The organism is Bradyrhizobium sp. Tv2a-2 (assembly GCF_000472425.1).
Lineage (GTDB): Bacteria > Pseudomonadota > Alphaproteobacteria > Rhizobiales > Xanthobacteraceae > Bradyrhizobium.
The window spans coordinates 111131-167396 of sequence record NZ_AXAI01000001.1 but is presented as its reverse complement, the minus strand read 5'-3'; the positions used below and the strand labels follow the sequence as shown (position 1 = coordinate 167396).

Annotated in this window: 52 protein-coding genes and 1 pseudogene (2 of these 53 cut by a window edge); 25 read left to right on the top strand and 28 right to left on the bottom strand. The window is 63.9% G+C overall.

The genetic code is table 11. The features are described 5' to 3' along the window. A protein-coding gene (locus A3AI_RS0100795; RefSeq protein WP_024513736.1) for a site-specific DNA-methyltransferase crosses the window boundary here: on the bottom strand, positions 1–917 show its 5' portion. 217 nt of this gene lie to the left of the window's left edge; the window shows 917 of its 1134 coding nt (coding positions 1–917); its start codon is at positions 915–917; the stop codon falls past the left edge of the window. 403 nt (positions 918–1320) lie between these two features. Between A3AI_RS0100795 and ypfJ the strand changes: the two genes are divergently transcribed. Beyond that, on the top strand, positions 1321–2256 hold the full coding sequence (gene ypfJ, locus A3AI_RS0100790) for a KPN_02809 family neutral zinc metallopeptidase (RefSeq protein ID WP_024513735.1): 936 nt from the start codon (positions 1321–1323) through the stop codon (positions 2254–2256). A gap of 132 nt (positions 2257–2388) precedes the next feature. Next, entirely contained in the window at positions 2389–2952 is a 564-nt protein-coding gene (moaB, locus tag A3AI_RS0100785) for a molybdenum cofactor biosynthesis protein B (RefSeq protein ID WP_024513734.1), read from the top strand. Positions 2953–2965: 13 nt separating this feature from the next. Here moaB and A3AI_RS47160 read toward each other — a convergent pair whose 3' ends face one another. From A3AI_RS47160 to A3AI_RS0100765, 4 genes are all read right to left on the bottom strand, one after another. Next, complete coding sequence (locus A3AI_RS47160) at positions 2966–3112, bottom strand: hypothetical protein (RefSeq protein WP_156927584.1); 147 nt, start codon at positions 3110–3112, stop codon at positions 2966–2968. Continuing rightward, positions 3109–4053 carry a bifunctional helix-turn-helix transcriptional regulator/GNAT family N-acetyltransferase gene (locus tag A3AI_RS0100775; RefSeq protein WP_024513733.1) on the bottom strand — a complete coding sequence of 315 codons (945 nt, stop codon included), beginning with the start codon at positions 4051–4053 and terminating at the stop codon, positions 3109–3111. Before A3AI_RS0100775 ends, A3AI_RS47160 begins: the two co-directional genes overlap by 4 nt. Before the next feature lie 65 nt (positions 4054–4118). Next, complete coding sequence (locus tag A3AI_RS0100770) at positions 4119–4688, bottom strand: glycosyltransferase family protein (protein ID WP_024513732.1); 570 nt, start codon at positions 4686–4688, stop codon at positions 4119–4121. Between the two features lie 176 nt (positions 4689–4864). After that, positions 4865–7285 (bottom strand): phosphoketolase family protein, encoded by a 2421-nt coding sequence (locus A3AI_RS0100765; RefSeq protein WP_024513731.1) that lies wholly within the window; start codon positions 7283–7285, stop codon positions 4865–4867. 254 nt (positions 7286–7539) lie between these two features. On the opposite strand from A3AI_RS0100765, the gene A3AI_RS0100760 reads away from it, so the two are divergent. The 3 genes from A3AI_RS0100760 (at position 7540) to A3AI_RS0100750 (ending at position 11256) form a co-directional block, all read left to right on the top strand. After that, positions 7540–8703, top strand: coding sequence for a PA0069 family radical SAM protein (locus tag A3AI_RS0100760; protein WP_024513730.1), 1164 nt, complete (start codon positions 7540–7542; stop codon positions 8701–8703). Positions 8704–8778: 75 nt separating this feature from the next. After that, a complete protein-coding gene (rnhB, locus tag A3AI_RS0100755; RefSeq protein WP_051382261.1) occupies positions 8779–9561 on the top strand; it encodes a ribonuclease HII in 783 nt (260 codons plus the stop codon). 189 nt (positions 9562–9750) lie between these two features. Continuing rightward, entirely contained in the window at positions 9751–11256 is a 1506-nt protein-coding gene (locus A3AI_RS0100750) for a glycosyltransferase family 39 protein (protein WP_024513728.1), read from the top strand. 128 nt (positions 11257–11384) lie between these two features. Here the strand turns inward: A3AI_RS0100750 and A3AI_RS0100745 are convergent, their stop codons facing one another. Continuing rightward, a complete protein-coding gene (locus A3AI_RS0100745; RefSeq protein ID WP_024513727.1) occupies positions 11385–12197 on the bottom strand; it encodes a uracil-DNA glycosylase in 813 nt (270 codons plus the stop codon). 157 nt (positions 12198–12354) lie between these two features. Here A3AI_RS0100745 and A3AI_RS0100740 point away from each other — a divergent pair, with 157 nt between their 5' ends. From A3AI_RS0100740 to A3AI_RS0100730, 3 genes are all read left to right on the top strand, one after another. After that, positions 12355–14013, top strand: a complete 1659-nt coding sequence (locus A3AI_RS0100740; protein WP_024513726.1) for an electron transfer flavoprotein-ubiquinone oxidoreductase — start codon at positions 12355–12357, stop codon at positions 14011–14013. 268 nt (positions 14014–14281) lie between these two features. Beyond that, a complete protein-coding gene (locus tag A3AI_RS0100735) occupies positions 14282–16072 on the top strand; it encodes a tetratricopeptide repeat protein (RefSeq protein ID WP_024513725.1) in 1791 nt (596 codons plus the stop codon). Between the two features lie 324 nt (positions 16073–16396). After that, positions 16397–17311, top strand: coding sequence for a 4-(cytidine 5'-diphospho)-2-C-methyl-D-erythritol kinase (locus A3AI_RS0100730; RefSeq protein WP_245286815.1), 915 nt, complete (start codon positions 16397–16399; stop codon positions 17309–17311). 336 nt (positions 17312–17647) lie between these two features. On the opposite strand, the gene A3AI_RS0100725 is transcribed toward A3AI_RS0100730, so the two are convergent. After that, positions 17648–17941 (bottom strand): hypothetical protein, encoded by a 294-nt coding sequence (locus A3AI_RS0100725; RefSeq protein WP_024513723.1) that lies wholly within the window; start codon positions 17939–17941, stop codon positions 17648–17650. Positions 17942–18217: 276 nt separating this feature from the next. Next, entirely contained in the window at positions 18218–19228 is a 1011-nt protein-coding gene (locus A3AI_RS0100720) for a polyprenyl synthetase family protein (RefSeq protein ID WP_024513722.1), read from the bottom strand. A gap of 132 nt (positions 19229–19360) precedes the next feature. On the opposite strand from A3AI_RS0100720, the gene A3AI_RS0100715 reads away from it, so the two are divergent. The 7 genes from A3AI_RS0100715 (at position 19361) to A3AI_RS41950 (ending at position 25715) form a co-directional block, all read left to right on the top strand. Beyond that, entirely contained in the window at positions 19361–19588 is a 228-nt protein-coding gene (locus A3AI_RS0100715; protein WP_024513721.1) for a putative signal transducing protein, read from the top strand. Further along, positions 19581–20348, top strand: coding sequence for a tRNA1(Val) (adenine(37)-N6)-methyltransferase (locus tag A3AI_RS0100710; RefSeq protein WP_024513720.1), 768 nt, complete (start codon positions 19581–19583; stop codon positions 20346–20348). The genes A3AI_RS0100715 and A3AI_RS0100710 overlap by 8 nt, the downstream gene beginning before the upstream one ends. Positions 20349–20588: 240 nt before the next feature. After that, entirely contained in the window at positions 20589–21497 is a 909-nt protein-coding gene (locus A3AI_RS0100700) for a S49 family peptidase (protein ID WP_024513719.1), read from the top strand. A 116-nt stretch (positions 21498–21613) separates the two neighbouring features. Then, positions 21614–21805, top strand: a complete 192-nt coding sequence (locus tag A3AI_RS0100695; RefSeq protein ID WP_024513718.1) for a hypothetical protein — start codon at positions 21614–21616, stop codon at positions 21803–21805. Positions 21806–21930: 125 nt separating this feature from the next. Continuing rightward, complete coding sequence (locus A3AI_RS0100690; RefSeq protein ID WP_024513717.1) at positions 21931–22869, top strand: glycine--tRNA ligase subunit alpha; 939 nt, start codon at positions 21931–21933, stop codon at positions 22867–22869. 56 nt (positions 22870–22925) lie between these two features. Then, positions 22926–25118, top strand: coding sequence for a glycine--tRNA ligase subunit beta (gene glyS, locus A3AI_RS0100685; protein ID WP_024513716.1), 2193 nt, complete (start codon positions 22926–22928; stop codon positions 25116–25118). Positions 25119–25181: 63 nt separating this feature from the next. After that, a complete protein-coding gene (locus tag A3AI_RS41950) occupies positions 25182–25715 on the top strand; it encodes a class I SAM-dependent methyltransferase (RefSeq protein WP_245286797.1) in 534 nt (177 codons plus the stop codon). A 133-nt stretch (positions 25716–25848) separates the two neighbouring features. Here A3AI_RS41950 and A3AI_RS0100675 read toward each other — a convergent pair whose 3' ends face one another. Continuing rightward, positions 25849–26202, bottom strand: coding sequence for a DUF1236 domain-containing protein (locus A3AI_RS0100675; protein ID WP_024513715.1), 354 nt, complete (start codon positions 26200–26202; stop codon positions 25849–25851). A 240-nt stretch (positions 26203–26442) separates the two neighbouring features. Here A3AI_RS0100675 and A3AI_RS45910 point away from each other — a divergent pair, with 240 nt between their 5' ends. The 3 genes from A3AI_RS45910 (at position 26443) to A3AI_RS0100660 (ending at position 31474) form a co-directional block, all read left to right on the top strand. Beyond that, a complete protein-coding gene (locus A3AI_RS45910) occupies positions 26443–26598 on the top strand; it encodes a DUF3096 domain-containing protein (RefSeq protein WP_084800793.1) in 156 nt (51 codons plus the stop codon). A 106-nt stretch (positions 26599–26704) separates the two neighbouring features. Beyond that, positions 26705–29575, top strand: a complete 2871-nt coding sequence (gene ppdK / locus A3AI_RS0100665; protein ID WP_024513714.1) for a pyruvate, phosphate dikinase — start codon at positions 26705–26707, stop codon at positions 29573–29575. A gap of 402 nt (positions 29576–29977) precedes the next feature. Next, complete coding sequence (locus A3AI_RS0100660) at positions 29978–31474, top strand: cell wall hydrolase (RefSeq protein WP_024513713.1); 1497 nt, start codon at positions 29978–29980, stop codon at positions 31472–31474. 40 nt (positions 31475–31514) lie between these two features. Here A3AI_RS0100660 and nadC read toward each other — a convergent pair whose 3' ends face one another. From nadC to nadA, 3 genes are read right to left on the bottom strand one after another with little or no spacing between them, the layout of a single operon-like run. Beyond that, positions 31515–32393, bottom strand: a complete 879-nt coding sequence (gene nadC, locus A3AI_RS0100655) for a carboxylating nicotinate-nucleotide diphosphorylase (protein WP_024513712.1) — start codon at positions 32391–32393, stop codon at positions 31515–31517. Between the two features lie 10 nt (positions 32394–32403). Continuing rightward, on the bottom strand, positions 32404–34005 hold the full coding sequence (locus tag A3AI_RS0100650; RefSeq protein WP_024513711.1) for an L-aspartate oxidase: 1602 nt from the start codon (positions 34003–34005) through the stop codon (positions 32404–32406). A 60-nt stretch (positions 34006–34065) separates the two neighbouring features. After that, positions 34066–35175, bottom strand: a complete 1110-nt coding sequence (gene nadA / locus A3AI_RS0100645) for a quinolinate synthase NadA (RefSeq protein ID WP_024513710.1) — start codon at positions 35173–35175, stop codon at positions 34066–34068. Between the two features lie 375 nt (positions 35176–35550). Between nadA and A3AI_RS0100640 the strand changes: the two genes are divergently transcribed. The 5 genes and pseudogenes from A3AI_RS0100640 to A3AI_RS50160 all read left to right on the top strand — a co-directional run. Next, on the top strand, positions 35551–36801 hold the full coding sequence (locus tag A3AI_RS0100640) for an MFS transporter (RefSeq protein ID WP_024513709.1): 1251 nt from the start codon (positions 35551–35553) through the stop codon (positions 36799–36801). A 42-nt stretch (positions 36802–36843) separates the two neighbouring features. Next, a complete protein-coding gene (gene acuI / locus A3AI_RS0100635) occupies positions 36844–37830 on the top strand; it encodes an acrylyl-CoA reductase (NADPH) (protein WP_024513708.1) in 987 nt (328 codons plus the stop codon). A gap of 113 nt (positions 37831–37943) precedes the next feature. Beyond that, positions 37944–38528, top strand: coding sequence for a hypothetical protein (locus A3AI_RS0100630; RefSeq protein ID WP_024513707.1), 585 nt, complete (start codon positions 37944–37946; stop codon positions 38526–38528). 107 nt (positions 38529–38635) lie between these two features. Then, on the top strand, positions 38636–38869 hold the full coding sequence (locus tag A3AI_RS0100625; protein WP_024513706.1) for a DUF6894 family protein: 234 nt from the start codon (positions 38636–38638) through the stop codon (positions 38867–38869). A gap of 54 nt (positions 38870–38923) precedes the next feature. Then, a pseudogene (locus A3AI_RS50160) lies at positions 38924–39214 on the top strand (hypothetical protein); the annotation flags it as partial. Here the strand turns inward: A3AI_RS50160 and A3AI_RS0100620 are convergent. The 7 genes from A3AI_RS0100620 to A3AI_RS0100590 all read right to left on the bottom strand — a co-directional run bounded on the left by A3AI_RS0100620 (position 39114) and on the right by A3AI_RS0100590 (position 46387). Then, positions 39114–41789, bottom strand: a complete 2676-nt coding sequence (locus A3AI_RS0100620; RefSeq protein WP_024513705.1) for a DUF2339 domain-containing protein — start codon at positions 41787–41789, stop codon at positions 39114–39116. The pseudogene A3AI_RS50160 and the gene A3AI_RS0100620 sit on opposite strands and share 101 nt — an antisense overlap. Positions 41790–41818: 29 nt before the next feature. Continuing rightward, a complete protein-coding gene (locus A3AI_RS0100615; protein ID WP_024513704.1) occupies positions 41819–42796 on the bottom strand; it encodes an NUDIX hydrolase in 978 nt (325 codons plus the stop codon). A 55-nt stretch (positions 42797–42851) separates the two neighbouring features. Beyond that, on the bottom strand, positions 42852–43358 hold the full coding sequence (locus A3AI_RS0100610; RefSeq protein ID WP_024513703.1) for a tyrosine phosphatase family protein: 507 nt from the start codon (positions 43356–43358) through the stop codon (positions 42852–42854). A gap of 160 nt (positions 43359–43518) precedes the next feature. Continuing rightward, a complete protein-coding gene (locus A3AI_RS0100605; protein WP_024513702.1) occupies positions 43519–44139 on the bottom strand; it encodes a YfbR-like 5'-deoxynucleotidase in 621 nt (206 codons plus the stop codon). Then, a complete protein-coding gene (locus A3AI_RS0100600; RefSeq protein WP_024513701.1) occupies positions 44136–44762 on the bottom strand; it encodes a DNA-3-methyladenine glycosylase I in 627 nt (208 codons plus the stop codon). Before A3AI_RS0100600 ends, A3AI_RS0100605 begins: the two co-directional genes overlap by 4 nt. Continuing rightward, on the bottom strand, positions 44759–45640 hold the full coding sequence (ygfZ, locus tag A3AI_RS0100595) for a CAF17-like 4Fe-4S cluster assembly/insertion protein YgfZ (protein WP_024513700.1): 882 nt from the start codon (positions 45638–45640) through the stop codon (positions 44759–44761). Before ygfZ ends, A3AI_RS0100600 begins: the two co-directional genes overlap by 4 nt. Positions 45641–46171: 531 nt before the next feature. Further along, positions 46172–46387, bottom strand: coding sequence for a PRC-barrel domain-containing protein (locus A3AI_RS0100590; protein ID WP_024513699.1), 216 nt, complete (start codon positions 46385–46387; stop codon positions 46172–46174). Positions 46388–46584: 197 nt separating this feature from the next. Between A3AI_RS0100590 and A3AI_RS41945 the strand changes: the two genes are divergently transcribed. Next, entirely contained in the window at positions 46585–47097 is a 513-nt protein-coding gene (locus A3AI_RS41945) for a hypothetical protein (protein ID WP_024513698.1), read from the top strand. 49 nt (positions 47098–47146) lie between these two features. Here the strand turns inward: A3AI_RS41945 and A3AI_RS0100580 are convergent, their stop codons facing one another. The 5 genes from A3AI_RS0100580 to A3AI_RS0100560 form a co-directional block, all read right to left on the bottom strand. Further along, positions 47147–49963, bottom strand: coding sequence for a UPF0182 family membrane protein (locus tag A3AI_RS0100580; RefSeq protein WP_024513697.1), 2817 nt, complete (start codon positions 49961–49963; stop codon positions 47147–47149). 83 nt (positions 49964–50046) lie between these two features. Then, positions 50047–50301: a hypothetical protein gene (locus A3AI_RS0100575; protein WP_024513696.1), complete on the bottom strand. Its 255-nt coding sequence runs from the start codon at positions 50299–50301 to the stop codon at positions 50047–50049. A 223-nt stretch (positions 50302–50524) separates the two neighbouring features. Next, a complete protein-coding gene (locus tag A3AI_RS0100570) occupies positions 50525–50908 on the bottom strand; it encodes a TIGR02301 family protein (RefSeq protein ID WP_024513695.1) in 384 nt (127 codons plus the stop codon). A gap of 69 nt (positions 50909–50977) precedes the next feature. Further along, positions 50978–51403: an NUDIX hydrolase gene (locus tag A3AI_RS0100565; protein ID WP_024513694.1), complete on the bottom strand. Its 426-nt coding sequence runs from the start codon at positions 51401–51403 to the stop codon at positions 50978–50980. Further along, positions 51403–51909, bottom strand: a complete 507-nt coding sequence (locus tag A3AI_RS0100560; RefSeq protein ID WP_024513693.1) for a hypothetical protein — start codon at positions 51907–51909, stop codon at positions 51403–51405. Before A3AI_RS0100560 ends, A3AI_RS0100565 begins: the two co-directional genes overlap by 1 nt. Positions 51910–51972: 63 nt before the next feature. On the opposite strand from A3AI_RS0100560, the gene A3AI_RS41940 reads away from it, so the two are divergent. Then, entirely contained in the window at positions 51973–52737 is a 765-nt protein-coding gene (locus A3AI_RS41940; RefSeq protein ID WP_024513692.1) for an SOS response-associated peptidase, read from the top strand. A 61-nt stretch (positions 52738–52798) separates the two neighbouring features. Here A3AI_RS41940 and A3AI_RS0100550 read toward each other — a convergent pair whose 3' ends face one another. The 4 genes in view from A3AI_RS0100550 to A3AI_RS0100535 are tightly spaced (at most 20 nt apart) and all read right to left on the bottom strand, a layout consistent with a single transcriptional unit that may run on beyond the window. After that, positions 52799–53380 (bottom strand): NUDIX hydrolase, encoded by a 582-nt coding sequence (locus A3AI_RS0100550; protein WP_024513691.1) that lies wholly within the window; start codon positions 53378–53380, stop codon positions 52799–52801. Positions 53381–53400: 20 nt separating this feature from the next. Further along, entirely contained in the window at positions 53401–53856 is a 456-nt protein-coding gene (locus A3AI_RS0100545; RefSeq protein WP_024513690.1) for a GNAT family acetyltransferase, read from the bottom strand. Continuing rightward, positions 53853–55280 carry an FAD-binding oxidoreductase gene (locus tag A3AI_RS0100540; protein ID WP_024513689.1) on the bottom strand — a complete coding sequence of 476 codons (1428 nt, stop codon included), beginning with the start codon at positions 55278–55280 and terminating at the stop codon, positions 53853–53855. The genes A3AI_RS0100545 and A3AI_RS0100540 overlap by 4 nt, the downstream gene beginning before the upstream one ends. A gap of 19 nt (positions 55281–55299) precedes the next feature. Beyond that, a protein-coding gene (locus tag A3AI_RS0100535; RefSeq protein WP_024513688.1) for an L-threonylcarbamoyladenylate synthase crosses the window boundary here: on the bottom strand, positions 55300–56266 show its 3' portion. It continues 26 nt past the right edge of the window; only the last 967 of its 993 coding nucleotides appear in the window; the start codon falls outside the window, past its right edge; its stop codon occupies positions 55300–55302.

Genomic DNA, 56266 nt, shown 5'->3' with positions numbered 1-56266 from the left:
TTTGTGCCGGGCATGATCATGCCGCGCTCGATCAATTCGGAGAAGGCGACCCGCGGCGCCTCGCGCGCGGTCATGAACGGCGCAAGCGTTGCCTCCGGCAGCGGCTCGACTGCGGCGATGCGCACCTGCGCGGCCTTGGCATAGTCGGCATCGCGCTCGAAGCCGATATAGCGGCGGCCGAGGCGCTTTGCGACCGCGCCGGTGGTGCCGGTGCCGTTGAACGGATCGATCACAAGGTCGCCGGGCTTGGACGACGACAGCAGCACACGGGCGAGCAGGTTTTCCGGCTTCTGGGTCGGATGCACCTTCTTGCCGTCCTTGCCCTTGAGCCGCTCCTCGCCGGTGCAGAGCGGGATCAGCCAATCGGAACGCGCCTGCACATCTTCGTTGGCCGCCTTCAGGACCTCGTAGTTGAACGTATAGCCTTTGGCGTTCTCGTCGCGCGCCGCCCAGATCATGGTCTCATGCGCATTGGTGAAGCGGCGGCCGCGGAAATTCGGCATCGGGTTGGACTTGCGCCAGACGATGTCGTTGAGCACCCAGAAGCCGAGATCCTGCAGGATGGTGCCGACGCGGAAGATATTGTGATAGGAGCCAATCACCCACAGCGTCGCCGATGGCTTCATGACGCGGCGGCAGGCAAGTAGCCAGGCGCGGGTGAAATCGTCATAGGCCGAAAACGACGAGAACTTGTCCCAGGCGTCATTGACGGCATCGACATGGGATTCGTCGGGGCGCTTCAGATCGCCCTTGAGCTGGAGATTGTAGGGCGGGTCGGCAAAGACGAGATCGACGCAGGCCGACGGCAGTTTCGACATCTCGGCGACGCAATCGCCAACGATGATCCGGGAAGCTTCGTCAGCCTCAAAATTAGTGCGGGGCGCCTTTGCAGACGCCCCGCGACGCGACACAACCATGACTCAAAACTCTGACTCAGGCGACGCTGTCGGCGACGCGGGACCAAACAACCGACTGGCGGTACATTGACTGGGCAAAGTAAAAATCGACTTAACCGGGAAAGTTTTTCACACCACACGAAGCGCACCGGTCGTGGGTCGCGATTGTTTTGCCGCAAAATCTTGACGTGGAGTGCGATGGCAAGTTTCCGTTTCCGCTGGTCCTTTTCGATTTTGTCGTTGTGCGTGTGCGAGCTTCGTAATGAGGCAGCGTCGAATCGCCGCCACTAGGCAATTTTTGCCGGGCAGGCTATTGATTGCCGCAACGGAAATTTTACTCTTGTGGCGCGCGAGACGATCGACGACGCGCTGCAATAGTTGCGATTGACGAGACGACCGCTCGCGATGAACGAGGAAAGCCGCCATGCGTTACGATGATTTCCGCCGCAGCGACGACATCGAGGACCGCCGTGACGATAGCGGCATGGGTGGCGGTGGCGGCATCGGTCTGCCGATGGGCGGCGGCGGGCTCGGCATCGGCGCCATCATCGTGCTCGGCCTGATCGGCTATGCGCTCGGAATCGATCCGCGTATCCTGATCGGCGGTGCCGAGATCCTCACCGGCGGCAATCAGGCGCCGACCTACCAGACCGACCGCCGCACCAGCTCCAGCCAGGGCAAGAGCGGCGCGCCCACCGACGAGATGGGCAGCATGATCTCGGGCATCCTCGGCGAGATCGATGATCGTTGGAGCGAAATCTTCAGAGCGAGCGGGCAGACCTACACCGGTCCCAAGATCGTGCTGTTCCGCAACGTCACCAATGGCGGTCGCTGTGGCATGGCGCAGTCGGCGATGGGGCCGTTCTACTGCCCGCCGGACCAGAAGATCTTTCTCGACACCGGCTTCTTCCGCGAAGTCGAGACGCGCTTCCGCGGCTGCTCGGGCAACGCCTGCAAGTTCACCGCGGCCTATATCATCGCGCATGAGGCCGGCCACCACGTGCAGAATCTGCTCGGCATCATTCCGCGCGTGACGCGGCTGCAGCAGCAGGCCGGCAGCAAGGCCGAGGCCAATGCGCTGCAGGTGCGCGTCGAGTTGCAGGCCGACTGTCTGTCGGGCGTGTGGACCAACCGCGAGGAGAAGAAGCGGCCGGGCTTCCTCGAAGCGGGCGACATCGATGCCGCGCTGACGACGGCCGCCGCCATCGGCGACGACACGCTGCAGCGCCAGACCACCGGCCGCGTCGTGCCTGACTCCTTCACCCACGGCAGCTCGGCGCAGCGCAAGCAGTGGTTCATGACCGGCTATCAGCAGGGCACCGTGCAGGCCTGCAATACTTTTGGTAACGGGTCGCTGTAGTCATTTGTTATTGTCATTCCGGGGCGCCTCGAAGAGGCGAGCTTCGGAGTGCAGTTGCACACCTGAGAATCTCGAGATTCCGGATCAGCCCACCTTCCGCGGTTTGTCCGGAATGACGGAGAGAAGTTCGCAATGTCCGCCATCGACGAGTCAAAACAATTCATTCCGCTTAACATCGCGGTGCTGACGGTCTCCGATACGCGCTCGCTCGCCGACGACAAATCCGGCACTACGCTCGCCGATCGCCTTAGTGCGGCCGGCCACAAGCTCGCTGCGCGTGAGATCACGACCGACGATGTCGATGGGATTCGCGGCGTGGTGAAGCGGTGGATTGCGGACGAGGGCGTCGACGTCATCATCACCACCGGCGGCACCGGTTTCACCGGGCGCGATGTCACGCCGGAAGCGCTCGAGCCTTTGTTCGAAAAGCGCATGGACGGCTTCTCCATCGCCTTTCACATGCTGAGCCACGCCAAGATCGGCACCTCGACCATCCAGAGCCGCGCCACCGCCGGCGTTGCTGGCGCCACCTTCATCTTCTGCCTGCCCGGCTCGCCCGGCGCCTGCCGCGACGCATGGGACGGCATTTTGGCCGCGCAGCTCGACTACCGCACGCGTCCCTGCAACTTCGTCGAAATCATGCCGCGGCTGGACGAGCATCTGCGCCGGCCGAAGGCGAAGGGGGCTTCGGCCTAAGCCGGGCCCATCCCTAAGCAACCGCGCGCCCAACCAGCATCCACACGGTCCGCCAGATGTTCCGGCATGCCTCGCGATGGAGCCTTCGCGCGCGGCGCACATACAGTGCGATCAATTCCGGCGTGACGCGCAGCGAGGTCTCGCGATGCGGCGCTCTCACAGGTCGCGCTCCCAGGTTTCGCCGATCAGGTTCTGGCCAAAGCTGCGATGCGGCTCGCTCTTCACCAGCGCAAAGCCCGCGTCCTGGTAGATTTTGCGCGCGGCAGTCAAAATACTCTGTGTCCAGAGCGTGATCCGCCGGTAGCCACAGGCGCGCGCAAAGGAGATGCATTCGGCGACCATGCGCTGGCCGAGGCCCTGGCCGCGCCCGCCCGGCTCGACCAGCAGCAGGCGCAGCTTTGCCACCTCGTCGCTGCCTCTCACCAGGAATACCGAGCCGACAGGCCGGCCGTCGATATCGGCGATCCAGCAGCGCTCGCGCGATGCATCGAAGGAGGTAATGAACTTCGCCGTGATCTCCGCGACCAGTGCCTCGAAAGTGGCATCGAAGCCATATTCGCTGGCGTAGAGCGCACCATGGCTCTGCACGACATAGCCCATGTCGCCCGGCCGCGGGTCGCGCAGGATCGCCGGCTGCAACGCCGTGTGGGGTGCGCCGAGCAGCCGCTCGACCACCTCCATCGCGGATAATAGCCGCTTGCGGTCCTCGCCCGCGAGTGTCCCCAGCATCAGTCCGACATGATCCTGCGAGGTACGTTCGAGCTTTGCGAAGGCCGCTCGGCCTTTGGCGGTCAGGCTGAGCTGGTATTGCCTGCGGTCCGCGGGCAGCGCCTTGCGACCGATCAGCCCGTCCTCGTCGAATTTCTGCACGATGCGGCTGAGATAGCCGGGATCGAGCCCGAGCTCGAGCCCGATCTGCTTGGCCGAGAGGTCGCCACGATGGGCGAGCTCGAACATCACCCGTGCCTCGCTCAGCGAGAACGGGGTTTTCAGGTGATGCTGGTCGAGAACCTCGAGCTTACGGGTGTAGAAGCGGTTGAACGCGCGAACCGCTGCGATCTGCTGGTCGGGCTCTCCAGGCGAAGTCTGGGCACTGGGCATGGCGCACCTCCAATACTTGCCATTGTCAAACAATTAATTGACTTTGGCAAGTATATTGGAAGTGATCACAGTATGATGATCCGGCTGTGCAACAGCGTGCGGGAGGAGCGGCCGAGCCGGCGCAAGAGCTGCGCCTCGGAGACGCGGCCGTCGGCCGCGTAGCCGCCAAGCCGGTCGTAATGCTCGCGGGCGATCAGAAGGCCCTGGTCCGCGCGCGGGCCTGTAATCGTCCGCGCCAGCCACCTCAGCCCGTCACGAAAACCGGGCTCGGCATAGGGCGAGCGGGCATAGCGGAACACGGCCGCGCGCGGATGGTCGCTGCCCGAGACCCGCTGCATGAATTGCGAGGTCTCGTCGATCCAGCCGGCATCGAGAACGGCACCGGCGCGCAGGAACATCAGCCATGGCGAGCGCGCCTCGCGCGCGCCGGCGGCGAGCGCTGCGGTGTGTGATCCGGAAAAGCGCAGAAAGCGGCAGCCCGCGACATCGGCGACCCGTTCGATCACGCCATTGTCGGCGCCGTCGACCAGGAGCACCTCGCGCACGACGCCGGCCGCGGCACCCGGCACCAGCGCGGCCAAGGTCGCCACCGCCGTCTGTTCGACCCCTTCGGTCGGAATGATTACGCTCAGCATCGAGCCTCGGGCACCCCTGCAACACGAACGCCCGCACTGTTATCACCTTGTCACAATCAAATCAGCCGGTGATTTGCGGCTTTTTGCGGCAAATGTCCGGTTGGTTAGCGGCTGCGCCAGGTCAGGCGCGCGCCCCCGAATTGAGAAGCGCCGCGCAGTGTCGCGCTGTGGCGATGTCAATTCCCGGCTTCATGCTGCGCGGTACCGGCGGCGCCGGCCGGCCAGACCCAATCGCGGATCTGCGGCATGTCCTCGCCATGCTCGCGGACATAGCGGGTGTGTTCGATCAGCGTGTCGCGGAACTGCTGCTTCACATGGGCTGCGGTCACATCGAGACCAGGCACCCGCTCGATCGCTTCGATGGCGAGATGGAAGCGGTCGAGCTGGTTCAAGACCACCATGTCGAACGGCGTCGTCGTCGTGCCTTCTTCGGCAAAGCCGCGGACGTGGAAGCCTGCGTGATTGGTCCTGCCATAGGTCAGGCGATGGATCAGATAGGGATAGCCGTGATAGGCGAAGATCACTGGCTTCTCGCGGGTGAAGATGCTGTCGAAGTCACGGTCGGAGAGGCCGTGCGGATGCTGCTCCTTCGGCTGCAGGGTCATCAGGTCGACGACATTGACGACGCGGATCTTCAAGTCGGGCAGCGCCTTGCGCAGCAAGTCGACGGCGGCCAGCGTCTCCAGTGTCGGGACATCGCCGGCACAGGCCATCACCACGTCGGGCTCGGCATTCGGCTTTTCCGTGCCGGCCCATTTCCAGATGCCAATGCCGGCCTCGCAATGGGTTATGGCCTCGCGCATCGAGAGCCATTGCGGCGAGGGCTGCTTGCCCGCGACGATCACATTGATGCGGTCATAAGTCCGCAGGCAATGGTCGGCGACCCAGAGCAAGGTGTTGGCATCCGGCGGCAGATAGATGCGGACGATGTCGGCCTTCTTGTTGGCGACGAGGTCGACGAAGCCGGGATCCTGGTGGCTGAAGCCGTTATGGTCCTGGCGCCAGACGTGCGAAGTCAGGAGATAATTGAGCGAGGCGACCGGGCGCCGCCAGGGCAGCGCGCGCGACACTTTCAGCCATTTGGCGTGCTGGTTGAACATGGAATCCACGATGTGGATGAATGCCTCGTAGCAGGAGAAGAAGCCGTGGCGGCCGGTGAGCAGATAGCCCTCCAGCCAACCTTGGCAGAGATGCTCGCTCAACACCTCCATCACCCGCCCTTCATGGGCGAGGTGCACATCGTAGGGCTCGATGCCTTCCATCCAGACGCGATTCGTGACGTCGAACACAGCGTCAAGCCGGTTCGATGCCGTCTCGTCCGGGCCCATGATGCGGAAATTGCGCGCCTCTGCATTCAGCTTGAGTACGTCGCGCAGGAACTTGCCGAGCTCGCGGGTGGCCTCGGCGGTCGCGCCGCCGGGGCAGGGGACGTCGACGGCAAACGCGCGAAAATCCGGCAGCCTCAGCTCGCGCTTGAGAAGCCCGCCATTGGCGTGCGGATTGGCGCCCATGCGCCGCCGGTCTTGTGGCGCGAGCGCCTGCAATTCCGGCACCAGGCGGCCATTGGCGTCGAACAGTTCTTCCGGCTGATAGCTTTTCATCCACGCCTCGAGCAGCTTCAGATGCTCCGGATTGCCGCGCGGGCTGGCGATCGGCACCTGATGGGCGCGCCAGAAGCCTTCGACCTTCAGGCCGTCAACTTCCTTCGGCCCGGTCCAGCCCTTCGGGCTGCGCAGCACGATCATGGGCCATTTCGGGCGGTGGATCGGTTGAGTCTGCGCGCGAGCGCTCTGCTGGATGGAACGGATGCTGGCGAATGCGACATCGAGTGCATCCGCCATCAGGCGGTGCATCGCCTTCGGATCGTCGCCTTCGACAAAGATCGGCTCGTGGCCGTAGCCTGAGAAGAGGTCGCGGATTTCCGCATCGTTCATCCGCCCGAGCACGGTGGGGTTCGCGATCTTGTAGCCGTTGAGATGCAGGATCGGCAGCACCGCGCCGTCATGAATGGGATTCAAGAACTTGTTGGAGTGCCAGGAGGCTGCGAGCGGCCCGGTCTCGGCTTCGCCATCGCCGACCACGCAAGCCACGATCAGGTCCGGATTGTCGAACGCCGCGCCATAGGCGTGCACCAGGGCGTAGCCGAGCTCGCCGCCCTCATGGATCGAGCCAGGTGTCTCCGGCGCTGCATGGCTTGGAATGCCGCCGGGGAAGGAGAACTGGCGGAACAGCTTGCGCAGGCCATCGCTGTCGCGCGTGACCTCCGGATAGATCTCGGTATAGCTGCCTTCGAGATAGGTGTTGGCGACCATGCCCGGCCCACCATGGCCGGGACCGCAGATATAAATGACATTGAGGTCGGAGGCGCGGATCGCGCGGTTGAGATGGACATAGATGAAGTTCAGCCCCGGCGTGGTTCCCCAATGGCCGAGCAGGCGTGGCTTGATATGGCCGGGGCTTAACGGCTGCGTCAGTAGCGGATTGTCCAACAGGTAGATCTGCCCGACGGAGAGATAATTGGCCGCACGCCAGTAGCGGTTGAGCAGTTCCAACTCGTCGGTGCCGGTTGTTTGCTCGTCTGTTTTCGTGAGCTGCATACGGACCTCCTCTGCCGGAAAGACGGACCAACATTTCCGTCGGCTGATCGATCCGTCTTCGTTGCGGGTGAAGGATAGAGCCCGAATTTGAAGGGACGTGCTTGAGCCGGGTCAAAAGCGCGTGCCTCATCGGCGGGCACGTCGAGTGATGGCACTGTGTCGGTCCGGGTTCGCCGCTGTCGAGGCGCCTCAGAATGACGATGGTTGCGACTATTGTTCTTGATATGTTCACGAAACGTGCTATCTCTACGCTCATGAGCCGAGCATCTTCTCATGCCCTCAAGCGCCCGCCGGTCCCGGTGCCCTCCGAGCCGGCGGGTGCGCCTATGGGCGCGCCGGAACTGACGGTCGAAGTCGCCCGCGAGCGTCGGCGCGGCCGCGGAGCGCAATCCAACGCCAGCGGCCGTTACGAGGCGGAGGCGCGGGTCGCTTTCGACGACGGCTGGCAGAGCCTCGACGACCTGCCGCCGTTCAAGACCACGGTCGCGCTCGACACTGCGCGCAAGGTGATCACGCGCAACGAATCGCCCGATATCGGCTTCGACCGTTCCATCAACCCCTACCGGGGCTGCGAGCACGGCTGCGTCTATTGTTTCGCGCGGCCGACCCATGCCTATCTCGGCCTGTCGCCGGGTCTGGATTTCGAATCAAAGCTGTTCGCCAAGCCGGACGCGCCGCAGCTCCTGGAAAAGGAACTCGCAACGGCGGATTACGAGCCGCGCATGATTGCGATCGGCACAAACACCGATCCCTATCAGCCGGTCGAGCGCGAGCGGAAAATCATGCGCGGCATTCTGGAAGTGCTGGAGCGTGCGGGTCATCCGGTCGGCATCGTCACCAAGTCGGCGCTGATCGCGCGCGATGTTGATATTCTGGCGCGGATGGCGAAGCGCAACCTCGCCAAGGTCGCGCTGTCGGTCACCACGCTCGATCCGAAGCTCGCGCGCACCATGGAGCCGCGCGCATCCACGCCGCCGAAGCGGCTGGAGGCGCTAAAGCGTCTTTCGGATGCGGGCGTTCCAACCACGGTGATGGTTGCGCCGGTGATCCCCGCGCTGAACGATTCCGAAATCGAGCGCATCCTGGACGCGGCCGCGCATGCCGGGGCAAAAGAAGCGTCCTATGTGATGCTGCGATTGCCGCTCGAGGTGCGCGATCTTTTCCGCGAATGGCTGATGGCCAATTACCCTGACCGCTACCGCCATGTCTTCACCCTGATCCGCGACATGCGCGGCGGCAAGGATTATGACTCGCAATGGGGGACCAGGATGAAGGGCACGGGCCCGATGGCGTGGATGATCGGCCGCCGCTTCGAGATCGCCTGCGAGAAGCTCGGCCTGAACAAGCGCCGTTCAAAGCTCACCACCGACCACTTCGTGCGGCCAAAGCGATCTGGCGAGCAGCTCAGTTTGTTCTAAATCCCGACTGAATAACGGGAATTGAGTCGAGTTCCCGGTTGCGCGCCGGCCAAAGCTTGCGCAACCATCCCGGCCATGAGTCGAGAAAAACCCGGTCGGGAAAAGTTCAAGAAAAATTCTGAGAAGCCGGCGGCTGTGGGGAAGGCTGCAAAGGGCGTAATCGCCGTCGCGCCGCCGACTTTTCGCCGCGAACGGGCTCTCTTCAAGCGCGGGATCTGGCCGGTGGCCGGTTGCGACGAGGCCGGCCGCGGGCCGCTGGCGGGACCCGTGGTGGCCGCGGCCGTGATTCTCGACCCGAACCGGATTCCGCGCGGCTTAGATGATTCCAAGCGTCTGACCGCGGAGGAACGCGAAAAGCTGTTCGACAAGATCTGCGCCACCGCCTCCTTTGCGGTCGCTCTTGCCTCGCCCGCGCGGATCGACCGCGACAACATCCTGCGGGCCTCGCTGTGGGCGCTTGCCCGCGCAGTGCGCGCGCTGCCCGAGGCGCCCAAACATGTGTTCGTCGACGGCCGCGACCGCCTCGATGTTGCCTGCGACTGCGAGGCCGTGATCGGCGGCGACGGCATCGTGGCCTCGATTGCCGCCGCCTCCATCATCGCAAAGGTCACGCGCGACCGGCTGATGTGTGCGCTCGCCGAGGATTGCCCGGGCTACGGCTTCGAGCAGCACAAGGGCTACAGCGTCCCGGAGCATCTGGCCGCGCTCGACCGGCTCGGTCCGTCCGCCCATCACCGCAGTTTCTTCGCCCCTGTCGTCGCCGCGCGCGAAAAGCACCAGCCCTGGACGATCCAGCGCGAGCCCGATCTGTTCTCTGTGGAAGCGGAAGTTGAGGTCGAGATGTCCGCGACTCTTTAGAGATGCGTGACGGCGTGGTGAGATTGCGGCGAGCCGATCCAGCACCCCGCCGGGAAAACATCCGCGGAGATTGATTCATTCACCTAAAATCCATTTTGCCTTGGTTGCCTCAACGCCTTCCGCCCTTTATCAAAACACATGTGATCGATAGAGCCGGCATCCCCTGCCGGCTCGCCTGCCGGACGTTTCATGCGTTTCACCTCCCTGGTAATCGAATTGATCCGGGCCCGGCCGCGGCTGGTGGTTTGGATCGTGGTGCTGGTGCAGGCCGCGCTCTGGCTGATCGTCACGCTGCCGTTCTATCATGCGCCGCCTTCCGACCTTGCGCTCGCGCTGGCCTACGGGCGGGAATACCAGGTCGGCAGCGAGCTTGGGCCGCCCCTGTCATTCTGGCTCGCCGACATCGCCTATCGCGCCGCCGGCAATCATATGACCGGCGTCTATCTGCTTGGCGGATTATGCTCGGTTGCGACGTTCTGGATTCTGTTTCTGCTTGGACGCGCGCTGGTTGGCAGCCAGCATGCCGTGCTCGCCGTGCTGCTCACCATGACAGTGACGGCATTCGGCGCGAGCACCCTCGATTTCGGGCCCGACGTGTTGGCCCGTCCGCTCTGGGCGCTGCTTCTGCTGCATAGTTGGGAATTGATCGGGCAAAGGCGGCGCAATGTCTGGTTTGCCTGGTCGATCGACGCAGGGTTGCTGCTGCTCACGACGCCAGCGGCACTCATGCTGCTCGTGCTGGTTCTGGGTTTCGCGCTCGCGACCGCGGAGGGGCGGCGGCCGCTGCGCTCGATCGATCCGCTGTTTGCGCTGCTTGTGATTGTGGTGCTGGCGCTGCCCTATCTGATCTTCCTTCTGCGCGCCGACACGCTTGCCCTGCATTGGCCGCTGCTCGCCGACTTGAAACCGCGTGCCATCCATTGGGCGTGGCTGTTCGGCGGCCTTTTGCTGGCGATAACAGGCATTCTCCTCCTGGTCGTGCTCAATGCAAGCTGGTTCAGCCGCGAAGGCGACGATGCACCCATCATCTACCGGCCGCCGGTGGCGCGACTGGCGCGCGATTTCGTCTACTTCTTCGCGCTGGCGCCGGTGATCGCGGGTAGCCTGCTCGCCGCTTTGTTCGATCTTGATCGCGTCACGGGCGGCGCCGGCGTCGTGCTGATGATGTCGGGTCTTGCGGTCGTGGTCGCCACCGGCGATCTCATTCATCTCAGGCGCCAGCGCCTGTTGCGCGCGGTGTGGGCGCTGATCGTCGCAGCGCCTGCGGCCGGGGTGGTCGGGGCCACACTGTTCCTGCCCTGGACCGCGGCTAATGAGATCGCAACCTCGATGCCGTCGCGCGCGATCGGCGAGTTCTTCACCGATGCCTTTGAGCGGCGCACCAATCGTCGCCTCATCGCCGTCGCGGGCGATACGAGGATCGCAAGCCTTGTGGCGCTTGCGCCCGGCCGACCGCATCTCCTTTTGGATGAAAACCCGAAGGCCTCGCCCTGGATCAGCCAGGCCGGTTTCAATGAAACCGGCGGCGTCGTGGTCTGGCGCGCCTCCGATACCGCCGGCACCCCGCCGCCCGACATCGCCCGGCGCTTCCCCGGCCTCGTGCCGGAAGTGCCGCGCTCGTTCGACTGGCTGGTGAACGGCCGGCAGCCGACATTACGGATCGGCTGGGCCATCGTGCGGCCGAAGGGGCAGTAGGGCTCGGTCATTCCGGGGCGCGCGAAGCGTGAACCCGACACCCAGTGAGATACAGGAATCTCGCGCCATAACCTCTGGATTCCGGGCTCGCTCGCTTCACGAGGCCCTGGAACGGCGGCCTTCAACGTTCAAGAACTCTGCCGCAGCACCTTCGCGATCGCCAGCAGATCCTGCCAGGCGAGCCGCTTGTACGCCGGCGAGCGCAGCAGATAGGCCGGGTGGAACGTCGGCAGCGCGCGGATCACGCGGGTGCCGGTGTGGTAGTCGAACCAGCGCCCCCGCGTACGCATGATGCCCTCCCGGGTGCCGAGCAGCGTCTGCGTGGAGGGATTGCCGAGCGTCACCAGCACGTCCGGATCGACGAGCTCGATCTGGCGCTGGATAAAGGGCAGGCAGATCTGAGTCTCCTGCGGCGTCGGCGTGCGGTTGCCGGGCGGGCGCCAGGGAATCACATTGGCGATATAGGCTTTGGTCCGATCGAGCCCGATCGCGCCGATCATGCGATCCAGCAGCTTGCCGGACCGCCCGACAAAGGGCAGGCCCTCGATGTCCTCGTCGCGCCCCGGTGCTTCGCCGACAAACATGATGCGGGCTTCCGGATTGCCGTCGGAGAACACCAGCCGCGTTGCAGTCGCTTTGAGCGAGCAGCCGTCGAAGCGCTCCATCAATTGACGGAGATCGGTCAGTGTCGGCGCCGTCCGCGCCGCTTCGCGTGCGGAGGCGATCGCCGCATCGGGTGCCGCCGGTGTTTCGCCAGGCGGAAGTATCAGCGGAACCGGTGCGGGCCGCGCCGGCTGCACCGGGACCACGTCCGCCCGCTTGGGCGCGATGTCAGGCTCGGCGAGACGGTTGATCGGCTCGTTCGCCAGCGCGCAGTCGACGCCTGCCTCCAGATAGAAGGCGAGGAGCTCTCGGACGGAAAGGGCGGGTTCGGGTGTCATCCTGCGATGGTTTTTACGGGGCGAGGGGACATTTAGGTCAGTTTAGGTGCCATTGCACGCCTGCAAAACCCAATTCCATGGTTGTCCTGCCGATAAAAATCGGAAACAAGAGGCTCCAAAGTCAGAGGAAATGTGCCAACCGGGCTGAGACCAGATTATGAGCAGCGAAGAACTCCCCCCGCGAGAATCCATGGAATTCGACGTCGTGATCGTCGGCGCCGGCCCCTCGGGACTGTCGGCCGCGATCCGGCTGAAGCAGCTCAATGCCGATCTGAACATCGTTGTGGTCGAGAAGGGAAGCGAGGTCGGCGCGCACATCCTCTCCGGCGCGGTGATCGATCCGGTTGCGCTCGACAAGCTGGTTCCGGAATGGCGGACTGACGAGGACTGCCTGCTCAAGACGCAGGTCACCGACGATCGCTTCTACTGGATGACGGCGTCGGGCGCGATCCGGCTGCCGAATTTCATGATGCCGCCCTTGATGAACAATCATCATTGCTTCACGGGCTCGCTCGGCCATCTCTGCCGCTATCTCGCGCGTAAGGCCGAAGCGCTCGGCGTCGAGATCTATCCGGGCTTTGCTGCGGTCGAAGTGCTCTATGACGACAAGGGCGCCGTGCGCGGCATCGCCACCGGCGATATGGGTATCGCCAAGGATGGTTCGCACAAGGATTCCTTCACCCGCGGCATGGAGCTGGTCGGCAAGTATACGCTGTTCGCCGAGGGCGCCCGCGGCAGCCTCTCAAAGCAGCTCATTGCGAAGTTCAAGCTCGACGCCAACAGCCAGCCGGCGAAATTCGGCATCGGCTTGAAGGAGGTCTGGCAGATCGACCCCGCCAAGCACCAGAAGGGTCTGATCCAGCATTCCTTCGGCTGGCCCTTGAACAACAAGACCGGCGGCGGCTCCTTCCTCTATCATCAGGACGACAACACGGTCGCAGTCGGCTTCGTCGTGCATCTCAATTACGACGATCCCTATCTGTCGCCGTTCGATGAGTTCCAGCGCTTCAAGACCCATCCCGCGATCCGCCCGCTGTTCGAGGGCGGCAAGCGGCTCGCCTATGGTGCGCGCGCCATTACCGAGGGCGGCTACCAGTCGGTGCCGCGGCTGACCTTTGCCGGTGGCGCGCTGATCGGCTGTGCCGCGGGCTTTGTCAACGTGCCGCGCATCAAGGGCGTGCACAACGCGATGGGCTCGGCCATGCTCGCGGCCGAGCATGTCAATGCGGCGCTTGCCGCCGGCCGCGCCAATGACGAGATCGTCGAGTATGAGAACGCCTGGCGCGCTTCGGCGATCGGCAAGGACCTGCACCTCGTGCGCAACGTCAAGCCGCTATGGTCGAAGTTCGGCACCATCATCGGCGTCATGCTCGGCGGCTTCGACATGTGGTGCAACACGCTCGGCTTCTCGCTGTTTGGCACCCAGTCGCATGCCAAGCCCGACCGTTCGACGCTCGATCCCGCCAAGACCCATCAGCCAATTCCGGCACCGAAGCCAGACGGCAAGATTACCTTCGACCGCCTGTCGTCAGTGTTCCTGTCCAATACGAATCATGAAGAGGACCAGCCGGTCCATCTGAAGGTTGCGGACATGAACCTGCAGAAGAGCTCCGAGCACGATGTGTTCGCAGGTCCCTCCAACCGTTATTGTCCGGCCGGCGTCTATGAATGGGCGGAGGAGGCCACGGGTCCGCGTTACGTCATCAACGCCCAGAACTGTGTTCACTGCAAAACCTGCGACGTGAAGGACCCGAACGGTAACATTACCTGGGTTCCTCCGGAAGGCGGCGGCGGACCGAATTACGAGGCGATGTAGTGCGCGCTTTTGGAAAAGTGCACGCTCAAACAGCGACCTAAGCACGATTGCGTGAGCCGGGTTTCCCTGCTCGGGCAAGCCGGCCACGATACCGCCACAGTGCAGGGGTTTTGAGGCGGGCTGGGCGCGGCGGCGCTTCTGCCGACGGAATAGCCAGCCCAAATCCTTGCGGTTGCGCGTCAAAAGCGGCATTGTCCGGTGCTACTTTGATGCGTCCGTCACGTCGCGACGCTCCGTAGAATTCCTGACACAGCCTGAGGCGAACCTGATGCCCGTTCTCCGTTGCACCCGCTCTTACCTTGCCGCCGTCGCCATCGCCGCGCTTCTAGTGCCCGGCGCGGTCGGGGCGCAGACGCCGGAGCATCCGACGGACAATGCCGCGCAATTCCCGAGCAGCCACGATATGAAGAACCTGACCACGTCAGGCAGCTATCTGGCCGCCCGTCACGCCAGCGTCGAGCGCGACGCGGCTTCCGCCGCGGTATTCTACCGCTCCGCGCTGCGCACCGATCCGAAAAACAACGAGCTGCTCGACCGCGCCTTCATCTCCTCGGTCGCAGAGGGCGACATCGATGAGGCCGTCAAGCTTGCCGACCGGATCCTCGCAGTCGACAAGTCCAACCGGGTCGCGCGGCTCGTGATCGGCGTTCAGAATCTGAAGCAGAAGAAGTGGGCGGCAGCACAGCTCAACATCAACCAGTCGATCCGCGGCCCAATCACGGACCTGGTGGCGACGCTGCTGTCGGGCTGGGCGGCTTACGGCGCGGGTGATGCCAAGGGCGCGGTCGCCAGCATCGACAAGCTGACCGGTCCAGAATGGTATCCGCTGTTCAAGGATCTCCATACCGGGATGATCGACGAGCTCGCGGGCAAGGACAAGGACGCCGGCGTGCGCTTCGAGCGCGCCTACAAGCTCGACGATTCCATGCTGCGTGTGGCGGATTCCTATGCGCGCTGGCTCTCGCGCAACAAGGACGACAAGGCGGCGGAAGCGATCTACGAGGCCTTCGACAAGAAGCTCGCGCGCCATCCGCTGGTGCTGGAAGGCTTGCGCGAGACCAAGGCCGGCAAGAGACTGCCGCCGCTGGTCGATTCGGCGCAGGCCGGCGCGGCCGAGGCGCTCTACGGCATCGGCGCCACGCTGACGCGGCGCGGCGGCGAGGACCTCGCGCTGGTCTATCTGCAGCTTGCGCTCTATCTCAAGCCGGACCACCCGCTCGCGCTGCTCTCGCTTGCCGATCTCTATGAATCGGTGAAGAAGCCGCAGATGGCTATCAAGATCTATGAGCGTGTGCCGTCGAGCTCGCCCTTGAAGCGCAATGCGCAGATTCAGCTCGCCACCGATCTCGACTCGGCCGACCGCAGCGACGAGGCGATCAAGATCCTCAAGGGCGTGATCGCCGAGGATTCCAAGGATCTCGAGGCGATCATGGCGCTCGGCAATATCGAGCGCGGCCGCAAGAAGTTCGCCGATTGCGCCGAGACCTATTCGCAGGCCATCGCCGCGCTGCCGGATGCGACCGACAAGAGCAACATGTTCTATTACTACTACCGCGGCATCTGCGAGGAGCGCTCGCACCAGTGGCCCAAGGCCGAAGCCGACATGAAGAAGGCGTTGGAGCTGCAACCCGACCAGCCTCATGTCCTCAACTATCTCGGCTATTCCTGGATCGACCAAGGCACCAATCTCGACGAGGGCATGAAGATGATAAAGCGCGCCGTCGAGCAGCGCCCCGACGACGGCTATATCGTTGACTCGCTCGGCTGGGCCTATTACCGCCTCGGCAACTACGAAGAAGCGGCCAAGAATCTCGAGCGCGCCGTCGACCTTAAGCCCGAGGATCCCACCATCAACGACCACCTGGGCGATGCCTATTGGAAGGTGGGGCGCAAGCTCGAAGCGAAATTCCAGTGGGCCCATGCCCGCGATCTCAAGCCCGAGCCGGACGATCTGCCCAAGATCGAGGCTAAGATCGAGAACGGCATGACCGAGGATGCCCCGCCGCCGGCGGCCGCCGCTGCCGCCGACAAGAAGAAAGACGACGACAAGGGCGGCTAGGCGCCTTTCTTGGCCGGTCATGGCCGTTCTGGATTGAAGCGGAAACCGGTTTTTTTGACCGTCATCGCGGCGCTAACGGCTTTGCCGTTTGTCGCCGGAGGCGCGAGCGTAGCGAGCTTCGAGGGATGAGCGCTCCGCTTGGAGCCATCGGAGCAATCGTCCTTCGAGACGGTGCTGACGCTCCTCCTCGGGACAACGGTGATGGATGGGTATCAGCTTCGATCACGCGCTAATAATCTTCTCGACCCCGCTATTTGACTTCCCTTGGGCCGGCTTTTCTGAGAATGCAGGGGCCGAAACAAGGCTGTTTTCCATTTGGATTTGATTGTTGTGACGGGTGAGGCAAAAACGGGGACGCACGCGCTGGTCGATTATGGCCGGGCCAAGGTCAACCTGACGCTGCGGGTGGTGGGGCGACGGGTCGACGGGTATCACGACCTGGAAAGCGTGGTGGCGTTCGCCGATTGCGCCGATCGCCTGACGCTGAGCACGGGCTCCGCGCTGTCCCTGGAAACCACTGGTCCCACGGCAAATGCCTGCGGCGAGGTGACGCACAATCTGGTGCTGAAGGCGGCTAGGCTGCTCGCCGAGCGCGTGGCGGACCTGGAGGTCGGCGCCTTTGCACTTGAAAAGATGCTGCCGGTTGCAGCAGGCATCGGCGGCGGCTCCGCGGACGCTGCTGCGGCGCTGCGGCTGCTCGCGCGGCTCAACGACCTCTCGTTCGACGATGCTCGGCTTGCCGAGGTCGCGCTGCTTACCGGCGCCGACGTGCCGGTGTGTCTTGCCTCGCGCGCCTGCGACATGACCGGCGTGGGCGAGGGTCTGTTGCCGCTCTCCTTGCCGAAACTGCCGGCAGTGCTGGTCAATCCGAACGTTCCGGTCGCCACCAAGGACGTGTTTACCGCGCTCGGCTTGCGCAACGGCGAGCTTCTGGTGGGCGCCACCGACGTGCTGGAGGCGCCGGTCTGGCCGGGCGAGGGCGCGTCGATCGCCGAGTGGATCGCAGCGCTGTCAGAAGTCGGCAACGACCTCGAGGCGCCGGCAAAGCGCATCCAGCCCGTGATTGCCGACGTCCTGCGGGCGCTTGGCGAGGCGCAAGGCGCGCAACTTGCCCGCATGAGCGGATCCGGCGCAACGTGCTTTGCGCTGTTTGCCGTCGCCGCGGACGCGCAGGCCGCGGCGAGGACGATCGCCGCCGCGCACCCGGGATGGTGGGTGCATGCGGGAGAGTTGAGTTAGGCTTGCACTCGCGATGACGACAGCATTGTAGGATGGGTCGATCGCGGCGAAACCATCAAACCAAACCGCACGGCAAGCGCGATGGATTTCGCCTCGCTCTACCTACCCAAGAGCATGATCCGAAAAAGTGGGTAGCGGTTTTCCGAGAAGATCATGCTCGATCAAAAAGCCAGAGCATTTCCAGTTCTGATTGAATCAGAACCGGAGCTCTAGATTCTTGTTTTGACGCGTTTTCTTCACGCGAACCGGTCCCCACTTCGCTCGAAAACACTCTAAAGCGCGATGACGATTCGACCTAATCCCATCGCGCTTTAGGCACCGATCACCTATCGCTGATCAATGTTTGACCTCGCGCAGCACGATAATGGTGCCGGTGGATACTGGCGGATGCGGTGCCAGGCTGGTGAGTGAGGCGTCCGACCAGTCGGCAAGACTCACCACTTCGCCCGCCTGACCGTCCGGTTGTGGGGCATCGCTCGGTTCCAGAACCTTGAGCCCGCTCTCGTCGAGAAAGAAGGTATGTTCTCCGAACGCGTCGATCAGTTGCGTCACGGCTGGGTGGCTGTCGGGAACAACCTGGGCGTTGATCTGATTCAGGGTCTGCTGCACTTGTGCCGAGTTCAATTTCATCGCTCGCTCCTGCTGCGGTTTGGGCCCGATCCCGGTGGGCCTTGCTCGATGTCCTCAACCGCATCGGTCGAATGGCTGAGTGCAGAAAGAGTTCCGAAATTGTGATGAGGAGTTACCCGGAACGGTGCAAATTGCTCTGGATTGTTTCGCTTGCGTTCGCAACGAGGGAACACAGGGCTGCGTCGTTGCGAAGAATTCTGGAAAGCGAAGTCTACAGATAGATTCCGCGGCGCGGGCACCGGCATTCGCCGGCACGACCGCTGATTGCGTTGTTGGCTAATGCGACCGCGCGAGACAGAACGCCACCACCTGCTCCAGCGCCGTCTTCATCGGCGAGGACGGGAACAGAGCCAGCGCGTCGACGGCCATCGCGCCGTAATGCTGCGCGCGGTTCATGGTGTCTTCCAGCGCGCGGTGCTTGGTCATCAGGTGAACCGCGTGCTCCAGATCGGTCTCGCCGATCTCGCCGCGCTCCAGCGCCTTGACCCAGAAGGCGCGCTCGGCGTCGTTGCCCCTGCGGAAGGCGAGCACCACGGGCAACGTGATCTTGCCCTCGCGGAAATCGTCGCCGACATTCTTGCCGAGCTTCGCGGACTTGCCGCCATAGTCGAGCACGTCGTCGACGAGCTGGAAGGCGATGCCGAGATTCATGCCGACCGAGCGGCAGGCGGTCTGCTCGGCCTTCGGCCGGTTGGCGATGACAGGACCGACCTCGCAAGCGGCTGCGAACAATTCCGCGGTCTTGCCGCGGATCACCGCGAGATATTCATCCTCGGTGGTTGCGGTGTTCTTGGCGGCCGCAAGCTGCATCACCTCGCCTTCGGCGATCGTGGCCGCGGCGGCGGAGAGAATGTCGAGCGCACGCAGCGAGCCGACCTCGACCATCATGCGGAAGGCCTGGCCGAGCAGGAAGTCGCCGACCAGGACGCTCGCCTCATTGCCCCACAGCATCCGTGCCGACAGCTTGCCGCGGCGGAGCTCGCTTTCGTCGACGACGTCGTCATGCAGCAGCGTCGCGGTGTGCATGAACTCGACGGCGGCGGCGAGCTTGATATGGCCGTCGCCGGAGTAGCCTGACAGTTGCGCCATGGCGAGCGTGAGCATCGGCCGCAGGCGCTTCCCGCCCGAGGAGATCAGATGGTTGGCAACCTCGGGGATCATTGTCACTTCCGAACCGGTCCGCGACAAGATGGCGGCGTTGACCCGCTCCATGTCGGCGGCAACGAGCTCGATCAGGGCATCGATGGACGCGCCCGAAGGGCTCTCGAAAGGCACAATTACCGCCACGCCGGTCTCCAGTTTTGCTATGGTCGGAACCACAATAGGAACTGCCGCCGCACGCGGCAAGTGCGGTCTGTTGTTGACACGGCTGCGTCATTGCCGCGCAGTGTTTCATGGCGCTTGGGATGGAGAAGCGATTTGCGGGAATTGGTTCGGACCAACGATATCGTGCTGGTTTCGGCGATCGGCGCGCTGCTCGACGGCGCCAATATCCATCACGTGGTGCTGGATCAAAACATGAGCGTGATCGAAGGCTCGCTCGGCATCCTTCCGCGGCGGATACTGGTCCATGACGAGGACAACCGCGCGGCGCGCCAGCTTCTCGCCGATGCCGGCCTGTCCCATGAATTGCGGCCGGATGAGTGACTTCACTTTAGAATTGACCGAAGATGCCTTTCTCGGCGGCCAGCTGTTGTTGCGGCAGCCCAAGGCAGGTCATCGCGTTGGCCATGACGCCCTGCTGCTGGCGGCCAGTTGCCGGGCGCGGACCGGTGAGCGCGTGGTCGAGCTCGGAGCCGGTGTCGGCGCCGCGGGCCTGGCCGTCGCAAAGCGCGTCGGTTGCCTGGATCTGGTGCTGGTCGAGATCAATCCTGCATTGGCCGCGCTCGCACGTGACAATGCAAAGGCCAACGGCATTGCCGCGCAAATCTGCGAGCTTGACGTCACGGCGCCGGCGCAAACGTTTGCGGCCGCGGGCCTGCCGCCCGACGGCGCCGATGCGGTACTGATGAATCCGCCGTTCAACGATGCCGCGCGCCACCGCGCCTCGCCCGACCAGGCGCGTGCCGCGGCCCACATGGCCCAGCCGGCGACATTGCAGCATTGGGTTGCGGCTGCGCGCCGCATCCTTAAATCCGGCGGCGTCCTTACGTTGATCTGGCGGGCCGATGGGCTGTCAGAGGCGCTTGCGGCGCTCGATCACGGTTTCGGGAGTCTTGCGGTTCTGCCGGTGCATGGCGATGCCGGCAAGCCTGCGATCCGGATTCTGATCCGCGCGTTGAAGGGGGGTAGGGCGCCGACGCAAATCCTGCCGTCGCTGATGCTCAACGGTACGTCGGCGCAGCCTGACACGTACGTCACGGAGATTCTGGCGGGAAGGAGGGTGTTGCCGCTGGCTATACCGTAAAGAGATCAGTCTATTGCTGAGCCGGTTCCGATGTTCGGTCGGGCGTGGCGGTAAAGCGGATCAGGGTCAAAAGAGTGCCGATCAGGAGCATCAGCAGATAGATTTTCATGTCCCTCTCTCCGCTGCGTCATTGCGCCGAAGCAAAATCAAGCAAGGAAATCCAACCACGGAAACGCAAAGGGCGTCTCCTCGGATCAATGACAGTGGCGCGATAAGAAAAGGTTAATTTGAGGTAACAGAATGGCCGAAGATTTGAGTGTTCGTGGCGGATGGCAGGGATGGATCGACCGCGGGCGGGAATGGTTGCCAGCACGCCTGCGTCCAGGAACCGCCGTCGTTCCCGTGGTGCGGCTATCGGGCGTGATCGGCGCGGTGACACCGCTGCGGCCTGGTCTGACGCTCGCGGGGCTGGCGCGAATTCTTGAGCGCGCGTTTTCAGTCAGGAATGCCAAGGCCGTTGCGCTTCTGATCAACTCGCCCGGCGGCTCGCCGGTGCAATCGCGGCAGATCTATTTGCGCATCCGCCAGCTTGCCGAGGAGAAGAAGCTGCCGGTTCTCGCCTTTGTCGAGGATGTCGCGGCCTCCGGCGGCTACATGATCGCCTGCGCGGCCGACGAGATTTTCTGCGATCCGTCCTCGATCCTCGGCTCTATCGGCGTGGTCGGCGGCTCCTTCGGCTTCCAGGAGGCGATCAAGAAGATCGGCGTGGAGCGCAGGCTCTATACCGCGGGCGAGCACAAGGCGACGCTCGATCCGTTCTTGCCGGAGAATCCGGACGATGTCGCGCGCCTGAAAGCGATCCAGCGCGATATCCATGCCATCTTCATCGCGCTCGTGAAGACCAGCCGCGGTGCCCGGCTGAAGGGGCCGGACGACCAGCTGTTCACCGGCGAATATTGGGCGGGCGACCGGTCGGTCGCCCTGGGGCTGGCGGACGGCATCGGCGACCTCCGTTCGACGCTTCGTGCCCGTTATGGCGAAAAGGTGCTGACCCCGCTGATCGCGCCGGCCAGCGGCATGCTTGCAGGCCTGCTCGGCCGCCGGGCACCGGGGGCGGGCGCGCTGGCGCTGGATGGGCTTGCCGGACTTCCCGATGATTTGATTTCGGCGCTGGAGACCCGGGCGATCTGGGCCAAATTTGGCTTTTGAAACAAGGGGCGGCTCCGGGGCCGCGCCATTTTGTCCTTCAAGAGGCGATTGCGGCGCAGCCTCCACTGGGAGAGAATAGCAGCTGGGGGCACAACTGAATTTTAGGGATCGAACCGATGCCGCCGTTCATCGCATTCGCGGGCGTGCTGGGTGGCCTGGCGATGGTGCGCTGGGCCTATAAGACGGCTCTGCGGGTCAACCAGGAGCTGGAAGAGGTGCGCCTGTCGCGGGTCGCGGAAGCGGCGCGAGCTGGCCAAATCCAGACCCTGCGGCGCGACCCCGTCACCGGCACCTACCGGCCGGGCTAACGGCCCCTTAATTGCTGGCGCGGTTCGCGGAATGGCGGCTATTCCGCCCTGCTTGCCTTGATTCCCGGCGGCTCCGCCGATACGGTCCCGCGCGCTTTCCACCCCCCGCGAGACCCGTTTTGACGATGGAATCCTTGGCTCCCTACATGCGCCCGGAGCGCTCGTTCCAGGCCTTCATCCTTGCGCTCCAGACCTTCTGGGCCGAGCAGGGCTGCGTGATTCTGCAACCTTATGACATGGAAATGGGCGCGGGCACCTTCCATCCCGCGACGACGCTGCGCGCATTGGGGCCGAAGCCCTGGAATGCGGCCTATGTGCAGCCCTCGCGGCGGCCCAAGGACGGCCGCTATGGCGAGAACCCCAACCGCATGCAGCACTACTATCAGTTCCAGGTGATCATGAAGCCGTCGCCGCCGAACCTTCAGGATCTTTACCTGAAGTCGCTCGCCGCGATCGGCATCGATTCCTCGCTGCACGACATCCGCTTTGTCGAGGACGACTGGGAGAGCCCGACGCTTGGCGCCTGGGGCCTGGGCTGGGAGTGCTGGTGCGACGGCATGGAGGTCTCGCAGTTCACCTACTTCCAGCAGGTCGCGGGCGTGGAATGTTCACCGGTCGCGGGCGAGCTCACTTACGGGCTCGAGCGTCTCGCGATGTATGTGCAGGGCGTCGACCGCGTCTATGACCTCAATTTCAACGGCCGCGACGGTGCCGAGCGCGTGACCTACGGCGACGTCTTCCTGCAGGCCGAGCAGGAATATTCGCGGCACAATTTCGAATATGCCGACACCGCGATGCTGTTCGAGCAATTCAAGATGGCAGAAGAGGCCTGCAAGAAATATCTCGCCGCCGGCTGGCGCGAAGGCTCCAACCGCAAGGAGCATCTGATGGCGCTGCCAGCCTATGACCAGTGCATCAAGGCGAGCCACGTGTTCAATCTGCTCGACGCGCGCGGCGTGATCTCGGTGACGGAACGGCAGAGCTACATTTTGCGCGTGCGCGAGCTTGCGAAAGCCTGCGGCGACGCCTGGATTCATACCGAAGCGGGCAGCGCCGGCGGTTGACCCTGCCGGTCGCCAAAGTGTTGCGCCAGTCCGTTTTGCAAAAGCCGTGAAATTCGATGCCCGATCTTCTGCTTGAACTGTTTTCCGAAGAAATCCCCGCGCGCATGCAGGCGAAAGCTGCCGAGGATTTGCGCCGCATGGTCACCGACAGGCTCGTCGCCGAAGGCCTGGTCTATGAGGGGGCAAAGGCTTTTGCCACGCCGCGCCGTCTCGCACTCACCGTCCACGGCATCCCTGTGCGCCAGCCGGATCTGAAGGACGAGCGGCGCGGCCCGCGCCTCGACGCGCCGCAGGCCGCGATCGCGGGCTTCTTGAAAGCCACCGGTCTTGCCGCCCTGAGCGAGGCCAAGATCCAGCGCGATCCCAAAAAGGGTGATTTCTACATCGCGCTGATCGAGAAGCCCGGCCGCGCCACCATCGATGTGCTGGCGGAAATTTTGCCCGTCATCATCCGCACCTTCCCCTGGCCGAAATCGATGCGCTGGGGCGCGCGTTCTGCGAAATCAGGTTCGCTCTCCTGGGTGCGGCCGCTGCACGCGATCACCGCGACCTTCGGGCTCGAGACTGAAGAGCCGGACGTCGTGAACTTCTCCGTCGATGGCATCGAGACCGGCCAGACCACGTACGGCCATCGCTTCATGGCACCTGCTGCGATTCAAGTGCGACGCTTCGAGGATTACGAAGCGAAACTGCTGAACGCGAAGGTCGTGCTCGACCCGGAGCGCCGCAAGGACACGATCGTCACCGATGCGCGCCAGCTTGCCTTCGCGCAAGGGTTCGAGTTGGTCGAGGATCCGACGCTGCTTGACGAGATCGCCGGCCTCGTCGAATGGCCCGTGGTGCTGATGGGCTCGTTCGAAATGGACTTTCTGTCCATCCCGGGCGAGGTGATCCGCGCCACCATCCGCAACAACCAGAAATGCTTTGTCGTCAGCGATCCCAAGACCGGCAAGCTCGCCAACAAGTTCATCCTCACGGCGAATGTCGAAACCGCCGATGGCGGCAAGACCATCGTTGGCGGCAATGAGCGCGTGATCCGCGCGCGGCTGTCGGACGCGAAGTTCTTCTACGACACCGACCTGAAGACGCGGCTCGAAGATCGCTTGCCGAAGTTCGAGTCGATCGTGTTCCATGAGGAACTGGGGACCCAGGCTGAGCGTATCACTCGCATCGAGCGGCTGGCCGCGGAGATTGCGCCGCTGGTTGGCGCCGATGTGACGAAGGCCAAGCGCGCGGCGAAACTCGCCAAAGCCGATTTGCTCACTGAGGTCGTCGGCGAGTTCCCGGAGCTGCAGGGGCTCATGGGCAAGTACTATGCGCAGGCGCAGGGTGAGGACGCATCCGTCGCTGCGGCTTGCGAGGAGCATTACAAGCCGCAAGGCCCGAGCGATCGCGTGCCGAACGATCCTGTGTCGATTGCAGTCGCGCTCGCCGACAAGATCGATACGTTGGTCGGCTTCTGGGAGATCGACAAAAAGCCGACCGGCAGCAAGGATCCATACGCGCTGCGCCGCGCTGCGCTGGGCGTGATTAGGTTGATACTGGAGAATGGAATTCGCATTCATCTCTCTTCTCCATTGATTGCGACGCACTTCGATCGGATCGCGCATCAGGTGCATCTGATTCAGCTGGCGAACGATCGAAGGATGGAGCGGGACATCGGAGGGCATGTTGAGAGAACTGGGCCACCACTTCCGCTAGGAGTTGGTATTAGCTCGCGGCAACCCGACCTGCTCGCCTTCTTCGCCGACCGCCTCAAGGTTCAGTTGCGTGAGCAGGGTGCGCGCCATGATCTGGTTGACGCTGTGTTCGCGCTGGAGGGTCAGGACGATCTCCTGATGATCGTCCGCCGTGTCGAAGCGCTAGCGGCATTCCTCGACACCGATGACGGCAAGAACCTGCTCGCGGGAACGAAGCGCGCGAGCAATATCCTCGCCATCGAGGAGAAGCGGGACAAGCGTTCGTTCGATGGCGCGCCCGATCCGGCGCTCTATAGCCTCGCTGAGGAGAAGGCACTGGCGAAAGCGATCGATCAGGTGAAGACCGAAGCCGGCGTTGCCGTGGCGAAGGAAGACTTCGCCGGCGCCATGAGCGCCATGGCAAAGCTGCGCCCCGCGGTCGACGCTTTCTTCGACAAGGTGAAGGTCAACGACGACGATCCCAAGGTGCGCGAGAACCGCCTGAAGCTGCTCAACCAGATTCGCGCCGCCACGCGTGCGGTTGCGGATTTCTCCAAGATCGAAGGCTAGTGATGGATCGCGCGACACTGGCCGCCTACGACAATGACGCGGCAGCGTTCGCAAAAGACTGGCATGAGCAGCCGGCGCCGACCGACCTGCAAGCCACAGTTCACGCGCTTCTTCATCAAGGACGGCAAGACCGCCGATATCGGCTGCGGCAGCGGCCGGGAGGTCGCCTGGCTCAATGCCAACGGCTTTCCCGCCGAAGGTTTTGACGCATCCGACGGCCTGCTTGCCCAGGCGCGTAGCCGTTACCCGCAGCTGAAATTTGCCCATGCCGAACTGCCGGAGCTCAACGTCATCGCCACTGACGCCTTCGACAATCTGCTCTGCGAGACCGTGATCATGCATCTCGATCCGGCGCAGATCGCACAGTCCGTGCGGCGCATGCTCGAGATCGTCAAGCCCGGCGGCATCTTCTATCTCAGCTGGCGCGTCACCAAAGACACGGACTTGCGCGACGGGCACGACCGGCTTTATGCGGCATTCGATGCGAAGCTTGTGCGCGACGAGTTATCAGCGACGGTTTCGCTGCTCGATGAAGAGGTGGTGAGCGCCTCATCGGGCAAGACGATTCATCGCCTCGTCGTGAGGAAGCGCGCCTGAGGCTCGCGCAAAGGCAAAGAGCCCCACCCGGCGGGGGGAACCGGGCGGGGTCTGTTGTCCGGGCGCCGCTGCAGCAGTCCGGACAATTACTTCGGTCAGTTTTTTGGATAGCCTGTTCGGCTTTTTGGATGGCCTATTCGAGGACCTGGACGACGCGCCGCGTCCGCGGCTCGACCAGCACGGTCGATCCATTCACGATAGTGTAGCGATAGGGCGTCGCGGCGAAGGAGGGCGGCACGTCATAGAACGTCACGCCGCTCTCAGGCAGGACGGTGCCGACTGCGATACGTCCTGGAATGGCGTAGTCAGGAATCCGCTCGCGAATGACGTATTCGCGGAAGGCGGGATACTGCTCGGTCGCAATGCCGGGCATATCTTCCACGACAACGGTGCGACCGGGTGCCACGCCAACGGTTTGCGCGCGGAGCGCGATCGGTGCGCTGATGGCAGCCGCAACGGCTGCGACGGCAAGGATGGTGTTCCGCATGGGGTGCTCCATTCAACTGCAGGCCGGCTCGCGCCGACCGATTTGCCGCCAATGCCTCGCGCCGCAGATCGTTCCCCGGAACACCGCATCTTCGGCGCATCAATTTTCGGCAATCCGCACGCGAGAGGGAACCGGAAGGTGACCCTCTGCGTCTCCTATTCCGGAACGCGCGCCGCTAAGATGCAGGCCCGAATCGCTTCCCCCACATCGCTCCCAGCATCACCTTTTGGAGACCGTTGAATGATCATCACCGCTGCGCACGTGCCTGCCATCGTGGCTCTGATCGCAGGCATTCTGATCCTGATCATGCCGCGGCTTCTGAACTTCATTGTAGCCATCTACCTCATCTGCATCGGCCTGATCGGCCTAGGCCTGCTTCGCTGGCTGCATCTGTAGATCTGCGCAATAGCCGGAACCCGGCTTGCGCCGGACCGTCCAAAATGGTGTAAGGCGCGAAAAGCTCGTCACCCTCAAGACCCTCTATCCGGGATCGTTGCAAGTCATGGCCAAAGCCCTCGCGAGATCGAAGAAAGTCGCTGCGAAATCAAAGCCATCCACGCCAACCCGAGGGAAGCCGGCCCCCGCGGCGCCGGCGCGGAAGGTGGTGAAAAAGCTGGCTGCGAAGCCCGCGCCTGCACCGAAAAAGGCCGCTCCCGCGGCGAAAAAAGTTGCCGCCCCTGCGCCGGCCGCCAAGGCCGGTAAATGGGTTTACACCTTCGGCGACGGCAAGGCCGAGGGCGCCGCGGGCATGCGCGACCTCCTGGGCGGCAAGGGCGCCAATCTCGCGGAAATGGCCAATCTGGGCCTGCCGGTGCCACCCGGCTTCACCATCCCTACGTCGGTCTGCACTTATTTCTATGCGCACGAGAAGACCTATCCGAAGGAACTGAAAGCGCAGGTCGAAAAGGCGCTCGATCATGTCGGCAAGCTGACGGCCAAGAAATTCGGCGACCCGAAAAACCCGCTGCTGGTCTCGGTGCGCTCGGGCGCACGCGCCTCGATGCCGGGCATGATGGATACCGTCCTCAATCTTGGTCTCAACGACCAGACCGTGGAGGCGCTGTCGGAGATGTCGGGCGACCGGCGCTTCGCCTATGACAGCTATCGCCGCTTCATCACCATGTATTCGGACGTGGTGCTCGGCTTCGAGCATCATCATTTCGAGGACATCCTCGACACCTTCAAGGACGGCCAGGGCTATTCGCTGGACACCGATCTCACCGCGGAAGACTGGGTCGATCTTGTCGGCCAATACAAGGATGCGGTGGCGCGCGAAACGGGGAAGGAATTCCCGCAGGATCCGCACGACCAGTTGTGGGGTGCGATTGGCGCGGTGTTTTCGTCCTGGATGAATGCGCGCGCGGTGACCTACCGCAAGCTGCACGACATTCCGGAATCCTGGGGCACCGCGGTCAACGTGCAGGCCATGGTGTTCGGCAACATGGGCGAGACCTCGGCGACGGGCGTTGCCTTCACGCGCAACCCCTCGACCGGCGAGAGCAAGCTCTATGGCGAGTTCCTGATCAACGCGCAGGGCGAGGACGTGGTCGCGGGCATTCGCACCCCGCAGGACATCACCGAAGACGCGCGAAAAGAGTCCGGCTCCGACAAGCTCTCCATGGAAGTCGCGATGCCTGACGCGTTCAAGGAGCTGACCCGCATCTACACCATGCTGGAGAAGCACTACCGTGACATGCAGGACATGGAGTTCACGGTCGAGCGCGGCAAATTGTGGATGCTGCAGACCCGCGGCGGCAAGCGCACGGCGAAGGCGGCGCTGAAGATCGCAGTCGAACTCGCCAATGAAGGTCTGATCTCCAAGAAGGACGCGGTGTCGCGCATCGATCCCGCCTCTCTCGACCAGTTGCTGCATCCGACCATCGATCCGGCGGCCAAGCGCGACGTGATCGCGACCGGCTTGCCGGCCTCGCCAGGTGCGGCCTCCGGCGAGATCGTGTTTTCCTCCGATGAAGCCGCCAAGCTGCAGGCCGACGGGCGCAAGGTCATCCTGGTTCGTATCGAGACCAGCCCCGAGGACATCCACGGCATGCACGCCGCCGAAGGCATTTTGACCACGCGCGGCGGCATGACCTCGCATGCCGCCGTAGTTGCGCGCGGCATGGGCAAGCCCTGTGTCTCCGGCTGCGGCAGCATCCGCGTCGATTATGGCCGCGGCACCATGAGTGTGGGCCCGCGCACCTTCAAGACCGGCGACGTCATCACCATCGACGGCTCGCTCGGCCAGGTGCTGGCGGGCCGCATGCCGATGATCGAGCCGGAGCTGTCAGGCGAGTTCGGGACGCTGATGGGCTGGGCCGACGAGGTGCGCAAGATCGGTGTGCGCGTCAACGGCGACACGCCCGACGATGCCCGCACCGCCATCAAATTCGGCGCCGAAGGCATCGGCCTCTGCCGCACCGAGCACATGTTCTTCGAGGAGACGCGCATCCGTACGGTGCGCGAGATGATCCTGGCGGAAGAAGAGCAGGCGCGCCGCGCCGCGCTGGCAAAGCTGCTGCCGATGCAGCGGGCAGACTTCGTCGAGCTGTTCGAGATCATGAAGGGCCTGCCGGTCACGATCCGTCTGCTCGATCCGCCGCTGCACGAGTTCCTGCCGCACACCCATGCCGAGATCGAGGAGGTCGCGCGCGCCATGAACACCGACCCGCGGCGGCTTGCCGACCGCGTGAGGGAATTGTCGGAGTTCAACCCGATGCTCGGCTTCCGCGGCTGTCGTCTTGCGATCGCTTACCCCGAGATCGCCGAGATGCAGGCCCGCGCTATTTTCGAGGCTGCGGTCGAGGCGGGAAAACGCACCGGCAAGGCCGTCGGGCTCGAGGTGATGGTGCCGCTGATCGCGACCAGGGCGGAGCTCGATCTGATCAAGGCACGCATCGACTCGACGGCGCAGTCCGTCATGCGCGAGACCAATGCCAAGCTGACCTACCAGGTCGGCACCATGATCGAGCTGCCGCGTGCGTCGCTGATGGCCGGTGACATCGCGAAGTCGGCGGAGTTCTTCTCGTTCGGCACCAACGACCTCACGCAAACCACCTACGGCATCAGTCGTGACGACGCCGCGAGCTTTCTTTCGACCTACATCGCCAAGGGCATCTTTGATGTCGATCCCTTCATCTCGATCGACCGCGAGGGCGTTGGTGAGCTGGTCAAGATCGGCGTTGTGCGCGGCCGCAAGACACGGCCGAACCTGAAGGTCGGTATCTGCGGCGAGCATGGCGGCGATCCGGCGTCTGTTGCGTTCTGCCACGAGATTGGTCTCGACTACGTCTCCTGCTCGCCCTACCGCGTGCCGATCGCGCGCCTCGCTGCGGCGCAGGCGGCGCTGGGCAAGGCGGTCGCCAGCACGGCGTGAGAGGCTTCGCGTAATATTGCGCGCTGTCATTCCGGGGCGGTGCATAGCACCGAACCCGGAATCTCGAGATTCTCAGGTGTGCAATTGCACACCGGAGTCTGCCTCTTCGAGGCACCCTGAATGTGTGTTCAATCGTGAGCCGCGCCCTCCACCTGTAATCACACGGTTCAGACTTCCTTCACCATTCGCGTTGACGCGATATTTACCACTCGCACTGAAGCGGCATTTACCAAGGCTTTCGATGTCATCGCGCGCACGCGCGCGTTGGCTTGCCTGTGGCGAACCCGTCACGCCGATTAACGCCCCAGCAACCTAAATTAGATACTACCGGAAAAGATCGAATTGCACGGATGTACTGCGTTCGATTTTCCGACGTGAGTAAGCGTTGCGTGAGCGTTAGCAATGTCAGTCGTGCGTAACCAGCCGAGGGGCGCGCGCTTTGCGTCCTTCGGTCTGGGTTTTTGCATATTCGCGTTGATGCCGAACCAGATCGGCTACCAGGATATTGCCTCGCTGTTGGCGCGGCAGCCCGGTGTCGCCGAGCTCTGGCAGAAGCGCGTGTTCTCGGTGGCCGCGTCCATCCAGCTCGCGACCTACAGTTTCGCGCGTCCGATCGGTACCTCCGCGCCGGAGAGCGCGACCTACCGCCTCGCCAGTCTCGAGCGCGAATCCGGCGTCACTGGTGCAGTCACGCACAATCCGATCCTGCAGACACCGCCGCGCTATCAGGCTTCCGACTTTCCCAGGGTCAACCGAGCGCTGAAAGGTGACCGCCTCGCAGCGCCGCCGCCCGCGGAGAGCGCTGCGGCGCCTGCACCGGCGGGGACCGCCGCGCCCGAAGTCACTCCGGCCGTCGCGAGTCCTCCAATTCCGGTGCTCGAAACCCCTGACTCGTCGAATATTTCCGTCGCGGGTGCCAAGACCGCATCCGTTGCGCCAGCCGGTGGCGGCAAGCTCGATCCGGAGCTGCAGGAAGCGATGAATGCGCCGCCGCTCCCTCAATATGATGTCTCGATGTCGCTCGAAGCGCATCCGCTCGATGATACCAAGCGTGCGCCGGAGGCAACAGCGGCCGCGCGGACGCCCTCGCAACAGGATGGCTTCGACGTCAAAACCGCGAGCCTCTATTTTGGCAGCGCCTCGCTCGGTGGCGCCTACGAGAACATCGAGCGCTGGCAGCCGGGCGAAGAGCCGCTGATCATCTCGACCGATGCGCTGCCTGATCCCGACATGAAGGTGACGGCGTCATTGCCGCTGTCGGGCGACGTTTTGCGGGAGACCGAGAGCGGCGAGAGCGTCGCACCGAAGGGCGAGGTGAACGCCGACAATCAGCAGGCCAGGACACCGTCCGAGCGGCTCGGCCTGACGGATGCAAAATCGCGCTCCAAGGCTGAAAAATGCCTCGCGGAAGCGATCTACTTCGAAGCTCGCGGTGAGGCCGTGCGCGGCCAGATCGCCGTCGCACAGGTGGTGATGAACCGCGCTTTCTCAGGCTACTACCCGACCACGGTGTGCGGCGTCGTGTTCCAGAGCAAGTACCGGCACACGGTCTGTCAGTTCACCTTCGCCTGCGAGGCCAATACCGATATTATCCGCGAGCCGGACATGTGGGAGCGGGCGAAGAAGATCGCCAACGCCATGCTCGACGGGCTGATCTGGCTGCCGGAAGTCGGCAAGTCGACTCACTACCACGCCTACTACGTTCGCCCGTCCTGGGTCGCCGAGATGAAGCGGACGTACAAATTCGGCGTGCACACGTTCTATAGGCCCAAGGCCTGGGGCGACGGAAGCGAGGCCCCGAGCTGGGGCACGCCGCAGCAGACCGCCGCGATCTCGGCGGAGCTTGCCGAGGAAGCCAGGAGCGAAGCCGAGATCAATCCGAATTCGGTGCGGCGGTAGGCCTTGCTTTCTTCGCCCCGGCCCGCTTGCGGGGAGTGCATCACGCATCGATATCCAGCGCCACGTCGAAATTCGCTGCGGAATGGGTCAGCGCGCCGGAGGAGACGTAATCCACGCCGGTTGCCGCGATCTCTGCGATTGAATTGAGCGTGACACCGCCGGACGCTTCCAGCACCACGCGGCCCCTCGCCATCTTCACCGCTTCGGAGAGCGTCGCGATGTCCATGTTGTCGAGCAGCACAGCGTCGGCGTGCTCGGTGTCGAGGACCTCGCGCAGCTGCGCCAGCGTATCGACCTCGATCTCGATCTTGACGAGATGGCCGATATGGGCGCGGGCGCGCTCCAGCACCGGCCTTATGCCGCCGGCGACCGCGATGTGATTGTCCTTGATCAGGACGGCATCGTCGAGGCCGAAGCGATGGTTGAAGCCGCCGCCGCAGCGCACGGCGTATTTTTCCAGCGCGCGCAGGCCCGGCGTCGTCTTGCGCGTGCAGCATATGCGCAATCGCGTGCCGGTCGTCTTGCGCACATAACTCGATGTCAGCGTCGCGATTCCGGAGAGCCGCCCGACGAAGTTGAGCGCGGTGCGCTCGGCCGACAGCACAGCCCGCGCAGGCCCCGAGATCGTCATCACATGTAAGCCTGCGGCAACTGCGGCGCCATCGCGCACATAGGCCTGCACCTGGATTTCGGGGCAGAGCCTCCGGAACACCGCAAGAGCGAGAGGCAGGCCTGCGATGACACCGGCCTGGCGCGCGACCATGACGGCATGCGCCTTGGTTGGCTCAGGAATGGTCGCAATCGCGGTGATGTCACCGGCGCGGCCGAGATCCTCCTCGAGCGCGCGCGTGACGGCTTCGTCGACGGCGAGCGGGGAGAGGAACGCGTCGGGATGCAGCAGTGAAGTTGCAGTCGTCATAGATGCCTCCTTACGCCATGATCGGCTGCGCAGCCGGGCGCGCGGCGTCGTTGAGTCTGTCGGCGACGGTCCGCGCCTCATCCAGCGTCGTCATGGTGCGGCGGGCAAAGGCCGTCTTCTCGGCCGGATGATCGGAGCGGAAATGCGCGCCGCGGCTTTCGCGGCGGCTGAACGCGCTGGCTGCGACCAGAAGTGCCGTGGTCGCCATGTTGCGCAACGCGATGTTACCGGTATCGCGCTCGAGCACAGCAAAGTTGCGCACGGCTTCTGCCAGGTGCTCGCCGTCCCTGATCACGCCGACATGCGAGGACATCAGGGTGCGAAGATTTTCGCCTGATCGTGCCGGCATCGCGCAATTGCGCGGAATTGGTCGTGCCGTCAAAGCGCGGGCCGGCGAGGAGAGCACGCTGCCCGCAATATCCTCTGCGATGCGTGCCGCATAGACCGCGGCTTCCAGCAGCGAGTTCGAGGCGAGGCGGTTGGCGCCATGCGCGCCGGTCGAAGCGACCTCGCCGCCGGCCCACAATCCCGCGATCGAGCTGCGGCCACGAGTGTCCACGGCAATGCCGCCCATGTGGTAGTGCGCGGCGGGCGCAATCGGGATCGGCTGTGTGGCAGGATCGAGACCCCCGTCGATGCAGCTCGCATGAACGGTCGGGAATTTTTCGGCGAAGCGTGCACCAAGAGCTGCGCGCGCATCCAGAAAGGCGCCGCGGCCGGCTGCGATCTCCGCGAACACGCCGCGGGCGACGATATCGCGCGGTGCGAGCTCGGCTGCGGGATGACGAGCCAGCATGAAACGCTCGCCTTTGGCGTTGATCAGGATTGCGCCTTCGCCACGCAGCGCTTCAGTCGCGAGCGGTGCCGGATCGCGGCCGACCATGATCGCGGTCGGGTGAAACTGCACGAATTCAGGGTCCGCGATCACGGCACCGGCGCGTGCGGCGATTGCAAGGCCAAGCCCGCCGGCCTCCTGTGGATTGGTCGTCGCGGCGTAGAGATGGCCGATGCCGCCGGTCGCGAGCACGATTGCGGGTGCGGCAATCGTCACGGGCTTGGCGACGACATCATCGCGCCGGCGCAATTGCACACCGGTGGTCATATTGTCTTCCGTCAAGAGCGCCTCGGCCACAAAGCCTTCGATCACGCGGATCGACGGTGTTTTGCGGACAGCTTCCGTCAGCGCGGCGATGATGGCCTGTCCGGCCATGTCGCCGCGGACATGCACGATGCGCCTTGTGGAATGGGCGGCTTCCCGGCCGAGCGCGAGCCGGCCTGCGAGGTCGCGGTCGAAGGGCACGCCGTAGCGGAGCAGGTCCTCGATGCGGCCGGCCGCCTCGCGGGTCAGCGCCAACGCGACCTCCTCGTCAACGAGGCCCGCGCCTGCTGCGATGGTGTCGGCCGCATGCGCTTCTGCGCTGTCGCTCTCGGCCAGCGCTGCGGCAATGCCGCCCTGCGCCCAGGCGGACGATGCGCCATGCCCTAGTGGCGCGGCTGAAATCACCGTGACCGGCCGCGGTGCGAGTTTCAGCGCGCAGAACAACCCCGCAAGGCCACCGCCGATGATGAGGATGTGGTCTGTGTTCGTGAGATCGTGGATGGAGGTGCTCATGCTCTACCTTTCATGGTCCCGGCTCGCGCTCACTTCGTTCGCTTGGCCGGGACGACAGAACTAATTCTTTAGGTTGATCATCCGCTCGACAGAGCGCCGCGCTTTCGCGGCGATTACCGGATCAACCTGCACCTCCTCGCGCAAGTACAGCAGGCTCTCCAGGATATTCGCCAACGTGATGCGTTTCATGTGCGGGCACAGGTTGCATGGCTGCACCATCTCGACATCCGGCAGCTCCGCGCGGACATTGTCGGCCATCGAGCATTCGGTGATCATGACAAGCCGCCGGGGATGCTTGTCGCGGACCCATTTGATCATGTGTGCGGTGGAGCCGGTGAAATCGGCCTCCGCCAGCACGTCGGGCGGGCACTCCGGATGCGCGATGATCTGCACGCTCGGATCGGCCTCCCGATAGGCACGCAGCTCGTCGCCGGTGAAGCGCTCATGCACCTCGCAGGCGCCTTTCCATGCGATGATCTTCACGCTTGTCTTCGAAGCGACATATCGCGCCAGGTATTGGTCGGGCAGGAAGATCACCGTCGGCGCGTTCAGGCTCTCGACCACTTCGCGTGCATTTGACGACGTGCAGCACATATCGACTTCTGCCTTAACGTCGGCCGAGGTGTTGACATAGGCGACCACGGGTACGCCGGGGAAACGCTCGCGCAACAGGCGCACATCTGCGGCCGTGATGCTTGCCGCCAGCGAGCAGCCGGCGCGCGAATCCGGGATCAGAACCGTCTTGTCGGGATTGAGGATCTTCGACGTCTCCGCCATGAAATGCACGCCGCACTGGATGATGGTGGAGGCCTTCACCTTGGTGGCTTCGATCGCGAGCTGCAGCGAGTCGCCGGTGATGTCGGCGACGCAATGGAAGATCTCCGGCGTCTGATAATTATGCGCGAGGATGACTGCATCGCGCTCCGCCTTCAGATCATTGATCGCCTTCACATAGGGCGCCATCAACGGCCACTCGACCGGCGGGATCACGCCTTTGACCCGCTCATAGAGATGAGCGGTGGCGCGCTCGACCTCGCTCGTCCATTCCAGAGGCGGCATCGGCAGTACGCGGTGGCGCGCGGCGGCCTTTGCGTTGTCCCTGATGGGAGTGGCGGCGCCGCGCTCGGCAGCGGGGAAATCGTTCGGCCCGTAGATTCCAGCAATCGGCATGATTGCCTCCCTTCTCTTTGGCTTCAGACCAATTATACTCAATATGAGTATATAGGACGTCTGAGAAATCCGGCCTCGAGGGCCGGTGCTTTTGCTTCGCTGACTTGGATCTCATCGAGCCGGCCGCGCTTCATTGCAGCCCGCTCGCACTCAATCATTATACTCCGATTGAGCAAAACATATTTAGCATGCCTCCTGAGACGACGCTAGCTGTTCCGTTGATCAAATCGCCGTGGCCGACCACGGCGTTTTGCAGAGCTGCCCTGCGCAACGAAATTTCCTTCGTATGACGCTTGGCTTTCCATGCAGATGCATTAACTCCTTCGCACCCGCGGTCGCTATACCGGCCGCCAAAGACACACGGGGGAGTGACAGATGACGACAACCGCGGGCGACGTTCGGCCGGCACCTTCTGCTGGCGGCTGGCGCACTCCTCTCGTCATCATCGCCTGCGGCTGTGCGATTGCACTGCTCTCCTTTGGCCCGCGGTCAAGCGTGGGCTTCTTCATCAAGCCGATCGGCCAGGAATTTGCCTGGGGACGCGACGTATTCAGCCTCGCAATCGCGGTGCAGAACCTGTTGTGGGGTCTCGGCCAGCCTTTGGCCGGCGCGATCGCCGATCGTTTCGGCCTGCTGCGCGTGATGATCGTCGGCGCGCTGCTTTATGCCGGCGGCCTGGTGCTGATGCGCTATTCGGCAACGCCGCTCTCACTCGATCTGGGTGCCGGCGTGCTGATCGGCCTCGGTCTGTCCGGCTGTTCGTTCAATCTTGTGCTGTCCGCCTTCAGCAAACTGCTGCCGCCGGAACGGCGCGGCCTCGCGCTCGGTGCGGGCACCGCGGCGGGCTCGTTCGGCCAGTTCGTCTTCGCGCCCTTTGGCGTCGCGCTGATCGACAATTTCGGCTGGCAGACCGCACTGATGGTGTTTGCCAGCATGATGCTGCTGATCATTCCCCTCTCATTTGCCATCGCGACACCCGCGGCCGAGCCCTCGAAGGAGGGGGCGACGGATCAGCAGTCGTTCAAGACCGCGCTCGCCGAGGCCTTTGGCCATCGCTCCTATGTGCTGTTGGTGCTTGGCTTCTTCACCTGCGGCTTCCAACTCGCCTTCATCACCGTGCATCTGCCGCCCTTTCTCGCCGATCACGGCATCAGTGCGCAGACCGGCGGCTGGGTAATCGCGGCGATTGGCCTCTTCAACATGGTCGGCTCGCTCGGCGTCGGCTGGCTGCAGAACTTCGTGCCCAAGCGCTTTATCCTTTCGACCATCTATTCCGTGCGCGCGTTGGCGACGGTTGCCTTCATCTCCCTTCCAGTCACGCCAACGACAGCGATCCTGTTTGGCGCGATCTCCGGCCTGACCTGGCTTTCTTCGGTCCCGCCGACCTCGGCGCTGGTGGCGCTGATGTTCGGCACGCGCTGGTTCGCGACTCTCTATGGCTTTGCCTTCGTCAGCCACCAGGTCGGCGGCTTTCTGGGCGTCTGGCTCGGCGGCACGGTGTTCGAGAGTTTTGGTTCCTACACGCCCGTCTGGTGGCTTTCGATTCTGTTCGGCGTGCTGTCCGCCCTGATCAATCTGCCGATTGTCGAGAAGCCCGTCGTGCGGGCCGTTGCGCAGCCCGCCTGATGCGATAAAACCCCTGAAAGCCAGAGTTCAGGGAGTTTCGCCGTGGCCACCTTCAAGGCAATCCGGATCGACAAGGCGGACAAGGGCACCGCCGCCGCGCTCACGCAATTCGACGAAGCCGAGTTGATGGATGGCGACGTGACCGTCGCCGTCGAATGGTCGACGTTGAATTACAAGGACGGCCTTGCCGTCACCGGCAAGGCGCCGGTGGTGCGGCGTTTCCCGATGATCGCCGGCATCGATTTCGCGGGCAAGGTGACGCATTCCTCTCATCCCTCGTGGAAGGCGGGCGACAAGGTGGCCTGCACCGGCTGGGGCCTCGGTGAAACCCATCTCGGCGCTTATGCAGAGAAGGCGCGGGTCAAGGGCGATTGGCTGGTGCGCCTGCCGGACGGTCTCTCCGCCCGCGAGGCGATGGCGATCGGCACGGCCGGCTTCACCGCCATGCTCGCCGTGCTGGCGCTGGAGAAGCAGGGGCTGACGCCGCAGGCAGGTCCCGTGGTCGTCACTGGCGCTGCCGGCGGTGTCGGCTCGGTCGCGACCGCCGTGCTCGCGAAGCTTGGCTATCACGTGATTGCCTCGACCGGGCGGCTGTCCGAAGCGTCCTATTTGAAAGACCTCGGTGCCACCGAGGTGATCGACCGCAACGAGTTGAGCGGTCCGGCCAAGCCGCTGGCCAAGGAGCGCTGGGCGGGCGGGGTGGACAGCGTTGGCTCGACCACCCTCGCCAATCTCCTGTCCATGACCAGGTATGGCGGGGCGATCGCGGCCTGTGGGCTCGCCGCGGGCATGGACCTGCCGTCGTCGGTTGCGCCGTTTATTTTGCGCGCGGTGTGCCTTCTCGGCATCGATTCCGTGATGTGCCCGCTGCCGTTGCGAAAAATCGCCTGGGAACGCCTGGCGCGTGATCTGGATCGGACAAAACTGTCTGAAATCACACATGAAATTAGCCTCGACCAGGTCGTCGGCATGGGTCCGCAAATCCTTGCCGGCCAGGTCCGCGGCCGCATCGTGGTAAAAATTGTCTGAGGACGTTCAGACTTTACCAACCAACCTGCTCCAATCTTGCCACGGTTGGTATGGTAAGCAGCGGGTAAAGAAGGCAGACTTTGCTCGCGCTTGGGTCTAGTTGGAGTTGCAGCATGCTTGCGCGTTTTCTGTTGGGCACCGTCACCGCCGGCGCCATGATTGCACCCGCGCTTGCTGGGATGATGTCCGCCGACGAGGCGCGCAAATTCGTTGCCGGCAAGATCTTCGCGTTCACCTGCGTCGATGGCACCCGCGGTGCCGGACGTATCCTCGATGACATGGGTGCCGCAGGCGCCGTGCAGTTCTCGGGCTCCGGCCCCATCAGGCATGTCCGTCTTCCCGGCAACACGCTGCAGATTCGCGGACAGGCCGTTTGCGCCTCGCTGCGCGGCCTGCCGTTCGAGCCCTGCTTCAATCTGGACAAGACCGACGAAGCCAGCTTCCGCGGCTCGGTCTCCGGCATGAGCTTCGCCTATTGCGACTTCCATCACCAGGGCGGCACCCAGATGTTGATGGCACGCGCCGTGGCGCGGCCTCGTTCGCGTCGCGCGGAGGGGACTGGCTCGGCTGCGGAGTCGCGCGCGGAAGCCCCCGTTCGCGTGGAAACGCCACGGGTCGAGAGTGCCAAGATTGAGCCGGTCAAGTCCGAGCCCGCGAAGGTCGAGGCCGCGCCTGAGCTGCGCCGTTCCACCGAATAATCGGACGGAGCAGGCGGCCGTAGTCATACGGCTCGCATATTTCATGCCTTGGTAGTATTGCCGGTCCAGTTTCGCGCGGGGACGGGCCCAACGCATGGGTTCAATTAATGGCGATTTACTTCTTCCGGATCAGCCACGGCCATTACTCCGGCGCCTCTGATCTGCCGTACGAATTCGAGACGCGCGAAGCTGCGTGGACCGAGATGCGAGCAGTCTGTTCGAAACTTGTGGGCGGCATCGCGCGCAGCCTCAAGCCCAACGCCGAATGGCAGATGGAGCTTTTGGACGAAGCCAAGGAGCCAGTGTTTCGGATTCGTATGTTTGGCGAAGCACTCGATTGACGGTCGCTTTGAGACCTTGATCCGCAAGCGAGGCCGTGGAACAGGCACGCGGCACGGCTCTCCGAGATCTCCTCGAGCATTGCGGCCGCGGTGGAAGAGCAGGGCGCGGCGACCCAGGAGATTGCGCGCAACGTGCAGCAGGCCGCACAAGGCACCCAGGAGGTCTCGCCCAACATCACCGACGTGCAGCGCGGCGCCAAGTCAGCAAATTTCTGCAGTCGGTGCGCGTCGCGTAACGTCTTCATCAGGCCGGCGGCGCCGCAGGCTGCGGCGGGGCGTGTCGCCGGAACAGGATCTTCTGGTACAGCCAGCCGATCGCAACCAGTACCAGGCCGAGGCAGATGAAAGAGAGCGCGCGGTAGACGCCCGACAGCGTCGACATGTCGATCAGGAAAGCCTTGACGATCGTCAGCGCGATCACCGCGGCCGATGCAAGCCGTGCGCGCTGCGAATTGACCAGAAGGCCGACGCCGAGCAGCACCACGCCGAAAGCGAGCCAAGTGATGGAATAGGTGTATTGTTCGGCGCCTGTGGTCAGCCCGATCTCGACTGACGGACCGTGATAGAGCCGCCGAACCTCGAGGCTCACATAGGCAAGCGCGAAGACGAGCGCACCGCCGGCGATGGTGTTGGCATAGGCGACCGGGCGCAGCCCCGCGACCGCGTACGACAACAACAGCATGAGCACGGCCGGCAGCGCATAGGCGAGCAGCAGCAGATTGATTACGGTGCCCTCGAGCGAAACCGATGTCAGCATCGGATTTTCCGCGAGCAACAGCCCGAACACGCCGACCACGCCGGCGAAGACCGTGAGCAGCACGGCGCCGACATTGTGCACCACGCTGCCGGTGCGGATACGCAGCCTTTCCAGACCGATGGCCATCGCCAGCGCAACCGAGACTTGAAGCGCAAGCTCAGCCAGCGAGGGAATGACGCGGTAGATATCGCCGCCATAGACGGCATGGCGGATTTCCATGAAGGCAAGCAGCACCGTGAACAGGATCGCCGCCGCTTCCACGGCACGCAGCGGGGCGTCGTCGCCGCGCCGGCGCAGGAAATGAGTGCCGAGCCAGAATGCCGCGGCCGGCACGCCATATCCCCACAACAGCCAGTTGAAGATCGGCGTGGTGCCGACGGCATCGCCCGCGATCCGCGGCTCATAGCCGATCCGCGTCACCACGATGGCGGCGAGGATCGCTGCCAGCGAGCGCAGGAACGGGATCGGCCGCTGCATCGCAATCCAGGCGGTCCCGAGCGACATCAGCGCGAGCGCAATGGTCAGCCATCCCTTTTCCAGCGCGAATGTAAAGGCCAGCGCCAGCGCGCCAAGCGTGCCGGTGGCAAACAATGCGGTCGAAATGGAAAGGCCCGGGCGGGACGCGCGGCGGCTGAGAATTTCGGTCGCGGCGCCGAATGCAGCTGCAGGCAGCACGGCAAGGATCGCAAACGGGATCGAGCGATCGAGATGGGCGATGCGGGCATAGAGCGCGACCAGGAGCGCCAGCGGCACGAAGACAGCGGTTGACGACCGCACCACCGGAACGATGGCGTTCGCTGCGCGGCCCTGGGCAAGGAAGCCGGCCGCGCCAAATCCGAGGGCAAAGATCGCGGCCGTAACGAGGTGCAGCGTCACCGATTGATCAGTGATGGCGGGCCCGCCAATGCCCGGCAGCGGTCCGCCCGGCATCACCAGCAGGTCAGGATTGCCGCGCACCGCCCATTCCGCGAACACGATGAACACGAACAGGGCCGAAGCCGCGACCGCACCTGACGCTGCCGGCGCGCGCCAGGCCACGCCGAGCGTGACTGCGGTCAGGAGAGTGAAGACGATGAGTGCGGCATCGGCGTGATGGCTCGCAAGTACGATCAGCATCGCGCCGAAGAGGTAAGCCGCGAGCGAGATCGATGAGACGGGCTCGATCCGGTCGTCCGTAGCAGGCGGTCCGAACAGGAAGCCGCACACGACGAGCAGACTTGCGATGACAAGGCCGGCCATGACGTGGAAGGCGTAGGGCGCGACATCTGGTGGATTGAAATTCAGTACGGGCAGGATCCAGAACAGCGCCAGGGCGATGGTGGTAATCGCTAGCCAACGCCACAGCCGCGCGCGCGCCAGGCCTAACGCTGCCGCGGTGACGATGGCGAGGTAGATGTAGAGCGCCCAGAAGTCGGGCTTGTCCGAGGAGACCAGGATGGGTGTGGCAAAGGCGCCGACGACCCCGAGACCGGCCAGCGCGGGTCCGTGCAGCAGTGCGGCTGCGAGTGTGCCGAGCGCGACCACGCCGAGCAGGACGAAGGCCGTGGCGGGCGCGATGAAGTCGTAGAGCGCGTAGGCCGCATAGACGGTGGCAAAGGCGACCGCGGTGCCGGCCGCCGTGAGGATCGCGGGGATATTGGCGATCGGCAGCGCCTCGATCTCGGCAATGCTTTCCCTGCGCCGGGTCCATTCGCCGGCGGCGAGTAGCGCGAGCGCGAACAGGCCGCCCAGGAAGGTGCGCACGCGCGGACCGAGCAGGCCGGCCTCGATGGAGTAGCGGACCAGGAAGAAGCCGCCGAGGGCGAGCGTGAGCCCGCCGATCCAGACGACCCAGCGCGTGCCGATGCGCTCCTCGAATCCCGGCTCGGCGATCGGAAGCGGAGGCGGTGCTGCCGGCTGCGCGGCGGCTTTGGGAGCCGCAGCGTCCGGCGCGAGCGGCGGCGGCGCCGAAACGGGTTGCACGGTCGCCGCGGGCTGTGCGGGTTCGACCACCGCCTCATGGGGCAGCGGTGGCGGCGCATGCCGCATCGCCGTCTCGCCCGCGGCCTCGAGCGCATCGAGCCTCGCTCGCAACGAATCGATCTGATTGCGCGAGCGCAAGGCGACGATGAAGGCGACGGCCGCGATCAGCAGCGCAAAAAAATCGAACGGCGCATCAAACAGGGAATCCATCGCGTGTCCGCTTATCCATCTCAACGCCGGCCGCGGACCCGCAGGCCGGGAGCGGGGCGCTCCTGCAGCACTTCGCGGCGAAACCGAAACAGCGCGGCGGGCCGGCCGCCGGTTTGTGTCGACATCACGCCGGTTGGTTCGACCAGGGCGGTGGTTTCCACGAGGCGGCGGAAATTCTGCTTGTGCAGATGCCGCCCGGAGATCGCCTCGACCGTGTGCTGCAATTCGGTAAGTGTGAATTCGGCCGGCATCAGTTCAAACACCACGGGGCGATATTTCAGTTTTGCGCGCAGCCTTGCGATTGCGGTGGCGAGGATGCGCCGGTGGTCGAAGCGCATGGCGCCACCGAGCGCGGGAAGCCGGCCGCGCCCCAGCGCCGCGGGCCGACCGTCACGGCGCGCTTCCTCGACGAGGCCCGCTTCGTAGAGCAGCTCGTAGCGATCGAGCACGCGCTCCTCGTCCCATTGCGCGTCTTCGGTGCCGAAATAGAGCCGCACGCGCTCCTGGCGAGACAGCGGTCGCGGCGTTGCCGCATCCTCGCTTTGCCCCGCCCACTCGTTGAGTGCAGGCAGGATGTCGCGGGCGATGATGTCGGGGCGGCTCTCGCGCCAGTCCTCCCAGGGGAAGTAGCGGTACCACGGCTCGAAGCCTGCGCCGGGCGCGGGCGCGACGCCCGCCGAGGCGCGGGTCAGCGCGAGATAGCCGATCGAGACCAGATGGGCGTCGGTGTCGCCGGCTTCCGCATGGCGGCCGCGGTCGCCGAATGTGTAGAGCTGCTCGACATAGCCGAGCTGCAACCCCGTCTGCTCGGCGACCCAGGCGCGCAAGCCCATCTCGAAGGTGCGGTGTGCCACCGCATCGAACGGGCCGAACGGAAGCCCTGCCAGCTTGCCGTCGTCCTCGGCGGACGCGGTCAGGATCGACGGCTCATTGTCGTCGATTCCGACGATGGCCGCCGTCAGGCCGATCTCGATCGGCTTGAGTGGCGTCTCGCTCATGCCCGCTGCCCCGAATCCGAAACACTGGTTTCGAGAGGCAGGCTAGCACGCTTCCTCAATCGAGCTCGACCCGGAACGGCACGCCCTCCACCATCATCGACGCCGGCCCAATCGCATCGAGCGCGCGCAGCATGCGCCCGTCGCGTCCAAGCGCCTTGTCGGCGAGGCTCACGATCAGTCGGTTGGGCGAGGCGATCGGCGAAGCCGCGCGGATCTGGCGGGCGATCTCGATCTCCTCGCGATGCGGGTTGAGTGCGCAGGCGGCTGCAAAGGCGCTCGCAGTCGAGCGGCTGACGCCGGCCCAGCAATGGATCACCAGCGGCGCGCCGCGGTCCCAGCCGCGCACGAAATCGAGCACCTGAGCCACATGTTCGTCCGACGGCATGACAAAACCGTCCATCGGCTCGGTGATATCGTCGACTGACACCTTCAGATGGTTCTCCGGCCTGATCGACGCGGGCCGCGGCACCTGGTCGACCTTGCCCATCACCGTCAGCACATGGCTTGCGCCGATCGTCTTGACGATTCCGGGCAGGGCAGCGAGTGAGCAGACGTGGATCATGGCGGGCCTATTCAAACTTGGATCATGTCGTGCGGGTAAGGCGAGGCGTGCCCACCGGATTTTCATCTTCCGATGAGACCGTAGACACGGTGCGGGCGCCTGCGCCCATCTTCCGGATTTGGACGTTCGCCCGCGGTGAAAGCACCTTCGCCCCTGTCATTCAAGCCTCCAGCGCCTTGAAACGAGCCAGGAACCGCTTCTCCGCTTTCACCGCGCTCCATGGCGTCAGATAGTCCTCCCTGACGGCGTCGGGCAGGCCGGGATCGCGGCCGAACAGGCGTTTTGCCTCCTCCTTGGAGAAGCCGGCCAGTTCCGTGGCCTCCAGATAGGCCGCACCGCGGTCGGCTGCCTTGATCTGCCGTTCGATTCCGTTGTCCACCTGCGGCGGCAGGCCGAAGCGGATGTGGATGGCAGCCAGCAGCCGCTTCTCCACCGCCTTGTAATCGCCCCCCAACACCGCCTTGAACGGCGAGATCATGTCGCCGATGACATATTCCGGCGCGTCATGCAGCAGCGCAGCGAGCCTGACCTTGGCATCGATATTGGGGCTTTCTGCGCGCAGCACGGCTTCCACCAAAAGCGTGTGCTGGGCGACGGAGAAGATATGCGCGCCCGAGGTCTGGCCGTTCCAGCGCGCGACGCGGGCGAGGCCATGGGCGATATCGGCGATCTCGATGTCGAGCGGGGAGGGGTCGAGCAAATCGAGCCTGCGCCCCGACAGCATCCGCTGCCAGGCGCGGGTATCGGCGCTCTTGCCTGAGATCATCTGGCGTGAGCTCATTTGACTGCCAAGCGCGGCGTGCGGTGCGTCTTGCCGCAGGCTTCGTGGCAGAAGCAGGTGACGAGATGGTCGTTGACCATGCCGGTCGCCTGCATGAAGGCATAGACGATGGTCGGGCCGACGAACTTGAAGCCGCGCGACGACAACTCCTTGGACATCTTGATCGAGAGCGGCGTCGACGCCGGCACGCTCGCGGTCGTCTTGAACTGATTGATCTTGGGCCGGCCGTCGACGAAGTCCCATAAAAACTTCGAGAAGCCAGGGCCTTCCTCCATGATCTTAAGGTAGGACTTCGCGCTTTCGATCGCGCCCTCGATCTTGGCGCGGTTGCGCACGATGCCGGCGTCGTTCATCAGCGCATGCACCTTCTTGGCATTGTAGCGCGCGATCTTCGCGGGCTCGAAATCGTCGAAGGCGTGGCGGAAATTGTCGCGCTTGCGCAAAATCGTGATCCAGGACAGGCCGGCCTGGAAGCCGTCGAGGATCAGCTTCTCATAGAGCGCGCGGTCGTCATATTCCGGCACGCCCCATTCGGTGTCGTGATAAGCCACATAGAACGGGTCCTCGCCGGGCCAGGGGCAGCGTGTCTTGCCGTCGGGGTGCAGGCGGGCGGAACGGCTCATGCCATGCCCTGCTTGCTGGCATTGCGCACTGCGTCGGGATCGGCAAGGCGAAGCGGCAGTCCGCCGGCGGAGAGCGTAAGACCGGCGGCAAGAGCGTCCGCGACGCGGTCAGTGCGCACCAGCGCCAGGCCCTTGTCGCCCGCCGTCGAGCCGATGGTGCCGACCTGCTTGTCGCCGGCGAGGATGGTCGCACCAGCCTCCGGCGAGGGACCGTCGAGGACGATTTTCACCGTACGGGTGCGCGCGCTGCCGCGATGCTGCATGCGCGAGACGACCTCCTGGCCGACATAGCAGCCCTTGTCGAAATCGACGCCGTGCAGCCGGTCCATGTTGGTCTCATGCGGGAAGGCATCGCCATAGATGAAATCGAGCCCGCCGCGCGGCGCGCCGCAGGCGATGCGATGCGCCTCATAGGCGCTTGGCTCGACAAGGTCGGCGCCGATCAGGGCGGCGACCTTTGCAGCCAGTTCCTGCGGAGCCAGGATACGATATCCGAGGGCAGGCGAGCGCGGATCGGCAAAGGTCAGGTCCGGCTGCATGGCTGGCTCCCCGCCCCAGGCGGCGATGACGCCGAGGCTCTCGCTGAGGTTTTCCAACGTCACCTTGGCGCGCAGCTTGTAGAAGCGGAGCTTGTCGGTGAGCGCTTGCGCGAGTGGGCGCGGGCAGTCGAACAGGAAGCCGCCGCCATGTCCCGCAGGCGCCTCGGTGATCAGGAAGTCGACAATGATCTTGCCCTGCGGGGTCAGGAGCGCGCCGAATTTCGCCACCCCAGGCTTGAGCTCGGTGACATCTGACGTGACGAGGCCATTGAGGAAATTGCGTGCGTCCTCGCCGGAAACCTTGACCACGCCCCGGTCGGGAAGAAACGCTGCTTGCATTGCTGTCTCTTGAAGTTCTTGTTGAGGCAAATAGCCGACATTCAGCTGCAAGTTAAGCCGCCGGGCCGTGCCCAACAAGGCCTGTGGACAGTGCCGTTGGGTTCAAGCTGTGCGTGAAGTGACCTGCGGCAGCAGTTTGGCAGCATGCTAAAATCCGCAACGCTCCATCGGGACGACCGCGTTGAGAGTTGCAGGCGATACGGAGACAGGCATCCGGGTCCTCGCGGCGCCTTGCGCCCGAGCTTTTGCATCATCCATGACCCTCAAAATCGGAGGGCGCAGGGAAGGCCGGGTGGCCGCTGCAAACTCTGAAAAGGCGAAATAGGAATATTTTTGCGCGGGCATCTTGAACGCAGTAACGATCTTGAACGACTTGCGAATCTAGGTTTCGCTCGCATGCGAGCGCAACGAGAAAAATCGAACTGATTTTGCCCGTCGGGCGAATCGGTTTGCGTCAGACCGTCAGGTCAGAGCGCTGCAGAACTCCCAAATCCAAGCAGCCCGGAAGAACCCTTGTCCTCATCAGCGCCGTCATCGATCCGTCTGTGCCAATTTGATGGTCGATACCGGCCACTTACCTTCGTGACCTCTGATCGAAATTCGCAGGCCGTGGGCTTCGTCGAGCCAGATCTCGTCCACCGTCCCCGCCTTCCCGTCAGTCAGGATAACGGCTTTGCCGACAAGCTCTCTTTGTGCTTGCTCTAATTCTGCAAGAATCGTGGACGCTCTCAGTTTAGCGGTTGGCATTGTGTCGCTCGCTTGTGTTGGATGAGCTTCTGGGCTCGCACAGGAAAGCGTGCAACTCGCGACAAATGGGCGGCAAACCGATGACCATGGAATCCGATCCGGCGGTTCCACGCCGACCAGAAAAGCCCCGCTGAGACCTTACAAAGGGCTGGAACGGGTGCTTTAGCACCAGCGTTTGGAGCGTGGAGCAACTCACCATGAAGCGCGTGCTGAGAGTACTGGGGTATGCCCTCGTCACGGTCTATTTCGTCGCCGATCTGGTGTTCGAAGCCGTGGCGCGTCCGCTATCGGACTGGATCGGACGGCTTGAGATTTTGCGACCGCTCAACAATTGGATTGCAGGCCTGCGCCCTTATCCGGCACTTGCGCTCTTTTCCATCCCCGTCGTCATCCTCGAACCGGTGAAGCCGGTCGGCGCATTTCTGATCTCGGGGGGCTATGTCGTCGAAGGCGCGCTGACCATCGCGGCGGGCGAGATTCTAAAGATCACGCTGGTCGAACGACTGTTCAAACTGACGCGCGACCGCTTGATGCAAATTCCGAGCTTTGCGTTTCTGTATCGTCGCTGGATCAGATTTCATGAATGGGTAACCTCGTCCGAAGTCTGGTGCTGGGCACGCGACCGCATCGCGCGGCTGAAGTTGTTGTTGAGGATTGCCATGGATCGAGGAGAACGCGCCGGAATTGAGCGCGCCGAACTTCGGAATTAAAGCATGATCCGGAAAAGTGTGTAGCGGTTTTCCGAAAAGATCATTTAGGTCACTTGATCTCCGACTTCACAGGCGGGCGGTCAGGCAGGTTTCCGCCATTCGTTTCGCCCGGATGCTCGAGCGCGTTCGATTCTCGGCTTAACTGTTCCAGAATTGCGCGCATCGCCTGGATATCCGTGCCGAAGCCGGCCCAATCCCCTGATTTCAGGCGCTCCATTGCCTGATTGTAGTGATCGAGTGCCTCTCGCGCAGACGCTCCATGCGACGTCTCGGTCACGGCGCGGGGCGGTGCCGGCGCAGGGCCGCCTTCCGCAAACAGCGCCGACAAGGCCTCGGACAGCGTCTCCTTCATCACCACGTGCTCACCATAGGCGGCGATCACCCGCTTCAATTCCGGCAGATGGCCTTGCTCCGCCCGCAGATAGAGCGGCGACACATAGAGGATGGAGTTCTCGATCGGGATCACAAGCAAGTTGCCGCGGATCACCCGCGATCCCATCTGGTTCCACAGCGTGAGTTGCTGGGAAATCTCGGTACTCTGGTTGATCCGTGCTTCGATCTGGAGCGGCCCATAGACCAGCTTGTCCTTGGGAAATTCGTAGACGATCAGCTTGCCGTAATCGGGGGAATCGCAGCGCGCGGCGAGCCAGGCGATCATGTTGTCCCGGCGGCTCGGGACCATCGGAAGCATGATGAAGAACTCGGCCCGCGGTTCGCCCGGCAGCCGCATGATGATGTAGTAGGGCGCCATCATCGCGACGCCGTCGCCACCCGGCTGGCGGGGGAATTGCCAGAGATCCTCCCGATTGTAGAAAACGTCAGCGGCCTCCATGTGATAGGCCTGATAGACCCGTGCCTGGATCAGAAAGAGGTCCTCCGGATAGCGGATGTGCTTCTGCAGGTCCGCAGGCATCGCGGCGACCGGCGTGAAAAGGCCTGGGAAAATTCGCTGATATGTCGCCGCAATCGGATCGCTGGGATCCATCAAGTAAAACGTGACGGTGCCGTTGTAGGCGTCGATGACGACTTTCACGGAATTGCGGATGTAGTTGAGATCGAGGTCCGGTGTCAGCTGTGAGTAGGGAAAATAGGAGCTCGTCGTGTAGGCATCCTGCATCCAGAACATCCGCCCCTCGCTGATGACCAGATAGGGATCATGATCCAGCCTCAGAAAGGGAGCGATCGTACGCACCCGTTCCCGGATATTGCGCCGGATCATGATGCGAGTGTCGCTCGTGATGTAACTTGTCAAAAGCAGGTTCACATCGCTGAAGTACTGCGCGAAGAGCATCCTCCTCGCGAGACTTCCCACCGGGACACCGCCGGCGCCGTCATAGGCCGCGTAAGCGTTGTCCGCCCCTTTCGGGTAATCGAATTCCGGGACCGTGCCCTTGACGATGACGTAGCCGTCGCTCTCCTCACCGAAATAGATGCGCGGCTCGCGGATCTCGGGGCCACCATCGGCAACCGGGGGAATATCGCGCAAATAGAAGTATGGCAGCCCCTCGATGGTCTTGCGGGTTACCGGGCTCATGACGGCACCGTTGCCATGCGTGAACAGCACCTGACGGTTGACCCATGTCTGGGCATTGGGCGGCAGCAGCGAGGGCCGCAGCTCGCGGGCCGAGAGCATCACGCTTTGATAGGAGCCGCCGAGCCAGTATCGATCGACGTCGAGGTCGTGGAATTTGTAGTAGGTCCGGATTTCCTGGAGCTGCGCGTAAGTATCCGACAGGGGGCGCCAGTCCCATAGTCTGATATTGTCGATCGTCGCCTTGTTGGCTTCCAGCGTCTTGAAGGTCAGGGTCTCTTCGGCGGCGAACGGCTTGGCGACGATCCTGTCGAGATCATACGCCTGCCGGGTCATTGCGATGTTGCGCTCGATGTAAGGCTTTTCCAGCTCGAGCTCGCTTGGCTTGACGAAGAAGTGGCGGAACAACGAAGGCACCACGCCGGACGCCACGAAGGAGCCGATGGCGACGAGCAGGATTGCGGCTGCGGGAAGCCGGTAGGTTCGCAGGCCAAGGTTAGCCCATGCGATGAGCGCTGCGATGATTGAAAGGCCGACCAGCAACCACAGGACGGGAAGCTGGACGTGGATGTCCGTGTAGCTTGCGCCGACCACCACCCCGTTGTCGCTGTAAAGCAGGAGATAGCGGTCGAGAACGTAGGACCAGGCCTTTACGGCGAAGAGGAGACCGAGCAGCAAGGAGCCATGGGTGATCGCCGCGGGCGGCATCGACCGGCGACCCTTGCCGTGGTCTATCTCGCTAAAACTCCAGTAGATTGCACCGGCGAACAGTGCGCTCAGAATGATCGTGAGCACCATCCAGTTGTTGATCTGGATATAGGCGGGCAATGAGAACAGATAGAAACCGATGTCCTTGCCGTAGAGCGGATCGCTTGAACCGAACGGCACGTGATACAAATAGCGTAGCAGGGTGGCCCACTCGCCGGCTTCTCCAGCCGCAACGAGCACAGCGATGAGAACGGCGGCGGCGGCGATGATGTGAGGCCATGGCAGCCGGTCGCGCACGAGCGCAAAGGGATCGGGAGGTGGGTTCAATCCAACGGCAGCGGGCGTCGACGGCAGTCGGGCGAAGCGCAGCGCGAGCCGTCCGTTCAGCCAAAGCATGAGCGTGGTGGCGGCGAACACGGTGCCAAAGACTGCCGCTTCGGCGCCCAGACTGATCCAGAAGACCTGCAGATAGCCGACCGAGGAGAACCAGAGCCAGTCGACCAGGAGCCCGCTTGCCACGCTGAGCAGCAACAAGCCGATCCCGACGACAATGGCGGCAATGATCCACCCTGCCAGGATGCTTCCCCCCGGCACCTTCGGTTGGGGTCCGGTAATCCCGATCGTCATGATGGGATCATAGCAGAAGCGGGGCGGCGTCCGCCGCATTATCGCTGCGGTGGATGCCTCTTGTCGGGCCTTCCTGGTCCCGACTACTGCTTCGCCAGTGCCAGCGAGAACTCGCCGTTGCGGACGCGGGTAGGGAGCCCCTCGGCGAATTTCGCCACCGCGTCCTCGCCATAGGTGGCGACGAGCTCGGCAAGCGCGGCGAACAGGCTTGCCTGCGCCAGGCAATCACCGTCGACGCCGTCATGGCGGGCTTCGGCCCAGGCCTCGTTGAGGTAGGACAGCGCCGCCTGTTTCTGCTCGTGATCGGGGAGGGGGTCGCGGGCGAGATGAAAGGACATGTGACAGCGCTTGAAACAGGAGGGACAGAACTGGCGCGTTTCGTGACAACCGAGCGCGTCAAAAGCACGTGTAGCACGCTGGGTGGGTGCGCCTAGAGCAGTTCTTTAGGAAAGGTTAACGCGTGTTGATAAATCGAGCAGGTGGTTCCGGCTGCTTTGCGTGTAACGGGCCGCGAGGCCGCTCCGCCTCGCCCCGCGCGCGGGGAGAGGTGGGAGAAGGCCGCTAATTGGCGTAGCGCGCGGTCAGATCCCGCGAGATCTTCGAGCCTTCGTCGACATAGCGGCGAATGGCGACGAGGGCTGCCGGGGTGCAGGTGCGGTAGGTCTGCTGAAAGCCGTTATAGCCGCGGTTGAAGGCGGCGATCATGCGGGAGCGGCGTTCGCCGGAAGGGGTTTCGGCGTCGATCAGCGCCTGCATCTCGTTGCGCCATTTCGGGCCTTCATTGCTGCCGCAGATGCCGCGCAGATAATGCAGGGCGCCCAGGATCTCGGCGAGCCGCTGCAGGTCGCCGTCGAACGGCGCAGCTCCCGCGGCTCCCTCCTCGGCACGGATCGGTGCAGCAAGGCTCAGGCAGATCAGGATGAGGGCGATGAGGCGTTTGGGCATCAATGAGGTCCGACTGCCGCCTGATAGCGCCTTAATTGCACACTAAGCAAGGCGTGTAGGGTGCGGAAATCAGGCCTTTATCAATCGTTCCGCGGCTTCCAGCACCTCCGGCAGCCCCCCGGTCAGCTTGAGGTCGCCGAGCGCATCGGGCGGAAGCCATTTGAAGTCATCGTGTTCGTCGTTGAGGACCGGCTCATTGGCCCGCCATCGTGCCGCAAACGACATGATCACATAATGGCCGCCGCCACCGGCCGACGGCAGGACCTCGCGCCAGCCGGCCAGCCCGACAATATCGATCTTGAGCCCGGTTTCCTCGTCAACCTCGCGCGCCAGCGCCTGATGCAGGGTTTCGCCGAATTCGACCCGGCCGCCGGGGAACGAATAAAAGCCGTTGCCCGGCGAGCGGGCGCGCCGCACCAGGAGGACCTTGCCGTCGCGAAAGATCGCGGCGCTTACCGCAAGCTGCGGTCGTTGGGTTGCGGTTGTTTCGCCCATCAATGGGTCATGATGTAGTCGACATTGGCTTCGGTGCCGCCATTGATAATACCGCCGGTCGCCGCCACCAACTCCTTCAGCCAGCTGATCGCCTGCACCGCGAGCTTGGCGCGGGTCGAATCCTGGTGGACCTCGCCCATGGCCTGGCTGACCGCGGTCAGGATATTGGTCATCGTTGCCGTCATGTGGTCGAATTCGGCACGCAGTTCGGGATCCGCCGTGTCATAGGCCTCGATCGCGAGATCGCGTGCCCTGAAATTGGAGGCGATGAAATGCTCCGCATAGGACAGCGGGTGCCACTCAAGGAAGTCGGCGGCGCATTCCGGCATGTCCGGAATCATCTCCAGAAGCATGATGGCTTCGTTGAAGTGATTGAGGTAGTCGGTGGCAAGTCCCGTGCGCGGATTTATGTTGGCAGCCTTCAAGGTCGCTGCGCGCGTGGCCTCGTCGAGGCCCGTCAAAACTTGCGTCAGTTGAGGCGCGGATGGTGCGGCCATCGAGGTCATGTTCCGCAGTGTTGCGATGCGGGGTTAAAGGCGGCTGAACGGATACATATCTAGGCATGAAGAATGTGTGGACGGTTTGTCATTACCTCGCCTCCAGAGGCGTTGCGGCGAATTTTCGGCTATCTTGAGCAGCCGAATTTTCCGCCGCGGCATAATATCGCGCCTACACAACCTATACCTGTGGTCCTCATCGAGAATGGAACACGGCATTTCCACCTGATGCGCTGGGGCTTGATTCCCTCCTGGGTGAAGGACCCCCGCAAATTTACGCTTTTGATCAATGCACGTTCGGAGACGGTGCTGGACAAGCCGGCGTTCAAGAACGCGGTCCGGCGCCGGCGCTGCCTCATTCCGGCGGACGGCTATTATGAATGGCAGGTCGTGGACGGCCGCAAGCGGCCGTATTTCATCTATCGCAGGGATCGCCAGCCGCTGGGGCTCGCGGGACTTGCCGAGACCTGGATGGGACCGAATGGCGAGGAACTCGATACGGTCGCGATCGTCACCACGGCCGCAAGCCCGGAACTCTCCGCGCTGCATCACCGCGTGCCGGTTGCGATCGACGAGGTCGATTTCGCGCGCTGGCTCGATTGCAGCGAGGACTCAGCCGATCCCGTGCTGAAGCTGATGGTGCCGCCGCCCGACGGCACGTTCACCTGGCACGAGGTGTCGAGGCGGGTGAACCATGCCGACAATGACGATGCGCAGCTCGTCCTGCCGATCACGGATGAGGAGCGCGCCGCGGAGGAGGCGCCGAAGGCCGCAAAGCGGCCGGCGCGGAAGCCGCCGCCGGTCGCGACGGATGACGGACAGGGGAGTTTGTTTTGAGTCGCTTCCGCGTTGTCGTCCCGGCCTTAGCCTGGCCTTTGCCGGAACGACGACGAGCAGCTCAGCGAAAGATCTGCAGCGCGGCGTGTTGCAGCAGCATGATGGTCTTTCCATCCACGATGCGGCCGTCTGCGATCATCGCGATTGCCTCGTCGAAGGCGAGCTCCAGCACCTCGATGTCCTCGCCTTCGTGGGCAAGTCCGCCGCCGTCGCCGATGCGCATCTCGGGCTCGTATTCGGCGACGAAGAAATGGATTTTCTCCGTCACCGAGCCCGGGCTCATGAAGGCTTCGAACACCTTGTGGACGTCGTGCAGGCGATAGCCGATTTCCTCCTCGGCCTCGGCGCGGATGCGATCCTCTGGGGAAGCGTCGTCGAGCAGGCCCGCGGCGGCCTCGATCAGGAGGCCGTCATAGCCGTTGACGTAGGTCGGCAGGCGGAACTGGCTCACCAGCACGACTGTGCGACGCTGGAGATTATAGGGCAGGATCGCAGCGGCATTGCCATGATCGAAGACGTCGCGCGTCATGGTCTGCCACTGGCCGTCCCTGCGGCGCCATTCGAAGGTGGTGCTTTTCAGCGTGCCGAAGCTGTCGGAGAGCACGCGCTCGCCCTTGAGGCGGATGCGGTCGGAAATACTCATGCTGCGCTTTCCGGCTATGGTTACGGCGTCGGGTCGCGGCCGTCGAGCCATTTGGCGAAGGTCACGCGCTCCTGCGGGAAGTAGCCGAGCGACTGGTAGAAGGCGTGGACCTGCGCATTATCGGCGCGGACCATCAGTTGCATCTTCTCCATGCCGCGCGCCCGCAGCCAGTCTTCGGCCGCCGCCATGATGGCGCGGCCGTAATTCTTGAAACGATGATCGGGATCGACGGTGACGTAATAGACCCAGCCGCGATGGCCGTCATGGCCGGCCATGACGGAAGCGACGAGCGCACCCTTGGCGTCGCGGCCGAGCAGCACCGTCGAGTTGTCGCCCTTGCGGGCGCGCGCAATGTCGGCGGCAGGATCATTCCAGGGCCGCGCCGAGCCGCAGCGCTGCCACAGCGCGATGACTGCGGGAATGTCGGCATCCTCGATCGTCGAGATGGTGAGCGGGGTAGCGAGCGGCGCGTTCATAGGACTTTTCCGGGATTCATGATTCCGAGCGGATCGAGCATGGCCTTGACCGCGCGCATCAGCTCGATCGCGACCTTGTCCTTGACGTCGGGCAGTTCGTCGCGTTTGAGCACGCCGATGCCGTGCTCGGCGGAGATCGAGCCGCCCATCTTCAGCACGATGTCGAAGACGACGGCATTGACGTCATGCCAGCGCGCCAGGAAGTCGGCCGACCTGGCGCCGACCGGCTGGCTGACATTGTAGTGGATATTGCCGTCGCCAAGATGACCGAACGGCACCGGGCGCGCGCCGGGAATGAGTTTCACGACCGCCGCGTCGGCCTCTGCGATGAAGGCAGGCACGGCGGCGACCGGCACGGAGATGTCGTGCTTGATCGAGCCGCCCTCCGGCTTCTGCGCTGCCGACATCTCGTCGCGCAGCTTCCAGAAGCCGAGCCGCTGGCTCAGATTGGCCGCGATCACGGCGTCGTCGATGATTTCGTCCTCCAGCGCCTCGGCCAGGATCGCCTCCAGCGTCGTGCGCGCATCGTCGCGCGGCGAGGACAATTCCATCAGCACATACCAGGGATGCTTCTCAGAGAGCGGATCGCGCACGTCGATACCATGGCGGATGGAGAAATCGACCGCGATTTCGGAGAGCAGCTCAAAACTCGTCAGCGTGCCCGCCGCCTCGCTCTGCGACAGCGACAATAGTTTCAGCGCCTGTGCAGGCGACTTCAGGCCGACATAGGCGGTCTCGATCGCGCGTGGCTTGGGAAACAGCCTCAAGGTCGCCGCGGTGATGATGCCGAGCGTGCCTTCGGCGCCGATGAAGAGGTTCTTCAGGTCGTAGCCGGTGTTGTCCTTTTTCAGCTTGGACAACAGGCTCAGGATGCGGCCGTCGGCGAGCACGACTTCGAGGCCGAGTGCCATCTCGCGCGCGACGCCATAGGCGAGGGCGGTGGTGCCGCCGGCATTGGTGGAGAGGTTGCCGCCGATGGTGCAGCTGCCTTCGGCGCCGAGCGAAAGCGGAAACAGCCGATCGACCTCGGCGGCACGCTGCTGCGCGATCTGCAGCACCACGCCGGCCTCGCAGGTCATGGTGTTGGAGGCGGGGTCGACCTCGCGAATCCGGTCCAAGCGCTTCAGCGAGATCACCACCTCGCCATGATGCGGGGTCTGGCCGCCGACCAGCCCGGTGTTGCCGCCCTGCGGCACCAGCGCGATCTTGTGCGCGGTCGCGAGCTTGCAGATCTCGGAGACCTCCGCGGTCGAGCCCGGGCGCAGCACGAGCTGGGTGTGGCCGTGGAACAGATTGCGCTCCTCGGTGACGTAGGACGCGATGTCGGACTGGTCGGTCACCGCATATTTGTCGCCGACGATGGTCCTGAACTTGGCGATCAGCTCGGGCGAAAGCGGCGGCACGGATGGCTGGACGATATTCATTGTTGGTCTTTCTTGTTCCTCATTCCCGCCCTGCGGCCGCGCGGCGCAGCCGGTCGTTGATGGCCTCGCCCAATCCGTCGGATGGAATGGGCATCACCGCGATGGTGCGTGCGCCTGTCGCATCGAGGCTGCGAAGATAACCAAAAAGATGGGTGGCGGCTTCGGCCGGATCGCCGCGCTCCGACAAATTCAGCACGGCGGCCGCCTTGTCCTGTTCCGGCACGGGTGCGGAGCCGAAGGCGAGCAGCGCCTCGCCGCGTGCGATGCTCTGCGCATTGAGCCGCACGCGGGCGCGCGGGGCGTAATGCGAGGTCAGCATGCCCGGCGCGAGGGGCTGGCTGTCATTGCTTTCGGCCTCTGGCGCGGGACGCGCCAGAGGCCGGCCGAGCACGCGCTCGATCTCCTCGCGCGGCAGTCCGCCCGGACGCAACAGCATCGGCCGCTCGAAACAGCCCACGATAGTGGATTCGAGGCCGACCGCGACCGGCCCCCCGTCGACGATCAGGTCGATCCGCCCTGCGAGGTCGGCTTGCACATGGGCCGCATTGGTCGGGGAGACGTGGCCGGATAGGTTGGCGGAGGGGGCCACGACCGGCCGGCCAAGCTTTTTCAGGATTGCATGCGCGACCGGGTGGGCGGGAACGCGGACGGCGATGGTCTCAAGGCCGGCGGTCGCAAGATCGGCCACCTCGCAGCCCTCGCGCCTGGGCAGCACCAGGGTCAGCGGTCCCGGCCAGAAGGCCTGTGCCAGCGTGATCGCGGTGGCGTCGAAGCGGGCGATCCGGTGGGCGCTGGAGAGCCCCTCGACATGGGAGATCAGCGGATTGAACAGGGGCCGGCCCTTGGCCTCGTAGAGGCGGGCAATCGCCGCCGCATTGGTGGCGTCCGCCCCGAGCCCATAGACGGTCTCGGTCGGGAACGCGACCAGGCCGCCCTCGGCGAGGCGCCGCGCGGCTTCCGTCACGGCAGCCGCGTCCGCCGGCAGC

Excerpts from the sequence above, each read along its gene's own strand:
- A3AI_RS0100580 (WP_024513697.1), bottom strand. The coding sequence starts at position 49,963 with ATGACGATCGGGATTACCGGACCCCAACCGAAGGTGCCGGGGGGAAGC.
- A3AI_RS0100560 (WP_024513693.1), bottom strand. The coding sequence starts at position 51,909 with ATGACCTCGATGGCCGCACCATCCGCGCCTCAACTGACGCAAGTTTTG.
- A3AI_RS0100610 (WP_024513703.1), bottom strand. The coding sequence starts at position 43,358 with ATGATCCACGTCTGCTCACTCGCTGCCCTGCCCGGAATCGTCAAGACG.
- A3AI_RS0100625 (WP_024513706.1), top strand. The coding sequence starts at position 38,636 with ATGGCGATTTACTTCTTCCGGATCAGCCACGGCCATTACTCCGGCGCC.
- A3AI_RS0100615 (WP_024513704.1), bottom strand. The coding sequence starts at position 42,796 with ATGAGCGAGACGCCACTCAAGCCGATCGAGATCGGCCTGACGGCGGCC.
- A3AI_RS0100630 (WP_024513707.1), top strand. The coding sequence starts at position 37,944 with ATGCTTGCGCGTTTTCTGTTGGGCACCGTCACCGCCGGCGCCATGATT.
- A3AI_RS41950 (WP_245286797.1), top strand. The coding sequence starts at position 25,182 with ATGAGCAGCCGGCGCCGACCGACCTGCAAGCCACAGTTCACGCGCTTC.
- A3AI_RS0100710 (WP_024513720.1), top strand. The coding sequence starts at position 19,581 with ATGAGTGACTTCACTTTAGAATTGACCGAAGATGCCTTTCTCGGCGGC.
- A3AI_RS0100570 (WP_024513695.1), bottom strand. The coding sequence starts at position 50,908 with ATGCCCAAACGCCTCATCGCCCTCATCCTGATCTGCCTGAGCCTTGCT.
- A3AI_RS0100675 (WP_024513715.1), bottom strand. The coding sequence starts at position 26,202 with ATGCGGAACACCATCCTTGCCGTCGCAGCCGTTGCGGCTGCCATCAGC.
- A3AI_RS0100750 (WP_024513728.1), top strand. The coding sequence starts at position 9,751 with ATGCGTTTCACCTCCCTGGTAATCGAATTGATCCGGGCCCGGCCGCGG.
- A3AI_RS0100640 (WP_024513709.1), top strand. The coding sequence starts at position 35,551 with ATGACGACAACCGCGGGCGACGTTCGGCCGGCACCTTCTGCTGGCGGC.
- A3AI_RS0100695 (WP_024513718.1), top strand. The coding sequence starts at position 21,614 with ATGCCGCCGTTCATCGCATTCGCGGGCGTGCTGGGTGGCCTGGCGATG.
- glyS (WP_024513716.1), top strand. The coding sequence starts at position 22,926 with ATGCCCGATCTTCTGCTTGAACTGTTTTCCGAAGAAATCCCCGCGCGC.
- A3AI_RS0100745 (WP_024513727.1), bottom strand. The coding sequence starts at position 12,197 with ATGACACCCGAACCCGCCCTTTCCGTCCGAGAGCTCCTCGCCTTCTAT.
- moaB (WP_024513734.1), top strand. The coding sequence starts at position 2,389 with ATGTCCGCCATCGACGAGTCAAAACAATTCATTCCGCTTAACATCGCG.
- A3AI_RS0100765 (WP_024513731.1), bottom strand. The coding sequence starts at position 7,285 with ATGCAGCTCACGAAAACAGACGAGCAAACAACCGGCACCGACGAGTTG.
- A3AI_RS0100545 (WP_024513690.1), bottom strand. The coding sequence starts at position 53,856 with ATGAACGCGCCGCTCGCTACCCCGCTCACCATCTCGACGATCGAGGAT.
- nadA (WP_024513710.1), bottom strand. The coding sequence starts at position 35,175 with ATGCCGATTGCTGGAATCTACGGGCCGAACGATTTCCCCGCTGCCGAG.
- A3AI_RS0100540 (WP_024513689.1), bottom strand. The coding sequence starts at position 55,280 with ATGAATATCGTCCAGCCATCCGTGCCGCCGCTTTCGCCCGAGCTGATC.
- A3AI_RS0100690 (WP_024513717.1), top strand. The coding sequence starts at position 21,931 with ATGGAATCCTTGGCTCCCTACATGCGCCCGGAGCGCTCGTTCCAGGCC.
- ppdK (WP_024513714.1), top strand. The coding sequence starts at position 26,705 with ATGGCCAAAGCCCTCGCGAGATCGAAGAAAGTCGCTGCGAAATCAAAG.
- A3AI_RS0100760 (WP_024513730.1), top strand. The coding sequence starts at position 7,540 with ATGAGCCGAGCATCTTCTCATGCCCTCAAGCGCCCGCCGGTCCCGGTG.
- A3AI_RS0100725 (WP_024513723.1), bottom strand. The coding sequence starts at position 17,941 with ATGAAATTGAACTCGGCACAAGTGCAGCAGACCCTGAATCAGATCAAC.
- A3AI_RS0100600 (WP_024513701.1), bottom strand. The coding sequence starts at position 44,762 with ATGAGCCGTTCCGCCCGCCTGCACCCCGACGGCAAGACACGCTGCCCC.
- ygfZ (WP_024513700.1), bottom strand. The coding sequence starts at position 45,640 with ATGCAAGCAGCGTTTCTTCCCGACCGGGGCGTGGTCAAGGTTTCCGGC.
- A3AI_RS0100565 (WP_024513694.1), bottom strand. The coding sequence starts at position 51,403 with ATGGGCGAAACAACCGCAACCCAACGACCGCAGCTTGCGGTAAGCGCC.
- A3AI_RS41940 (WP_024513692.1), top strand. The coding sequence starts at position 51,973 with ATGTGTGGACGGTTTGTCATTACCTCGCCTCCAGAGGCGTTGCGGCGA.
- A3AI_RS41945 (WP_024513698.1), top strand. The coding sequence starts at position 46,585 with ATGAAGCGCGTGCTGAGAGTACTGGGGTATGCCCTCGTCACGGTCTAT.
- A3AI_RS0100740 (WP_024513726.1), top strand. The coding sequence starts at position 12,355 with ATGAGCAGCGAAGAACTCCCCCCGCGAGAATCCATGGAATTCGACGTC.
- nadC (WP_024513712.1), bottom strand. The coding sequence starts at position 32,393 with ATGACGACTGCAACTTCACTGCTGCATCCCGACGCGTTCCTCTCCCCG.
- A3AI_RS0100700 (WP_024513719.1), top strand. The coding sequence starts at position 20,589 with ATGGCCGAAGATTTGAGTGTTCGTGGCGGATGGCAGGGATGGATCGAC.
- A3AI_RS0100575 (WP_024513696.1), bottom strand. The coding sequence starts at position 50,301 with ATGTCCTTTCATCTCGCCCGCGACCCCCTCCCCGATCACGAGCAGAAA.
- A3AI_RS0100775 (WP_024513733.1), bottom strand. The coding sequence starts at position 4,053 with ATGCCCAGTGCCCAGACTTCGCCTGGAGAGCCCGACCAGCAGATCGCA.
- A3AI_RS0100660 (WP_024513713.1), top strand. The coding sequence starts at position 29,978 with ATGTCAGTCGTGCGTAACCAGCCGAGGGGCGCGCGCTTTGCGTCCTTC.
- ypfJ (WP_024513735.1), top strand. The coding sequence starts at position 1,321 with ATGCGTTACGATGATTTCCGCCGCAGCGACGACATCGAGGACCGCCGT.
- A3AI_RS0100650 (WP_024513711.1), bottom strand. The coding sequence starts at position 34,005 with ATGAGCACCTCCATCCACGATCTCACGAACACAGACCACATCCTCATC.
- A3AI_RS45910 (WP_084800793.1), top strand. The coding sequence starts at position 26,443 with ATGATCATCACCGCTGCGCACGTGCCTGCCATCGTGGCTCTGATCGCA.
- rnhB (WP_051382261.1), top strand. The coding sequence starts at position 8,779 with ATGAGTCGAGAAAAACCCGGTCGGGAAAAGTTCAAGAAAAATTCTGAG.
- A3AI_RS0100550 (WP_024513691.1), bottom strand. The coding sequence starts at position 53,380 with ATGAGTATTTCCGACCGCATCCGCCTCAAGGGCGAGCGCGTGCTCTCC.
- A3AI_RS0100605 (WP_024513702.1), bottom strand. The coding sequence starts at position 44,139 with ATGAGCTCACGCCAGATGATCTCAGGCAAGAGCGCCGATACCCGCGCC.
- A3AI_RS0100735 (WP_024513725.1), top strand. The coding sequence starts at position 14,282 with ATGCCCGTTCTCCGTTGCACCCGCTCTTACCTTGCCGCCGTCGCCATC.
- A3AI_RS0100590 (WP_024513699.1), bottom strand. The coding sequence starts at position 46,387 with ATGCCAACCGCTAAACTGAGAGCGTCCACGATTCTTGCAGAATTAGAG.
- A3AI_RS0100770 (WP_024513732.1), bottom strand. The coding sequence starts at position 4,688 with ATGCTGAGCGTAATCATTCCGACCGAAGGGGTCGAACAGACGGCGGTG.